Raw genomic sequence first — 57,671 nt, 5'->3', positions numbered from 1 at the left:
CCAAAACCGTTGGTTCTAAAAGACTGGGTTCAAATGATATTCCCAGGAATTGAGCTATTTGTTCCATGGTTTCTTTTGGTTTTGAAACCAGGTCTTCGTAGCGAATGATTTTATAAGTATCAGGCGTGAATAAAAGTTTATTCTTATACAACTGATGATAACTCTTTTCCATCGTTGCAAGGAGCCGGTGCATAAGTGGAAAGGCGTGATTATTTATCTGAAATTTTCTAAAAGAAACAATATTGGAGTAAGGGTTTCTAACTATTCTAATAAATTTTACTTCCGGAAATAGCTTATGTATAAAAGCAGCAAATTCTGCGTTTTCAACAGATTTTTCTACAAATCGTATGCTTTCACCCGGAGCCGAACTGTAAAGCGACTTATAAATTGCATTGAAGTAATTCACGATTAATTTTTTTGGCTCTTTAGCACCTTCTCTTGGTACAGAAAAACTATCCTCAAATCTTTTTTCATCAATTTTGCCCTCAATATGGGCATCAGCATAGGTGTTATTATTTGAGTTAATAGATGCTATAAAATCATTGATATCACTTTCCAGGTCTGAGGGCGTAATGGTTTGATTGGGTCGTTGTCTGCGATATTCAAGATCTACCCAATAATTGAGCAATTGAAAGGTGTGAGACTCAAAGGGTATCACTCCGAGATCGGGATGCCCGTCTAATAAATTTCTTAGTAAGGTTGTCCCTGATTTATGGAGTCCTAATATGAAAATTGGTTGCTGAATCAAACCGATTATACTTTAATCAATGGAAGGTGCTTAATTAAATCAAATTGTTCAGAAGGTGTATGAGTTTTTGATCTCTTCTTTTCTTTATAGTAGGCTTCCTCAGGGCTGATTTTTTCCAATTTATCGTTCAGGAGCTCTCTTTTCACAAAAAAAGCATTAACACCACAAGAATCACAGCCAATCAATTCATAGCCTTTATCATTAGCAAGCTTGGTTAGAGCTTTAAGTGATGCCCCATGATACCAGCCGGAAGGATGTTTTTTGAATCTTGAAAAGGATGGATCATACTCTACAGTTACAGATTTATCAGGTCCAAAGGAGGCATTATACTCAATTACAATAACGCGTGGATCCACATTCTTTATGGCCTCAAAAACCCAGTAATCATTACCATCAATATCAATTGAAAGGAGATCTATCTCTCCAGTGCTGTTAGCTGATTCAAATAATTCATTAATGTTCTCCTTTGTAATGAATTCATTTAAAATGATAACTTCATTCTGTTTTGTTTTGCTAGTATTTGAATAGAAGAGCTCAGCCATTTCGGCTTTTGTTTGGTTGCCTTCAATCATCAACCCTTTCCATCCAAAATTTAGAATCAGGTTTGCACTGTTGCATTGTTGGCCATCTCCAATGCCAAACTCTATAAATCGTCGATTCTCTACTCCAATTACACTGAAAATGTAAAGTAAAATACCATCCTCTCCATTTTGAGAATAGATGGAATATTCTTTTGAAGCCAGGTTATGATCAACGTTCTTCTTTAGTGCTTTGTATTTAGCATTAACTAAATTTTCAATATTATTTTCAATGAGCTCAAACCTTCTCTCATGAGTCTTTAAACTCCATAAAATTTTTTCCCATCTGTTAAATGATTCAAGTAGACCCATATATAAAAGGATTAAAATAGTTGAGGTTACTACTTGTAAGTTATTTACGAGTAGACAAAAGTATCAACGCTTTGTTTTTTTAATTTCTAAAAATGTATGCTCCTATTTTTCTAAATATCTAAGGTCCATGTCCAGCTCTTTTAGGGCCTGTTCCCATCTGGGATCGTTTTGAGCGTAAATGGGGCGTGGTCTCCGGAGGTTGGTTAGGGCCCAATCCATGAGTTTGTCATCAAATTCAATATCTAAAAAGTCAGAAAGCTCAGCTAATTTTGCCTTTGTATTTCGGCAGAGCTGTTCATGCTCAATTGAAATGAATCGGTCACCAAATAGCTTTCTCCCGTCAGTAACCATCTTCTCGTTCCACTCTTTCCATAGCAAGAGTAGTTTGTAGTAAGCCGGTTTTTGTTTTAAATGCGAGCGTCCTGTTTCATCCAAATAAGAATGAACCAGGTTTTCTTGGCTCCAGGAGTTGAAGCCATCTATTAGACTAAAGAAATAATCGGGATCAGTGTTTTCAAATTGTAGCCCTTTTCCGGGTTTCAGGTAATCCAATATCATCGCAACCTTACCCCGAAAGCTCTGCCTTTTAAACCGGATTCCAAAAATATGGGAAGTAGCAAAACGCAGTGGATTTTTTTGGATGTGGATCAGATAAGAGTCCGGTGCAATGTCGTTCAGGTAGGGCATTAAAAAAGTAGCGCGTACAAACTTGAGCAGCGTTTGATCGGTTGATTCGATCAGGTACTCCAGGTACTCTTTATGGTGATCGTCAAACTTTTTGGAGGACAGCTCAAGGTGATAATTTTTTGGAGCACCATAATTAAAATGGTCGGGTTCAACCGAAAGGTCCTTTTTCTCAATGACTTCTTCGCGATACACACGGATTCGTTCATTTAAATCAAAATCCTTCTCCCCACTACCACCCCCAATAGTTTCATAGGCAGCGCTCAGTGGCTCATAAAAAGCTTTGATTTTGGCCTGCTCTGAAAGTATATCAAATAAAATAGTAGTACCAGAACGTCGTAATCCGGTTACAAATATATTCATGGTAATGGAGTGCTATGTTTCTGTAATATCTTTGATGGATTGAATTTGAGGGTCGCTTAAGGTCAGGTCTTTTTTATTCTTATTAACGGGTGTGGCCTGATGTTTTTGTAGCGTGGTGGAAGTAAGATGTGGGAGCTCCAGAAACTCCAAAAGCTCATTTACTGCTGTCGGATCAGAAAATAGTTGCCTGGAATAGAGGGTAAATACTTCCTGTTCTTTTTTGAAATCTTCGATAAAGGAATTGGTGGCTTTCCAGAGCCAGGCAATTTTTTCGGCCTGACTGTAACTGCCCCAGGTATCCGGGTTCTCTGTGTCAGTGATGCGTCCTTCATCGTATATTTCTTTGCCGGAGTACCAGTTGCGTGACAATCCGCTTTTTACAAAAGACACCGGCTCACGGATCAAATGTACAAACCGCGCATGTGGATATAATTCGGCCAGCTGATGTGCAAAAAAGGTAATGCGGTTGTTGGTTTCAACATAGGTTTTCTTATTCAAATACGCATCCCGAATCAATTCATATCGAGCCACATCAAACATCATACGGACTGTTTCCGGCTTGTTGGCATGGTTCTCAAAAGCATACTTGCAATGCCAGGTAAAAGTTGGATAAGGTTCGTGATGAACTTCCAGTTGCTTATTCTCTGTCAGTATTTGTGTAAGTAATTTTGTACCGCATCTGCCAGTAGAAAGCACAAAAACAGGTCCTGCCTTGCTATGCACCTTGCTGTAAATTTCAGAAGCTTCAAGGTGTTCCAAATGCGCTACATTACTTTGCTTCTTAAGCAACTCATAATGTTCTTTGTTAGCTTCATAAAAACTTTTAAGGATCTCGAGCAGGGTCATAGTTTAGCCTCCAGCAAGGTCTCAAACTGCCGGTCAAAAGCTTCGGCTGAATAAGCCTGAAGTCCACTTTTCAATATATCACGTAATCGCTGCAATTCGACGGTTTGTTCAGTAGTTAATTTTCTAAGAATCTCTATGGCCTCTTTAGCATTATTATATCGCAATTTGGGCTCGGAGACAATCTCCATCTGTCCGCCCGAATTATGTACTACCGGAACACAACCATGCTGTATAGCCTGCACGCTGGTGATGCCAAAAGGCTCGTTACGAAGGCTGTGAATAAAAAAGGCAGACTCAGACAAAGCCTTTTCGATTTCAGAAAAAGGGGCATCCGGATGCAGATAAACATTTTGAATTTGGTGCTCGTGAATATAGTGCTCTAAGGTTTGATAGTAATCCCGTGCATTCACAAAACCATAAAGATGGAAGTCCAGCTCCGGGAGCTTTCGGGCAATTTTTATCTGTTCCAGTTGGCGTTTATCTCTCGAAAAGCGTCCAAGGCTTACAACTTGTTTTTTCTTATTCGCCTGATTTATTGCTGACGAGATATTTACCGGTGGGTAAATGACCTCGATCTTTTCGGGCGGCAAATTATAGATTTCAGTCAATGTTTTTTTTGTGAAATCCGAATTGGCAACCTGTAAATCATTTTTGGGAATAGAGTTATCAAAACGGTATAGAAAATGAGCCGCTTTCAGGAAGTCACTTTTGAAATCCCATACACTTTTTTTTGCTCCTTCCGGGAAATGGATGTCTTTATGTGGAATGATATTTCTCTTTTTCCGGGGAAAATGCACATAACTAAGGACGTTCAAGGTGTCAGAAAGCAAAAAACTGGTGTTATTGCTATTGATCACCAGATCGTATGACTTTAGATAAAAAGATGCTATCAGGTTGAATAGCAAAATATTCCATTCAAATGGGATTTTAGGATCCACAAAAATTTCCCGGAAGTTGAATGAGATGTCTGCTCCGTATGCTTCGTTTATATCCTTTTTTGAGATGTTACTTTTGAAACAAACCAGATCAGGGGTGATGCCTCTTTTATTGAGTACCTTAACCATTTGAATTGTTACTTGCATGCGACCGCCACGTTGAAAACGGTTTTGCGTAATAGCCACTTTTTTAGGACTCATTAAGTAACTCCATCATTTGTTGTCCCGTGAAAAACTGAACACCTTCTTTTTGAAGGCTTTTAACCAGGTTAATATACATTTCTCCCCAGCCGGCATATTTACACTCAGAGAAATAGTTATTATGCCAGAGAATACTCAGCATACCGCTAAACTTTTTCACCTCCTTAATAACTTTGTTCACTTCCTTCATCCTTTCGGGATGATCTCCCATGTAATTTTTTTGGCGCAGCGTAGCATCCATGACCATAAGTGGAAATTCAAAAAAGTCTGCCGGTTTTTTTTGAGAAATATGATAGGGCTGAAAGGGAAAACAAAATCCATTACGAAATCCAACGTGTTCGGCGAATCCCAGGGAGGAGTCATAATCAAGCTTAGATTTTTCCAGGACTTCCGTAAATTTCTTTGGCTCAAACTTAAGATAATGAAACCGGTTGCCGGTAATGCTTCGTGGAAACATCTCCTTTTCCTGCAGGAGTTTTTTACCACTTGCAGCACTATATAAACTTCCATGCAGGGCAAGTTCTCCTTTTTGATTAAGAATGGGTTCTGCAAAAGGTTCAATTTGGCGTAAAGGATAATCGGCATTACCATTACCTTGCTCGGGGATGAAAAACCAGGTACTGGAAACACCAAGCTCTTTCTCCAATTGCAATATCTCAAGCACATTATCCCATGGGTCTTTCCCGGATACTTTGGTTGCCGCATACTTCAGCCCTGGCAGTATTCTTCCTTGTTTCAGGGCGGTAAAAGCCTCTTCCAACCAGCCACTTTTAATTTTGTCGATATCATGCGAAAGAAAAACAGCCAAGGGACTATTAGGCCAAAGCTTGCGAGGAAGCTCAGCTCCATGCAGCTCTTCAAGGGCTGTTTTCAAGATGTCAAAATAGTAATTAACAACGGGCAGGGAAGTAAAATTATGGTGATGTTGCAGGCTTTCAGAATAAGGATATCGACCGTGTGAGTCGCGCTCATCCGAGTAAAATTCTTGCCACCCGCTCAGAAAAAAGAAGGCGTTGCCAATAAGGTCGTAATTTATACGAAGGCCTCCCTCTGTTGAAGAAATAATGGGTTCGGAGTCATCGTCAGCAAATAGAAAAGGAATCCTAGTGCCTTCCCATACTTTCCAAATGAGTGTTTCGGGTTGAGCTTTTTTAGATTGGAAAAAAGCTTCAGAATGCTGTACCAGTTGAATATCAGCCTGTTTTGAGTAGCCAATACGTATGCCTTCCGGCCTTTCATAAAGGCGGTCAAAAGTTTCCAATATGTATTCAAAATAGTAACTCACGTTGTTCAGGGCTGATCTAAAATCTGGGCGAGTCGGCTGGTCAGCTGATATCTGGAATAAGGGTGTGATTTAAAATCTCCTTTCCACTTTTTATAGGGGATGTCGTTGCCATGCAATGCACCTTCCAGAAAATCACCCATCGCTTCAAACTCTGCATAATCAAAACAGCGTCCCAGTTTATAGTTGCGAATAATATGGGCTGCATCCCCTTGCTTGGGACCAATGAATAAAATAGGCGTCTGAGCTGCAAGATAATCAAACAGCTTGCCGGTTAAAATCAACTCGTTGTCTTTGGTATCGGGAATCACAAGCAATAGCAAATTAGCTGATTGCATGGCTTCAGTAGCCTCCTGATGAGGGACGTATCCTTTGAAAGAAATCAGTGCTTCAAGCTCGTTATCTGCAATGGCCTTATGGACTTTAGAATTATAAGAGCCAAAGAATTCAATATTCAGCATGGCTTTTTGCTGATTGTTGAGGGATGCGAGTGCCTTAAAAAACTGATGGGGAATGGCCGGTTCCGTCATGCTTCCCACATACCGGATCGTAAACGTATTGCTTTCCTTTGTGTTTTTCTTGTGTGATTCAGGGAAATCCTCATGATCGAAACCATTGGAAATTACATGGTAATACCGCTTGTAAATGTTCTTTTCCAACTCTGCCATGCTATTTGAAACAACGATCACATCATCGGCAGTTTTTAGGGCTTTCAGCTCCATGTTTTCGTCAATGTGCTGAGCCAGGGAAGTACGGGGCAGCGTTTCATTATAGAAAATTTGGGACCAGGGATCACGCATATCCATAATCCACTGAACACCCGGACGCCAGTTTTTGAGTTTTTTCCCAATCACGTGGGTAGAATTGGGCGGGCCGGTGGTAATTACTGTATCAATTTTTTGGTTGGTGATAATATCTTTCGCTTTGGAAAATGCCCCGGGGATCCAACCGATACGGGCATCTGGGATAAAAAAGTTCGAGCGCACCCAAACCCCCAGTTTCTGCATCCATCCTCCATCGGTAGAAAAGGCAGTGGATGGAGTAGATACCTGCTTGTCAGTTTTTCCGGTCAATTTGCCAAAAATGGTGTAGGGCTCAATGCTTTTGGCTTGATGTACTTCGAGGTCTGCAGGGAGCTCATCAGCCAAAGATTCATCCAGCATGGGATAAGTACCGTTGGCTACCGTAAGCACCACAGGCTCAATGCCAAACTCTGGCAGGTACTTGCAAAACTTGACCCACCGCTGTACCCCTGCTCCCCCGCTGGGAGGCCAGTAGTAAGCAATCAGCAGGACTTTACGAGCCACCGTCTTGGCGGTTTTTGAAGCCCATAAAAACCAGGGCTCCGGCCAGTAAAATTTGTATTGCTAATGAAATCCAGGCCAAGGTAACACCGGTGCTCCAACTCTGTGGTTCAAACCGGAGTTCTAAAGTATAGTCGCCGGCAGGGATTTCAAGTCCGCGTAGCAGGTAATTGGTTTTGTAGATCTGAATCTCTTCCCCGTTCAGTTCAGCTATCCAGCCAGCAGGGTAATAAATTTCACTTAGCACCAGGAAGCCGGGCTGGCTGCGGCTCACTTCCAATGTCATCTCAGGGCCAGTATAATTGGTTACCGTGACAGATGAAGTTGTATCTGTGGCAGAAGCAAGATCTTCTGATGTTTCAACTACGGCAGTTTGGGCAAAATTCAGTCGATTGGGTTTCAGGTAATTGAAAGCCTCACGCGGATCGGTGGTAGTAATCACTGAATCCACAAAGAACGCTTTGGGCAGAACATTTTGGTTTTCGTACACCACACCTTGATTGCCGTTAAACACAGGACGGAAGCCGGGCAGCGGGAGTCCTTGCGAGTAGGTGACATACTTCACATTTAACAAGTCCAGCAGCCGGGGATTGAAATTCTGGCTTTGCACATCCAGCGGCCCACCGTTATACATTACATCCTGAACGATACTTAGTTTGGCTCCGGTATACCCACCAATTTGCGGATAGAAATAAGAGGGAGTAGCGTTACTGTAAGGATTATCAAGCAGCGGAAAGACGCGGTAAGGGTATTCGGTATTTTCAGAAATATTATCTTGAATGTACGTGTCTATTTCACGCCGTTGTGATTCCAGGGTTTTTTCGGGACTTACGTTCCCAGCTACAATTACATTTTCAGGTATGTATCGTTTATCCACGCTTAAAAGGTCGTAGCCGGTAATCAAAATAAAACCAAACAAAGCCAGCGAAAGAGGGATTTTACGTGCGAAGGCCAAGTAAATCAAACCGGTGCCTAATGCCAGAATGATAGCAAAGCGCAGCAGGTCGGCTTTGGCTTTATCTTCCCGCTCGGGCACCATACGGCTGTTTACATATTGTTGAGCACGTTGTTGTACCTGAGGATTATTGGGATTCACCTGGTTTTGTTGGGCAATCTGGTTGGCAATCTGTTGTACCTCGTTGGGACGAGTGTAATCAGATGAGTTAAGTTGTACAAACAACAAGACCAGTACTGCAGCACTGATGCCCAGTGGTACATACAATTTCTTAAGGGTAGATTTCTTTTCCCGGACAAAATCAACAAACCAGCTAAGTCCATACACACTTACTACGGTATAGCAAAATACTGTGAGCGTAAGCCAGGTCTCCGGCGCACGGAATTTATCAAAGTAGGGGATGTAGTCGAAAGCAAATTCATTTAAAATCGGGAAATGCTGTCCCCAGGAAAACATCATCCCAAGCGTGCCGACCACAAAAAACACATACATTACTTTACTGCGTTCACGAAAGAGTGCAAGCAATATAAAAGGCAGACTGAGTGCCCCAAGGTAATGCGGGCCGGAGGTAAAGGATTTTGGTCCCCAATATTCCGGGGAAGCTCCGCCAAAGTAATTGGGCACTAACAGGGTCCATGTTTCTTTGATGCCTTGCGACCAGGCAAATGCATAACTCGAAGTCAGGCCGGAAGAATCATCCAGAGCAGATCCGCCACGAAGGCTGTATTGGGCATATTCCTGTAAGGCGAGGAAACGCTCGGCATGTCCCATTAAACCAAGTATGGCACCCAAAGCCAGTAAACCGGTGACAATGCCCCAGTCTTTGAGTTCTTGCTTTTTGATTGCCTGCCAGGTATCGAAAATCCACAGAAAACCAAGCAGATAGAAAAAATAATAGGTTATTTGTGGATGACCCGCGCGGAGGTTCAAGGTCATGGCTACCGCAAATAACAACAGACCAGGTAGTTTCTTATCCCGTCGGGTTAGCAGCCAGTAGCCGGCAATAACCCATGGAATGTACGTTAGCGTAATAAATTTGGTGTTATGCCCCGCTGCGATGATAATGGGCAAATAGGTGGTGAGCCCCATCATCAAACTGCCAAAGGCGGAAACCAATGGCCGGAAGCCCATAATTACCAGCAAAAAGTACATCCCCGAAAATAACACCCAGTATTGAAAAGCCGGATAGATGCCACTGAACCATGATTTTATATCGTCGAGATGGGGAACTTGTTTTTGGGCAGATACCACAAATGCAGGCATGCCGCCAAACATGTTATTTACCCACAGGGGTTCTTTATCGTAGGTCTCGCGGTAGTCAATGACTGACTCAGCCCCGGCACGCCATTGGGTAGTATCATGGCGTTGAAATTCCTTTCCGCCAATAGTGGTGGCGGTAAACAGAAAAAAAGGAATCAGAAATAAGATGAGCAGCGCAATAATGTGCTGCTTGGTTTCTGAAAGTTTGGAAAAGAAATCAGTGGATGAGGCTGCGTCAGGGTTGGCCATAAAACAAAATGAGGGTTATTCAATCACTTTTGGAACACGGAAATAGTCACTGTCGGCATCGGGTGCATTTTTGAGGGCGTCTTCGTGCGCGAGGGGCTCTTTGGCTTCGTCTTTGCGCAGCCGGCTTTCCAACTCAATGACGTGCTCCAGCGGCTCAACGTTCTCGGTATCTACTTCTTCAAGCAGGTCCATGTAACCGAGAATATCATTCATATCCTCTTTAAAGGTTTTAACCTCTTCTTCGGAAAGCTGAAGCCGGGCCAGTCCGGCCATGTATCGTACATCTTTTTCAGTTACAGACATAAATTAAATACGTTTTGGGTTTAGAATGCCGAATTTAAGAAACATTACCCCCTATTTAAAAGAAAGATGTAAGATAAGAAGATGGTTTTTACAGAATGAATGATTTTCTAACTGTTTGAAGGTAATCAACCCAAAATTATTAATGGGGTATTCTTACGTCAAAATTCCAATCAAACATCAAATTTGAAAAGGATAATGATTACCTTTTGTTTTATTTGCCAAATAAACATCGGTTATATTGGTTGTATGGTAGAATAGAGATTTTATTATTGCTTGATCATTTAAATAAATCATTCATGATGCGGAACAAATTATTATGCTTGTTGATGGGTTTGGTTGTTGGAACCGCCGGTTTGCAGGCTCAGGAACTCGGGGAGTGGAAGGTCTATCCTTCCCATTCAACTATAACGGACATGGCTTTTGCAGGGGGTGTGGTTTATGGGGCGACCCTGGGAGGGATTTATATGGTGGAGGATGAAGAAATCCGTGCCCAGATTTCTACCATGGACGGGCTCTACCGCTCTAATCCAAGAGCCCTTATATATGATGAAGCCGGCAACCGGTTATTTGCCGGATATATTGATGGCATGATTGACGTGATTGAACCTAACGACGTCCCCAATATCGAAAGGGTGCGTGATATTAACCGCGTTTCCCGGTTTACCTCCCGCTCGGTAAATAAGTTCATCATCTATGAAGGGAGCCTGTATGTGGCTACCAGTTTCGGCATTGTGGTGTATGATATGGACGAGCTTTTTGTAGAGAACAGTTTTCTTCGTTTAGGTGATTTTAATGCAGGAACGGCCGTTTTAGATTTTGATATCGTCCAGGATACCATCTACGCAGCCACGGAACAGGGCGTTGCCATCGGGGCGCTAAGCGATAATTTGGTAGAGAATGATAGCTGGCAAAGTTACAGTACCGATGATGGACTTCGGGCCAGCTTGGTGGAACAAATTGTGAAAGTAAATCAAGGGGTTTTTGCGTTATCCAGCGACAGTGTGTTTACCCTGCAGGATTCGGAATGGGCACTTAGTGACATACTGAATAGTGAAAATATTGAAGTGTTGGGCAGAAACTCTGACGGTTCGCAACTGGCAATATCCGATGGGAATACCATTGTACTGGCGCAGGATACAGGCGGGCAAGAGACTATCAGGCTTCAGTTGGGAAGTACTATTAACGGGATATTTTTCCAGGGTGAAACCATTTACCTGGGTACTACCAATGAGGGGTTCTCAAAACTTGAAAGCAGGGATGCAACCCCGCAAAAGTTTCAACCAACGGGTCCTTACCTGAATTTCTTTAACAACATGTTGGTAGATGGACAGACCTTGCTGGCCACCTCTTCAAGTGCCTTCCCGCAAACTGATCCGCTTAACCCGGTCCGCGGTTATTATATTTTTGAGGATGATGTTTGGCATAATTTTAACCGTAACACCAATGAGGTATTGAGGGATAACCAGGTAAGCAATGCTTTTGCAGTGGGGCAATCCGATTCGGCCTACTACATTGGTACCTGGGGCGGTGGCATCGTGGAGCATCAGAAATCCACTAATGATATAACGGTGTATAACGAAAATAACTCTGCACTATCGGGAATAGGTATTGATCCTGATTATATAGTAGTTCCCGGTATTGATATTGACTCTGATGGTAACGTTTGGGCCACCAGTTTCTGGTCTGAATTTCCGCTAAATGTGAAGTTGGAGGGAAGTGATGAATGGATCCCGTTTAGAAGTCATACCGGAGGCGATCATTATTTTAATATGCTGGTTGATTCCTATGATCAGAAATGGATTTCATTAAGAAGTGAGGGCAACGCAGGCTTGGGATTGCTGGTGGTGGATACCGGCGATCCTGAAACCGCACAAGATGATCAATCCGTAAAGCTAACTTCTGCATCCAACAATGGGAGGCTCCCGGATGAAAAAGTAAATGTTATTGTTGAAGATAGAGGTGGTGACATTTGGATTGGGACCGGCCGGGGCATTGCAAAATTTGTTTTTCCTGAAAAGTTTATTGAGCGTAGTCCAAGTCAAAGGGAGGCTCAATGGTTAATCAATGAAGACACTCTGGCCAGCTCTCGCTATTTATTGCGGGATGTGAATGTAACAGCCATTGCGGTCAATGATGCCAACCAGAAATGGATAGGTAGCCAAAGCCAGGGTTTATGGCTGTTAAACGCCGAAGGAAGCCGCATTGAAGCTCGCTACACGACCGAGAACAGTGACTTGATTTCCAATACCATCGAGTCCATTTCCATAAACAGTGAAACAGGGCAGGTGTTTGTTGCTACAGACCAGGGACTAGTTAGCTTGCAGGATGTTCCCCTCAAACCCGTAAAAAGCATGGATAACCTGAAGGTGTTCCCCAATCCTTTCCAGTACAGCCGTCACAATCAAATAGTGATTGAGGGCTTATCCGGATCCACCCAGGTGAAGATTTTAGGTGTGGATGGCGTAGTAGTGAATGAGCTCGAAGCTACCGGAGGGCGCATAAGCTGGGACGGCCACGATTACAACGGAAATCAGCTGGGAAGCGGCGTGTATTATGTGGTGGCCTATGAAAGTAGTGGTGGCGAACGGGGCTTGGGTAAAGTGGTGATCATCCGATGAGCCAAAAGTGCCAGCCAAAAGACCGGTTGACTATCACCCCAAAACCTTAGGATTTTAGAGCGTGCAAAACGCGAAGCCCCATATTTCCGTAGTTATTGTTAACTATAAGGTTAAGGAATACATAGCCAACCTCCTTAACTCGCTTGACAAAGCCCGGCATCAGCTGGAGCTTGAGATATTTGTGGTAGATAATGCTTCCGGTGATGACTCCATCCCTTACCTCAAAAAGCGATATCCGGACGTAAACTACATCGCCAACCAGGAGAATGTGGGCTTTGCTAAAGCCAACAACCAGGCCATTCGTCAAGCACAGGGTGAGTACACACTTATCATCAACCCGGATACCCTGGTGAGTGAGGATACCCTGGAAGTGCTGATTGAGCATATGCAGCAAAATCCTGATTGCGGGGCTGCGGGGTGTAAAATCCTAAATCCCGATGGCACCTTTGCCCCCGAGTCCCGGCGCTCTGTGCCCAATATCTGGACGGCCTGCACCAAAGTGTTTGGGCTGAACGCTCTGTTTCCAAAAAGTAAGCTGTTCGGCCGGTATTACCTAAGTTGGTTGCACGAGGATGAAGCCTCAGAAGTACCCGTACTATCCGGTTCTTTTATGTTTTGGCGAACTGAATTACTGCAAAAACTGGATGGTTTCGACGAGCGCTTCTTCATGTACGGCGAGGATATCGACCTTTGCTATCGCGTGCAGGAAACGGACTATCACATCGATTATGTGCCTGACACTTCCATCATCCATTACAAGGGTGAGAGCACGAAGAAAGGAGACCTTCGCTACATCCGTATTTTCAACAAGGCGCTCTACCAATTTTTCGATAAGCACTTCAGCTCGCGGTACAGCACCTTTTTCCGGGTGCTCATTTATTTGGCTATCTGGCTGAAAACGGGGATGTCATTTATTTCATCCAATTTCAAAAAGATCAGGATGGTGCTCATCGATCTGCTTGTGTTAAACCTGTCGGTGGCCGTGGGGTATGTGGTGCGTTACGGGCTGCTGGGCGAGTGGATACTGAATCCTGAGGGCATGAAGCACCTTTGGATCAACGCTCTGAGCTCGCTATTGTTTTTGTTTTCAGGCAGCTTGTTGGGGATGTTTCGTCAAAAGCGGGACTCTATCTCTACAACCTTAAAAGCTCTTACCATCACTTATACCGGGTTGGTTGTTATCACCTTTTTCGTTCGTAATCTGGCCTATTCCAGGTTGGGGCTTATTCTCGGTTTTATTTTTGGGGTGATATTTTTCGTGGCCTACAAACTGATTATGGTAAACCGGAGCAGTTCCGGAGAATACAACCGGGGCAAAATCCGAAGTCCGCGCGTGCTTATTGTGGGGGATGGAGACCAGACCTCGGAGATCATTAGTAAAATCCATTCCCGGCCCGACTGGAGCTATGAAGTGGTGGGCAGCGTGGGGGTAAGCAGTAAAGATAACGGTAAGAGCCGGTTGGGAAGTTTGAGCCAGTTGCAGGATTTGGTAAAGGCCTACAATATCGATCAGGTGTTCTTTGCCCTGAATTCCATCAGCTATAAACAGATGTTGAAAGAGATTGCCAGTCTTCAGAAAAAGGATGTGGTGTTTAAACTGATCCCCGATTCAATGGATTTCATTCTTGGGAAATCACATGTGGAATACCTGGAAGCGATCCCTTTGGTTGAAGTAGAATTTGAATACTCTAAACCACTGAATAGAGGCCTGAAACGATTATTTGATATCGGAATAGCCCTGCCCATATACCTTGCTGTTTTGGTTGTGATATGGCCATCACTATTGTTTGGAAATAGAAGGCAGGTACAAGTAGACGGCTTTAATTTATACAGCGATATCACCAAAAATAAATGGAAAAACCGGTGGAGATTGCTGGGTTATGTGTTATCAGGCAAGCTGAGCCTGGTTGGAGCTCCAATTACAGAATCCAAAGAGGAGAGGGAAGGTCCGACAGAGAAGGGGATTACCGGTTTGGTACAAATCAGCCGTCACCGCATTCAGCAAGAAGAGGAAGTAGAAAGCTTTGCCCTGTACTATCTGCAAAATTATTCGCTGTGGATGGATATTGATATCATCATCAAAACGATCTTTAACGGGCCTTATCCTTTAGAAGAACTGGCGAAGGAAGAAAAGATAATTCAAGATTAAAGATTTAAAATTTAAGATTAGCCCCGTCCATCATCTGACGGCTGGCTTTCCTTTTCGTACGCTAAATGCTGCTTGTAGCCGTCTGATGATTTTTTATTCCTGATGCCTTAGAAGGGATATGAGGTAGTAAAATCGTCAGACCGCTATAACGTTGTGCCGTTTTAGACTTTTTCCCGAAGCGGTCGGACGAAATACTGGGCTTATCAATCTTCCATCTTTTAATCTTTAATCTAAGAATCAAACCTCAAAGTGCGTATTCACCCGGTTTACAATTTCATCGCCTATAGCAAGGCCAGCCGTTGCAGCGGGGCTTGGGGCATTGAGTACATGAATCTGCCGGTCTACGACTTCGAAATAGAAATCATCCAGGATTTCTCCGTTAGGCTGTAACGCCATGGCGCGAATGCCGGAGGGGGAGACTTGTAAGTGATGTTCCCGCACGGCAGGAATGAGTTTTTGCAGTCCTTTTACGAAGGCTTTTTTAGAAAAAGAACGGCGGTATTCATCCAAGCCCATGCGCCAGTGTTGTTTGGCCATTCGCCAGAAACCGGGGAAGTTAAAAGTCTCGGTGGTTTCCTGCAGATCAAAAGCGAACTTGCTGTAGCCTTCGCGTTTGAAGGCAAAAACCGCATTAGGACCGCATTCTATACCGCCTAGTGCCATCCGGGTAAAGTGTACGCCCAGAAAAGGGAATTCGGGATTGGGAAGGGGGTAGATGAGGTCTTTAACCAAGTATTCTGCTTCAGGCTTAAGTTCATAATATTCACCTTTGAAAGGCACAATTTTGACCGGTGAATGAACGCCTGCATATTCAGCCACATGGTCGGAATAGAGTCCGGCGCAGTTTACCAAAAACCGGGTGCGAATCGTTTTTTTGCCGGCAATCACATGTACTTCATCTCCTTTATTGGAAATGTTGGTTACGGCACTATTGAACTGCACCTTGCCATTTCTTTCTTCCAGCAGCTCCATTAGCTTACGGCACATACCTGCATAATCTACAATACCGGTACAGGGTACGTGGATGGCTGCAACGCCGTTTACATGAGGCTCCAGTTCGTGCAGCCTTTCCTTATCAATTAGCTCAATGCCTTCAATTTCGTTTTGGAGTCCACGCTGGTAAATTTCTTCTAATTTGGGTAATTCACTTTCGTCGGTGGCTACAATAACCTTACCGCATACATCCACCGCCACATCATGTTTTTTGCAAAAGTCTACCAGCTGGTGACGTCCATCTACGCAGTTTCGGGCTTTGTAGCTGCCGGGTTTGTAATAGATGCCCGAATGAATAACCCCGGAGTTTTTTCCGGTTTGATGCGCCGCGACCCGGTCTTCTTTTTCCAGCACCAGGATCTGCGCTTCGGGATATGAAAGGGATAATTTATAAGCCGTAGAAAGGCCGACGATGCCAGCCCCAACAATAGTAAAGTCGTACTTCATGATGGCGCTTAAGATATCATTTATAAATAAAAAAAGAGCCCCCGATTTGGAGGCTCTTTTAAAATATCAGCAATAAATAATTGCCTGGTAATTTATTGTTCGCTCAGTGGACGCTCGATATAGTTATATATCTTGCCACCATCGAGAGGCAGTTCGTCAAGACGGTCGTACCGGCGCATGTCTACCCAACGGTGTCCGCCTTCAAACCAGAGCGAGTACCGGCGTTCGTGAAGGATCTGGTCGATCACTTCTGCCTGACTGGTACTGGCAAAATCGTCCAGCCCCCATGTGCCTCGAATGGTGTTGATCGCGTCGATGGCGCCAGGAAGATCATTTTGCTGAGCTAGGGCTTCAGCATAAATCAGGATCAGTTCTTCATTCCGGAAGAAAGGAAAGGAGTCTCCCGTTCCTTCAAAACGGCCGTCTTGGTACAGAGAACTTAAGCCCTGCAGTGCTACAGCTTCCTCGCGTACAAAGATTTTATTCTCTATGCGAAGGTCTCCTTCCTCAGCATCATCAATAAGCGATGGGTGTGCCATCGGTAACTGAGTAGATGAAGTGTTGGGAACATAATAGAACGGGTTGAAAATATCCGGCGGATCACCATATACGAAGTAACCGCCTTTATTCATCACGTCTGCACCTTCAGCCAGCTCGAAAAACGGAGCTGCGTCTTCAACCGCTTGCTGAGCCGCATCCCAGTCTTCCTGGTAAATAGCTACGCGTGCAGCAATAGCACGGTTCAGGTCTGCCATGGTAGACGGAGTATTGAACTGTTCTAAGCCAGTTGTGAGGCTGAAAGCAAAACTTCCGCCTGCTGCATTGAGGTCGGAAAGACCTTCATCCAGAAGGTTATTGATTTCTGTCAGTGCCTCATCATATCCCAGGAAAGGTCCCAGATTCTCGATATCACTCACTTCAAACCGGATTCCGTTGGAATATTGGGTGTTGAGTGGTATCAAGTATTGATAAGCCTGAATGGTTTTGGCAAAGCCAAGATACCCGTTGCGTTCCTGATCGGTAATAGCATCGGTATTGTTGGCTGATTCAATTAGAACATTACCCTGTAAAACCGCCCGGTAAGGGGTGGTATATGTTCCTGCAGATCCGAAAAATGTAGGATCATTTTCTGCATCGGCACTTGCTGCTGTTCCAATCCATTGCTCAATGAAGCGTGGGTCAGAGCCAAAGAGCGGATAGATTTCGCGCCCGAAAGTGCTCATGATGTTGTTTGCTCCGGTAGAAGCTCGGTGACGGAATTCAAGTCCTGTTACCAGATTTTGGAGCTGTGCTTTGGATGCGTTATTCAGGACCCCTTCAACCGACGGGTTGTTAGGATCGGAGATGGGCTCCGGGTCCAGAAAGTCGCACGCCGAAATACCTGCTATAAGCAGTGCTGCTAAAAATAATTTACTTAAGTATTTCATGGATTTATTCCCTCTGGATTAAAAGTCAATATTAACATGGAAAAGAACCTGGCGAGAGGTTGGGTATGGGGTCACTTCCACCGAACTGTTGATGGCTTGTGTACCAAATACCGAAGTCTCGGGATCGTAACTTGGGTAATCGCTAAACAGCAATACGTTATTAGCTGAAGCTCCCAGTTTGATTCCTTCCACTGCATTACCGAATAAACCACTCAAGGCAGTTGCAGGAACGGTGTAGTACAAGCCTACTTCACGCAGTTTTAGGTATGATGCATCCTGTACATAGGAATCTGCAGGGCCGTTCGGGTTTGTAAGACGCTCTCTACCTTTAGGCGTTCCGCTTTCGATACCTTTGTTCCAGTCAGGCGAAGTTCCACCGACATCCCACAAATACATGGAAAGGTTCACGTTGTCGCCTCCTTTCTTCCAGTGCCATAGGAAACTGAAATCCCAGTTCTTATAAATGTTGAATTCGTTGGAAAACGACATTTCAAAATCAGGTTGGGCGTTTCCATACTTCGTGTAAAGCTGGTCTCCCTCAATAGCGGGTATACCTACGATGGTAGAAGGAGAATAACCCTCCTGAATCAGGTAGTTACCCAAACTGGTACCGAAACCACCGGTAGTGAATCCGTCAATAGATAGGTCGGTGATTTCAGAATCGTTATTCCAAAAAAGGACGGTTGAGTTCCAGAGGAAATTGGATTTCCGAACCGGGTTCAGGTTCAGGGTAAGTTCAATCCCTTTGTTTTCGAGGGTCGCTGCATTAGTAGCAATTACAGAAATACCGGAAGAAGTTGGAACTTGTTCGTCCAGAATCAGATCATCCACTACTTTGTTGTAGTAGGTAGCTTCCAGCGATACCCGATTATCAAAAGCCGCAAGATCAACACCAAACTCCAGTTCCTGAGCGCTTTCTGGCTTCAGGTTGGGGTCAATACTCCGGTTACTGGCGTAAGTAGCAAGGAATCCGCCAATGTTACCGCCGGTAAGGGAACGGAAGGTAGCACCAAAATTAGCCAGCCCGCCGGTTTCACCATAGGCAATACGGGGTTTCAATTGATTCAAGATATCAGTTTCGATGAAATCAAAGTTCATCAGGTTGATAGCCAGAGAAGCTTTGGGATAAAAATAATATTCCCCCTGATCTGCATTCAATGAAGAACGGTCAAGACGACCACCAACGGTAGCAATCAATTTATCTTCCCAGTTAATTTCCTGCTGTCCAAACCAGCTTAGGTCATATACATCCACCGTATTTTGGGTGATTACAGACTGGATGGTGGCGTTAGGAATAGTCGTTTGTCCGGCCACTAAACCTTGTCCGCGAACAACATTTCGGTTCTGGAGCTGATCAAAGCGGGCGAATCCAAACTGTGTATTTAAATCCAGCATATTTCCACCCGCATTTACGGTAGTGGCAAAACTCAATACAGTTTGGATGTTGTATTGGAAATTATCTTCCAGGGTGTGAACCACATCACCGGGGTTGGCTGAACTTACCTGATGTTGCAGGTAGGTAGGCATCCATACCATACTTTCGAAAGTGAGGTAATCAATACCACCATCTACAGAAAGAGATAGTAAGGAGTTGTCCGTGCTCAGTAAATCTGCGTTAACAGATAATCCTTGTATATAGCGCTGAACAGTCTGCTCATTAACCGCATTGTTTACGATCGACAGCATGTTGTCTGCGAAATATGGATTATCAGGATAGTTGCCCTGGGCATCTGGGAAGAGCTGAGCATAAGTAGGTGTATACGCAAGTGCATATCCTATAGATCCACCACTACCATTTTGGTTACCCGTGAATCCACGTTGGTTATCCGAATGTGTGTAGCTGGAACGCGACGCAACGCGGATTTTCTCTGAAATGCTATGGTCAATATTCAGGCGGACGGAATTCCGGTCAAATCCGGTATTCTCAATAATACCATCTTCACTGCGTACCGTACCTGATAAATAGAAAGTAGTGGTACGGTTACCGCCGGAAATGCCAATATTGGTTTGATTGATGAGCCCGATGTTTCCATATAGCTCTTCTTCATAATCGTAAATATTCCCGTTTGCCACGGCTTGTCTATACCGCTCTTTTTCTAATTCCGCACGGTCGCCAGACCAGCGAATATCAATTTTCTCTTCGCTCCAGGAGGGTACTCCTAAAAGATTCAGAGCGCTGTTAAAACCCACATCTTGGGAGAAAGAAACCGAAGTTCCGCCAGCGGTTCCGCGCTTGGTGTTGATAATAACCACACCGGCATTAGCACGCTGACCGTAAATGGCTGCAGCAGAAGGACCTTTCAGTACCTCCACACTTTCAATGTCTTCCGGGTTGATATCAGCCAGGCGGTTGGAAGAGTTGTCTTCAGCCGTGCTGTTGGCACCGGTAGTGAGATAGCGGGAGTTTGAAATGGCGTCGTTATTCACATACACACCGTCAATGATGTAGAGTGGCTGTGAAGAACCGGCACCCAGGGTGCTGATACCGCGCATCTGTACATTGATACCGCCACCGGGAGCGCCACTTTGAGAACGAATGGAGACGCCCGGGATTTTACCTTTGAAGGCACCGTCAAGCGTTTGGGGCTGGGTGCGTTCAACCAAATCAGCCGCGTCAACGGTGGTAATAGCGTTGGCAAGGTTTGAGCGTTTCACCGTACTTGCTAAACCGGTTACAACCAGCTCTTCAAGATTTGCGACATCAGGCAGCATTTCTACATCAAGTGTTACATCCTCACCGTCCATGCCGCTTACTTCAATATTTCGGGTTACATATCCGATAGAAGAAAAACGGAGGGTAGCTTCCCCTTCCGGTAATTCGAGGCTGTAGTTGCCGTCGATATCGGTGGATGCTCCCGTATTGGTGGCGGGATTAAAAACGGTAACACCTACCAGGGTTTCTCCCGTAGAGGCATCCGTTACTGTACCTGTTACTGTAAACTGAGCCAAGGTCATTTGTGTACTTACAAGATACACACATACCATAGCCAGCAACTTTAGATAGTAGCTTTTACTCATAGCATTTTATTTTAGTTTATGTTTAAGTAGTAGCCCTTTTTTTAAGGAAATCGTAGCACTTGCCATTATTGTCAATTTATATTTAATAAACAAGCATAGGCATCAGCCCTAAAAATTTTAAGATGTATATGAATGCTTGGTTCATAATCTGAGTTTCACATCAAGAATCATGTCCCTTGTTTCCCGTTTAAAAATCGTATCTTTACCAGTTGTAATAAGAAACTATCACACTATACCCTATGAAATCATTTTTATTGTCATCCCTTTGTATTGTAATGTTGGCGATTTCTGCCTGCTCGGAATCCCCGCGTCAAAATCCACGTGAGCTAAGTGAAGAAGAGCAGAATATTGATAAAATCATTAGTGAAGCTTCATTCCAGGATTTAGAAGGCAATGCGGTACAAGTATCAGACTTTGCAGGAAAAGTGGTACTTATTGATTTTTGGGAAACCTGGTGCGGGCCCTGCTTGCAAGTGTTCCCTGCCATGGACTCTCTTCAGAATGAATATCCGGAAGATTTTGTTGTAATAGCCGTTAATTTAAATGATTCGGACAGCCCCGAAGATGTGGAAGATTTTAAGGAAGGGAATGAGTACGATTTTGTGTACACCATTGACAATGAAAATGTAGGTAATCAAATCATAAAGCTCGGTATTCCCTTTAAAGTTTTTGTAGATCCGGAAGGCTATTTGATTACAACGGAGTTAGGTTCATCTGGAACGGAAGGTGATTATCGCAAAGCGAAAGAAATTATAGAACAAAACAAAACATCATAAGCACTATGGCAGAAGTAAAAGAAGAAAAATTACCCTATAAAGTAAAAGACATCTCCCTTGCCAAATGGGGACGCCAGGAAATTGAGCTGGCTGAAGCGGAAATGCCCGGATTGATGGCACTCCGCGAGGAATACAAAGACGAACAACCCCTTAAAGGCGCCCGCATTGCCGGTTGCCTGCACATGACTATCCAAACCGCCGTATTGATTGAAACCCTGATTGAACTGGGGGCGGATGTAACATGGTCTTCTTGTAACATTTATTCTACGCAGGATCATGCCGCTGCAGCTATGGCTGAAGCCGGCGTGCCCGTGTATGCCTGGAAAGGAATGAGCGAAGAGGAATTCAACTGGGCCATCGAACAAACCCTGTTCTTCCCGGATGGACAGCCTCTTAATATGATTTTGGATGACGGCGGCGACCTCACCAACATGGTGCTTGATGAGTACCCTGAATTGGTGGAAGGCATCAACGGAATTTCTGAAGAAACTACAACCGGCGTTCTTCGCCTGGTTGAGCGCGAGCGGAAAGGCACACTGAGCCTGCCTGCCATCAACGTGAACGACTCTGTGACCAAGTCCAAGTTTGATAACAAGTATGGCTGCCGTGAATCTGCTGCTGATGCTATCCGTCGCGCCACCGACGTAATGATGGCTGGCAAAGTAGCCGTTGTTGGTGGTTATGGTGATGTAGGCAAAGGAACCGCTGCTTCGCTTCGGGGAGCCGGTGCCCGCGTGATCGTGACTGAAATCGATCCCATCTGTGCGCTGCAGGCTGCTATGGATGGATTCGAAGTGAAGAAAATGGATGACGCCGCCGAAGAAGGCGATATATTTGTAACGGCTACCGGAAACAAAGACATCATCAAAGACCGACATTTCAAGAAAATGAAAGACAAAGCCATTGTGGGCAACATTGGTCACTTTGATAACGAGATTGACGTAGCCTGGCTGAAGAAAAATGCCGAGGAAGAAAACATTAAGCCTCAGGTAGATCTGTTTACCATGAAGGACTCCGGCAAGCAGATTGTACTGCTTTCCCAAGGCCGCTTGATGAACCTGGGTAATGCAACCGGTCATCCTTCTTTTGTGATGAGCAACAGTTTTACCAACCAGACACTGGCACAGATTGCCCTTTGGAATCGTCCCGAGGAATTTGAGCCCGGTGTACATGTGCTGCCAAAATCTCTGGATGAGAAAGTAGCGCGTCTGCACCTCTCCAAAATTGGTGTAGAGCTGGATACCCTGACCGAAGATCAAGCCGAGTATATTGGCGTACCTATTACGGGTCCGTACAAATCAGATCAGTACCGGTACTAATCGGTTAGTTGTTGTTTGATAAAATTAAAGCCTTGTTCATTTAATTGAGCAGGGCTTTTTTTGTTTGATTGATTTCTCAGCCAAATAATATTCGCTCCAACGCAGAGCGTGTGGAACGAGGGAGGGGAAGGTCAGCTTGTGAGGAAGTGAATGAAAAGTTTCCCCTCCTTGGAGGGGATTAAGGGGTGGGTGAGATGTCTCCAAAGCTCAACATTGGAATTGCAACAAAAAAGAGGACCCCGGATCTTTTCAGTCTTTAGCGAAGCGGTGACTGAAAAGTACAAGCATTGCGAGTCTCCAGACTCGCGTGGGATGAAATTGGTAATCTGAAATTCTACCCTTGCCTGACTTTAAATGGACAATTTTGTATTATGCATAAAAACCTATGCATCAATATGTAATATATTATGAGAACAACTCTTGATATCCCCAAAAAACTTATGGATGAAGCGATGGAGGCAACCGGTTCAAAAACCAAAAGTCAACTGGTTAAAGATGCCCTGCAGGCTCAAATCGATCGAGCTAAGAGAAAACGCCTCATAACCCGCAAGGGAAGCATCGACTTAGACATTGATCTTGATACAATACGCAACAGGAAGTAATGTCTAAGTATAAAGTACTAATAGACAGTTCGGTTTGGATTGAATATTTCAAAAATGGAGGTTTGCCGAAACTTGATCTACTGATTGAAGAAGGTTTAGCTTGCACCAACGATCTGATACTTACGGAATTAGGGCCCGCCTTGGTTCATCAAAAAGAATCAGAAGTTTTTCAGGATCTGCTGGCTATTGAAAAAATTCACCTTTCCATCGACTGGGAAATTATAAGGGAATATCAGCTGATAAATCTCCAGCATGGAATCAACAAAGTAGGCATTCCTGATCTGATTATAGTCCAGCAAGTTATTGCTGAAAAAATCACCTTATGTAGTTTTGATAAACATTTTAAACTCATGCAAGATCATCTCACTTTTGAGTTGTTTGAAGTTTGAATATAGATCGTACGATATTTTTTTTTCCAATCTTTAATCCATTTTGAATCCTCTTTCTAAAGTCTCTGATTTATAAGTTGTCGGGATGTTTTTTTCATCTTCTGCGAAGCGGTGACTGGAAAGCACAAGCATTACAAGCCTCCAGACTTGTGTGGCTTTGAGAAAATGGGAAGCAAGAGCTTGATAGCGAGTACTAAAATTCCCTCTTTGAAGAGGGACCGGAAAATCAGCTCGCTGATTTTGCAGGGGGATGTGAGATGATAACTTACGTCCGGTAAACCTATACCTGAATACGTAGTAAGTAAATATCACTTCGCTTCAACGTGTAATATGGGGAATGAGGGAAAAGCACAAGCATATCGAGTCTGGCAGAATCGCATAGATCAAAGGCGCTTAAATCAGCTATCGTACATCCCTCTGGTTTCGAGCTAAAGCTCTCAACCGGTCGGGAGAGTTATCATGTATCAACCGGTAGATGCAAATATTGAAAATGATATCTGAAAACACCAAAGAGAAATGCACTCTTTGCACTCCTCTGTTGCGGAATGCCTAATAGAGGCTCTGCCCCCATTCCGACAAAGGAAGCTGGAGCTTCCCGGACTGCATTACCAAGCAAGAGCTTGGTAACGAGCACCAATTTTCCATCTTTCAATTTTTAATCTCCAATCTCCAATCTGAAATTTGCAATCTGTAATCAATCCTCTTTAGCGTCCGATTTAATCAACCTTACACCTCGTTTAAACGTCAGGTAATGCCACATCCACTCGGCAAATACCCTAAAACGATTTCGGAAGCCAATCAGAAAGAAGATGTGGATAAAGCCCCACAGCAACCAGGCGAAGAACCCGCTGAATTTAAAACCCCGCACATCGGCAACGGCTTTGGCCCGGCCAATGGTAGCCATAGAGCCTTTATCCGTGTAATGGAAAGGTGGTCGTTCTTTTAGCTTTTGGGGATTGCGCAACAGGTCGCCAAGGAATCTTCCCTGCTGCATGGCCACCGGGGCCAGTCCGGGTAGGGGTTTGCCGTTTTTATCTTCGAGATAAGCGGCATCCCCAAGCACAAAAATGTTAGAGTGATCGGGAAGGGATAAATCAGGATTCACTTTTACGCGTCCGCCACGATCCGTTTCAGCATTCAGGGTTTCCAGCATGGGAGAAGCCGACACTCCGGCCGCCCAAATAATATTTGGCGTTTCGATAAAGCGGTCACTGAGTTGAACACCATTTTCTTTGATTTCCTGAACCGGTGAATTCAGCAGCACATTTACGCCCATTTTCTCCAGCGTGGCATGGCCTTTTTCAGGAAGAGGTTCATCAAAGCCATTTAAAATGCCCGGCGCGGCTTCAACCAGGTGTATTTGGGTTTCACCTTTTTTGAAATTGCGGTAGTCGCGCATCATGTTGCGTTTGGCAATTTCTGCAATCGAGCCGGCCATCTCCACACCTGTTGGTCCGCCACCAATGACTACGTAGGTTAAATAGGGTTTTCGCTTTTGGGGATCCGTAATCTGTTCCGCTTTTTCCAGGGAAAGCAGGATGCGTTCACGAATGTCCAGAGCATCATTGAGAGATTTCAGGCCCGGGGCGTGTTTCTCCCAGTCCTTGTTTCCGAAGTAGTTGTACCGGGCTCCGGGCGCCAAAACCAGGAAGTCAAAATCAAGTGTAGTACCGTCTTTCAACGACAACGTGTTTTCTTGTTTATTCACCCCTGTTACTTCTCCAAGTAACACTCGAATGTTGTCTTTTTTAGAAAATATTGCCCGGATTGGCGTGGCAATATCTCCCGGCGAAAGAGCAGCCGTTGCCACTTGGTACAGCAGCGGTTGAAAAAGGTGGTGATTGGATTTATCAACGATTACAACTTCATAGTCGGTGTCAGCGAGTTTTTTTGCTGCAGAGATGCCGGCAAAGCCACCGCCAACTATTACTACTTTCTTGGCCATTTTGGGGGTGTTAGGGTGTTAAAGTGCGACAGTGTTATAGTGTGGAGGCAACAATCTTTAATCTTCCATCTTTCAATCTTCAATAAAAAAGACAATCACTCACTTCGCAAAAATTTGCTCTTTATTGGCAAAAGCCTTGAACTCGAGTGCGTTTCCACTTGGGTCTAAAAAGAACATAGTAGACTGCTCGCCGGGTTCGCCTTTAAAACGAGTGTAGGGTTCAATTACAAACTCGATGCCTTCGGCTTTCAGCTTTTCGGCCAGTTTGTTCCATTCGTCCATTTCAAGTATCACCCCAAAATGACGGACCGGTACGCCGTGGCCGTCCACGGCATTCATGGCGGATTCTTTGGCTTCATCCGGACTTAGGTGCGCCACTACCTGGTGGCCCCACATATTGAAATCGATCCAGCTGTCGGAACTGCGACCGGTTTCGCAGCCCAGCAGGTCATGGTAAAAGGCATAGGTTTCTTCAAGATCTTTGACGGGAAAAGCGAGGTGAAAAGGAGAAATGGTGCTCATAGGAAGTCTGTGCTTAAAAGGTTTTTAAATCTAAAAGAATGTAGGATTTTGAAGCTAAGAATGCTAAATGTGAATAGCTTCTATTCCGCTAAACGATGATATAACCGACCAATTATTTCCTGCTCCAAACATCCCAAAAGTTTTGTATCCTTGGGTTATAGCCAGCACACCCCAGTTAAAATCGCAGCTTATCAACTTATTAATGAGTGAAGGGCAGGGTTGTTGGCGGCTTTCAGAACTTACGAGGTAGAACGTTATACATGAACGAATCGATAGATGCGCTTCGGCTCAACCTGGATAGTGGCGGCCTGCACGTGATGAACGTGTCTTTAGCCGTCATTATGTTTGGAGTAGCCCTGGAGCTTACCATAAACGATTTTAAGAAAGTAGCCAAAAACCCCAAAGGCACACTGGTGGGGCTGGCCTGCCAGTTTCTGGTGCTTCCTTTTATCACCTGGCTGATGGTGATAATTTTGGAACCCCACCCCAGTTTTGCGTTGGGAATGATGATGATAGCAGCCTGCCCCGGGGGCAACATCTCTAATTTCTTTTCGCTGCTTGCTCGTGGCAATGCGGCCCTGTCTGTAAGTATGACGGCCTTTGCTACCTTACTTTCTATTGTGATGACGCCCTTCAACTTCACCTTTTGGGCCAGTATGTATGGGCCCACAAACGCCATTCTCACCGAAATTCATCTTGACCTGTTTGAGGTGTTTCGCATCATCGTGCTTATCCTCGGTATCCCGTTAGTTTTGGGGATGAGTTTCCGTTATTTTAAAGATGAACTTGCCCAAACTATTTCTCCCTATATCAAAAATTTTGGTATCCTGTTTTTTGCGGGATTTGTGCTCGTGGCCTTCAGCATGAATTTCGACAATTTTATCAATTACGTCCATTTGGTGATAGTGCTCGTCTTTTTCCACAATGCTTTTGCGCTGATGAGCGGCTACGGCATGGGCTACCTTTTTAAACTTCCACGCAAAGACCGAAAATCTATTGCCATAGAAACCGGCATTCAAAACTCAGGATTAGGATTGCTGCTGATTTTTAATTTCTTTGACGGCCTCGGAGGCATGGCCTTGGTGGCTGCCTGGTGGGGCATCTGGCATATCGTAGCCGGGCTCACTATCGGATGGTATTGGTCGGTCGGAAAATCAACTTTACACCGCGTGTTCAGTAATGCGTAAAAATTATTTGTGGTATCAGCTGTTTCGGTATCCCATTGTGGGGGGCGCGCTGCGTCTTTATTACAAAAAACTAAAAGTGACCGGACGGGAGTATTTCCCCAAAAATAAGCCCATCCTTTTTGTGCCCAACCATCAGAATTCGTTTATGGATGCGTTGCTGGTGGTGTGTACGGTGCGGCCTTTTATCTATTTTTTAACCAGGGCCGAGGCGTTTCGTCCACCCCTGCAGGGGTGGTTTTTGGGTACGCTGAATATGCTACCGGTATACCGCGTGCGCGATGGCTTCAGTTCCATACAAAAGAACAACGCCATTTTTGAGGAGTGCTTCCGCTACTATGGCCGTAACGATGCTGTGCTGATTTTTCCGGAGGCTAATCACAATCTTAAACGGCGTATTCGTCCGCTTAGCAAAGGCTTTACCCGCCTGGCGTTTGGGGGAGAAGAATATTACGATTGGGAGTTGGATTTACAGATTGTACCAGTAGGCTTGAATTATACTGCCCATCGCGAACCCCGTAACATTGCACATGTGTGTTACGGAAAGCCCATCCCCGTAAAAAAATACCACGCCGAGTTTAAAGAAGACGAGAAAGCCGCCACCGATCGTATGAAAGCGGAGGTATCTAAAGCTATGAAAAAGCTGGTATTTCATGCGCCTAACCTGGATACGTACCCGGTGCAAAAGTTGCTGTGGGAAGTTTTGGAACCGGATGATGCCGTACTGACCGACCCGGCAACTTCCAATAAACGAATCAAGCAAACGCGCCCGCATATTACGGAGGCGTTGAAGGAGGAGGCCAAAGCGCTAACGGAGCTTGCCGAGAAACACGATGTTGATTTACGGGCATTGGCTCATCCCCAGTCATTTAGCTGGAAAGATGCACTAATGCTGCCGGTGTATGGTTTTTCGCTGGCGAATAATGCTATTCCCTATCAGGCGGTGCGGCATCTCACGACCAAGGTGATTAAAGATCACGCCTTCGATGCGTCCATTAAATTTTTGACTGGCGTGTTACTTCTACCGCTTTTTTATTTGGTGATGTGCGGCATACTGGCCCTGGCGGGCGTAGAGGGCAGCTGGCTGGCGGCTTATTTTGGGGTGAGTGTGATTTCGGCCCCGGCGTTCATCAGGGCTAAAGAGGTATTCCGTCTCGGTTCAACCCAAACATTAAAGAAAAAGAAGCCCCAACTTTTTGAGGATTTAACAAACCGGTTGGAAACATTTCGTAGTTTACGTCATTCTATTATAAATGAATGAAGCACAGGGTTTTAGTGTTTCAGGGACAAATATTAACCAAACCAAATTATCAGCTATGAGATTTTTGACTTTTGTTTTTGCAGCCGCATTATTTGCCGTGGGATGTACCGAAACGCAAACCGTAGAAAAAGAAGTGGTGAAAACCGTAAGCGAGCACGATTTTGATGAACTCACTGCCACCGTGATGGCGGTAGGCGAAAGTGGCGTAAGCGGAACTGTAACGTTCACCAAAGCTAACGATGGTGTGCAAGTGCAAGGAAATTTCGCTGGATTAGAGCCAGGAATGCACGGATTTCATATCCACCAATATGGCGATTGCAGTGCGGATGACGGGACCAGCGCGGGCGGACATTTTAATCCCGCAGGAAACGACCACGCCGCTCCAACCGATAGCAGCCGACACATGGGCGACCTCGGGAACCTGGAAGCCAACGAAAACGGCGAAGCCACTATTGATTACACCGATTCTGTTATTGACATGAGTCAAATTCTGGGTCGGGGATTGATTATTCATGCCGGTGAAGATGATCTGACTTCTCAGCCTACCGGAGCAGCCGGAAGTCGCCTTGCCTGTGGCGTAATTGGCGTGGCGCAAGGACAGTAACGATTTATTAATTGACTATTAATTAAGCCAACCCTCCAAGGATTTTAAACCCTTGGAGGGTTTTTTAGTTTTGGAGCTTTTTGCCCTTGGCTACAGGGTCTCATCCTGACTCTACCCGAGGTTCACTAAAGATCTTTCGAAGTTGCACTTCAAAAGAAAAAGCAAGAGAAGGCTAAGCCTTCAGTACAAAATTCTGGGTTTAGTTGCCAAAGGAATAATTATGGCTGTTGATTTACTAATCACCGCCACAATACAACTCCAGTACCCCTCCAGTATAAGTCCAGTACAACTCCAGTTAAAATGTTTCCGGAAATAGAGCGATATTGGAGCGGTAATGGAGGGATAGTATCTGGATGGTTTGGTAAAGTCCAAATGCGGAAAATAATCTGCTTGCTTATTACTCCTGTAGCAACTTCTCAGACTACATTCATTATGCTGCCATAGTGTTGCAATTATTGAAAGCTTTTTATCTGTCAGGTAAAGTTTTTTGAAAAATTTTGTAACAAATGCCGTTTGGTTTACTCTTGTATATGCAACGGGAGAGTAAAGAGAAGTTTTATAGCATGAAATTAGCCATACATCAAGAGATTTTAAAGTATCCCTTTCTTTTTTTGTATTACAGGTGATCTAGAAATGAGCAAAAATTGCTAAAAGAGAATTCGAGTATCTGTCGAAAATTTAACTATAGAGAAACCGAAAAGAAGAAACAGATCCTAATTATGAGAACATTGCCCTTCTTATTTGCCGCGCTTGCAGTAGCCTGTGTGATATTGAACTCTTGCACGGTGCAAACCGAGTGCGAAGAAGAAATTATAATTAATAGAGAACCCAATTCCTGATACCACACTTGTGATAGGCCAGAAACCGTTTCGAAGGGATGTCTGAGAATTGCTTTAAAGGAGAAATTACAATGAAAAATATTCTAAACCTCATATTACTAACATTCATTGCTTTTTTATTTACCCAATGCTTGGGTGGAATTAACGACCGGGAAGACTGCGATGGTTATCCTAAACTCATCAATCCCATACCAGATACCACAGTAGCCCTAAGCCAGGACACTTTGTTCATAGATCTTTCTGGGAGTAATGATTCAGTATTTAGGCATACAGCCGGAAAAGGAATGATTTTTAGTTTTGGTGGTACGGCTAGGATTACGCAAAGATATAAAAATAGAAATCCTGAATTGGGGAAAGAAGCATTAGTAATATTAGAAGAAACAGGGACTTTTGAGGGAACGATAATTGCAACAGATGACTGCGAAAAACTTGAAAGAGATGATTTTAAACTTACAATTACGAACTAACGGGGAAATTACTATGAAAGCAATAAAGTTAATAACATTCTTTATGATACTATTTGGTGGTACAGCTAACGCACAAATAACGCTTAGTGAAACCATGGACATGGTCAACTATCGTTTTGCGGATAGCCAGTCCCGGGCATATGTAGATCAGCATCCAAGCTTAACGTTTAACGGCTTTAAATCATCCAATGATAATTTCGGGTACAGTATTGAATCTATTATCAATAAAATTTACTACAGCAGCAATCCGAATGATATAAAATTGATCAGAGATTTGTTTGAGGATGTTGTAGATGATGCAAAATTATCATTGGTGGTAGACCCAAGTGTAAGTAATGACTGTTCTTTTGACAGGGATAAAGTAGATGAAAATTCTCGAATGCTACAAAACTTAGCCTTTGTAGCCCTAATCTCTTATGTGGCTGATAAAGAAGGCATAAACGTTCAAAACCCGCCAAACGGAGCGGCTGCTTTACCGTCACCCACCCAAGCCATGAGTAATTTAAAAACGGCTTTTATACGGATGCTCAGCTATGGAGTATTTGGCATGACGTGTAAAGATCAAGTACACCGGCAACGATCAATTATGAATACAGCAAAGGCTATTGATTTATATCTGGCCTTGGAAAACGCATATAAACACTATGAGAATCTATCATCCTGGAACTATAGTTACTCCTACTTTTTAAATTCCAGCCAAAAAGCACAATTAATGTCTCTCGTTAAAGAAAGTCTGGATAAAATGTATGATCACCTAAAAGACGGAGCATTGGGGGTTACTACTGATGAAGCTGAGCCGGGAAACCGTCCGCTTATAATATATTCTTCAATTGCATATTCGAGTTTGGTTCTACAACATCCAATTGAATTTATTGGTCTATTACCAAATATTGATGTTGATGAGTTAATAGAAGAAGCACTAAAAAAGACAAGTAAGTCTGCTGGTACAAATAGTAATTATTACTGGGGATATCAAACCGCAGATGGTGAACGGTTTTGGGCAGAAGGGCAATATTATTTTAGGTTTGCATTGAGGAATGTTGTCTCACTTTGGCATGCTAAAAGGATTAATAATATATCAACAAATTTTACTTATATAGATCCTTTTCATTCAAGTAATTCGATGGCAAGAAAGCCACTAATATGGTTAGCCCAAACGTATGAGCCTGGTGGTTTTACAGCTCCTATTGATGATGGGAATAAATCTACAATAGCCGCTTCCAGTTTTTTAAGGTGGAGTTCTGATTATGGGGATGAAGAAATTGGAAAACGGTTTTCTCATATTGCGGCTGAAATTCGGCCTTCGGATGAAGGAATAGGGTTAAACTCTAATATGAGAGTTTTTGAATTGGCTATTCCCCGGACGTTATCAAAAACTGCTCCAGATGAAATATGGGGAAATACTACCCCTGGAATTCCTTCTCAAACCGGAAAACATGAGATTGTTTTCAGGTATAAAGATAATTTAGGAAGAGAGCACTTTATTTAAATGGAGAGGTTGGAGATGCAATAGTCCGAGGTGAAGGACATGAACAACCGGATCAACTCCAATTACTATATTCAGTAGATGAACATTCGTATTTGATTGATTCCGGGTATGATCAAGCTGACGGTAATGGAGGTATTATAAATGTTATAACTGGCAATGATTATAACCGCTCAAGCTGGAATAATTATAGAGATCATAATGTAATGGTAGCATACTCTCCTTGGGTAGATATGAATGATATATTACCAAATCCAGATGCAGATCTTCTTGGGGGGATTGACCATCCTGAGAGGCAAGGTACACTACCGAGGGTAACATCAGATCATCAAAGTGTGAGAGAGTTATACTATGATAATCAAAGCCCTGAAAATATAGAAGTTGCTTATGGTAAAATTTATTTAGAAGGAATAAATATAGCTGCTGAACCTGCAACAGATTATGCAGAGAATAGAAGAAGAGTAATATTTATAAAAGATTCAGATGATCCCTATTTAATTGACATTAGCATGGCTTATACAAATAAATGGAATGAGCCGGCTTTCTTTATGAATTTGTATCATGGTAATACTAATCTTTTGCCAAAGAATCTTGAAAATTCAAATTTTGCTTTGTGGACTAAAATAGATGGAGAGTCTGATAAACATTTATTTCTATATCCAGATAATGTAGAAGGATTAGTAGCAACAAGCACTCCTGCTAATGCTACTTTCTATGCAGATGAAGCCCGAGAAAGAAATAGTCCTGAAATTGATATAAAAAGATTGAATGTATACTCTCAGGATCTTTCAGACGCAACTCTTTATGATTATGCCTCAACAAATATTGCATTCATTAAGCCCATAACTGGTGTCAGCGAATCTACGCTTTTATCAAGCCCTAATTTGACAAGTGTACCCGAGAGGCACTTGACGTCAAATCAAGAAAAAATTGAACAAATGTATACATGGGACATTGATAGTAATACAAAAGATATATTGATTGTGAGAAGTGGTTTTAAGTATGCATCAATGGGCAGTTACACTCCTCAAGTAATTAATTTTGAAATTGAAGACGTAGAATTCAGTTTAGCAGCTAACAAAGATTTTGGGTTTGCTCGACTGAAAAAGTCTGGACAGTTTTGGATGATTGATGATGATTATAAAGTTAACATAACCCAACCCGGCTATTTTTACTCCTCCAACCAAACTATAGGCAGCTACACCTATCCAAGCGGAAGTAAAATTTATGTTGCAGACAACGTAACCCTAACCTATACCGGCTCGGTAAACCTGGATGATGCTGAAGTATTTTTAGGCCAAAACTCCAAAATAGAGATAAACAGTAATGGATCATTAAATATAGACGGCACTGTAAATGGTTCTTCGGGTTCCTCCATTGTTTCATCAGGAGATTTAACCTTTAATTCAGTTACCACCCTGAAGGATGTAGAAGTAATCATGGAAAATGGCGGGGAACTTATGGCTAATGGCCTCACCTTAGACGGGGAGGGTCTGGTGTTTAACAGCGGCTCGGACGGCCAAATTACCGGCTCCGTCATCAAAAATGCCAGCCGGGGCATCGAGTTAAACGGTAATACCACGCCACTTATTGAAGACAATACCATCAAGGATAACTCCACCGGCGTGTGGGTAAACAGCGGTGTGGGTTCAGGTGCGGAAATTATAGATAACAGGATACTGAATAACAGCACCCATGGTATCGCCAGTTACTATTCATCTCCAACTGTTGAGGACAACTTTATATTTGACAGTTCCAACTCTGCTTTTTTTGGTTTGGGTTCTACAGCAAGTATTACTGGCAATGAAATCATTAATGCAAATTATGGGCTATATTTGCTTAATGGTAGTGCGGTGCAAAACATTTCAGGCAATTTTCTAAATTCTATTTTTACGACTGCTATACATGTTGAAAGTCCGGTTACTGTGGTGGCCCAACACAATGATATTCTTCCCAGCTCAGGCAGTACTGATTACCTGGTACGGGCAAAATACGATGCTACCGTTTATGCTTCCCCTAACTTTTGGTCTAACGCAACCTCTGGTTATTTTTACGCTACAAATGGGGCCCAAATTACCTACCTGCCACAGTCATCTACTAATTATACTCCGTATTATTCACCGGCAAAAATGGCTCAAAAAACCGGAGGCCAATCCTCTGGTGCTCCCAAAGCGCAAAGCTGTGAAGAAACCTACCAACAGGTAAGCGAGTTTTTAAGTCGACAATCTAATGAAGGCAACCAGCGAGCTCTTCTCACTACCAAAGCTGCGTGCTGGCGAGCCAGCGGCAAGCCCGGATTTATAGAATACCTTAATAAGGAAATCCGTCCCGGACTGTCTAAAAAAAGCCGCCTGTATGCCACGACCTTAGAACTGGAGAACCTGTTCCTGATGGATGAGGGTAACTACAAGCAGGCGATTGCCAATTATCAAATTCTTCGCAAAATCTTTGCCGACGATCCGATGCTTCACCAGCAGGCGCTGTTCGGTCTTGGTTACATTTATAGCTTGGTGAACAAAGATGCCAGGGCAGGCGGCCATTATTTGGCTGAACTGCAACGGCGTTATCCCGAATCTTCCCTTTCCCAACAAGCCGGTAGTCTGGCCGAGGCCTACAGCTTTAAAATTGCACGGCTTTCTGATTACGAAGATTCTGAAGAAGTGGAGCAAAGTCCCGAAGAGCTAAGTCTCTCCAATTATCCGAATCCCTTTAACCCGGTTACTGAGATCAGTTACAGTTTGCCCGAACGCAGCCAGGTCTCGCTGGTGGTGTATGATATGCTGGGGCGTCAGGTTGCCGAGTTGGTCAATCAATCCCAGTCAGCAGGCTCCCATAGCGTCTCTTTTGATGCAAGTCAGCTATCCAGCGGCATCTACCTGTACCGCCTGCAGGCCGGAAATAAGGTGGTGTCCGGAAGAATGACTTTGGTGAAGTAGAAATTAGCTATTAGTTGTTAACGTTATACAACCCTCCAAGGGTTTAAAACCCTTGGAGGGTTTTTGTTTTGGGAGTTTTGTCCCTTGGCTACAGGACCCTATCTCTGTCTCTTTCCCTAATGCACTTGATGGTTAAGTTTTGTGTTTTTTAAACTAAGGTAGTAATGGCTCCAGTTTTGCTTGCGCATACCGTATGCATCAAGGGAAAGAGGACTCGTTGGTTAGCATGTAGCTCGGTTAGTGCAACAACTCCTTTGGGCACGTTCATCTTGCAGATAATTAAAAACAGCAAGCATTGAGCTTCTATGGGAGTCCCCCTCCCATGCAAGGCGCAGCCGCAGTAGGGAGGGGACAGGGGCTGGGTTTTGGAGACAAGGGCACAGATGCTTTTCCGTGCTCAAAACCCGCAACATGAAGCACGCAACCCGCACTCCTCCCCGCCAAGCTGTCTGTTTTTTACCCTCTTTTACTGCCAGAGAGGAAAGTGGCAGGATATTTGTAATCTTTAGCATTGTTAACAGTTGAACAGCCCCCAATATAAGGTTAACTTCAACCACACTAATTTGTCTTTCAAAAAGTTTTTACTATGAGTTGGCTTATGCGTCAGCTAATCTGAAGGTATTCAGTTGTTTAATTTTGAACTGTTATTAGTTTTTTGAAAGGCTAAAAATATTATTCAAAGAGTTACATGGATTTATTAGATAAAGTCGGTAAAGTAATTACCAAAGTTTTTGGCTCCAAGAGCGAGAAAGACATTAAAAAAATTCAGCCCATCGTAGATGAAATCAAGAGCTACGAAGAGGAGATGAAGCAGCTGAGCGATGAAGAGCTGAAAGCCAAGACCGATGAATTCAGGCAGAAGATTAAAGATGCCACGGCCGATACTGTAGCTGAGATCAAAGAGATTAAAGAGCAGCTGGATGATATTGAGGGTCTAAGTCCGGCCGAACACCGTGAAATGGCGGAATATCTGGATGAGCTGGAAGCAAAAGAACTGGACATTATTGAAGAAGTGCTCGACGAGTTGCTGCCGGAAGCCTTTGCAGTGCTTAAAGATACGTGTCGCCGTTTTGTGGGTAAATCCTGGAAAGTGGGTGGTAATGAAACCACCTGGGAAATGATTCCTTACGATGTACAGCTGATTGGTGCCATTGTATTGCACCAGGGCAAAGTGGCTGAGATGAAAACCGGTGAAGGTAAAACGTTGGTGGCTATCTTCCCGGCTTACCTGAATGCACTGGCCGGCAAAGGCGTGCACATCATTACCGTAAACGATTACCTGGCTAAACGTGATGCTGAGTGGAACGAGCCGATCTTCAACTTCCACGGGCTGCACGTTGACTGTATCGACCATTACAAGCCGAGTACTGAGCAGCGCCGCAAGGCATACAAGGCTGACATTACCTACGGAACCAATAACGAATTTGGCTTCGATTACCTGCGTGATAACATGGTGATTGAGCAGGAACAACTGGTTCAGCGTGATCATCACTTTACCATTATTGATGAGGTGGATTCTATTCTGATTGATGAGGCTCGTACTCCGCTGATTATTTCCGGTCCCGTACCGCAGGATAACAAATCCGACAAGTATGTGGAGATGAAGCCCCGGGTTGAATCCCTGGTAAATGCCCAAAAGAAACTGGTAGCTAACCTGGTGAAAGAGGGTAAAGAATTATTGGATCAGGGCGATGAGGAAAAAGCCGGTCTGGCGCTGTTCCGTGCCGTGCGTGGTTTCCCCAAGAATACCCAGTTGCGTAAGCTGCAGCAGGATCCCAAGATCCAGAAACTGATTCAGAAGACTGAGAATTTCTATCTGCAGGATAACGCCAAGAACATGCCCATCGTGGATGAGTATTTGTTCTATGCGGTAGATCCTAAGATGAATTCCATTGAAATGACTGAGAAGGGCCGGGAATTCATCACTAAAAAAGGTGAAGACGAAGAGTTTTTTGTGATTCCTGATTTGGGTGAGGAGACGGCTCAGATTGAGAAAGAAGTGGAGAAACTCGAAGAGAAGACACTGGAGGAAATCAAGAATAACGACGAATACAGCGAAGAGTATAAAGAAGAAAAAATTGAAGAGGCCAAGCAGGAGATCCGGCAGGAGCGCGAGCGCAAGTTTAATGAATTGCACCGACTGTTTGCCGAGCGTGGCGACCGTATCCACACCGTAAACCAGCTGCTGAAGGCTTATACCAATTTTGAGCGAGAGGAAGAATACATTGTTCAGGACGGCAAGGTAAACATTGTGGATGAGCACACCGGTCGTGTGCTTTCCGGGCGCCGCTATTCTGACGGACTCCACCAGGCTATTGAGGCCAAAGAGCAGGTGAAAGTAGAAGCCTCTACGCAGACCTATGCTACCATCACCTTGCAGAATTACTTCCGTATGTACAACAAGCTGGCTGGTATGACCGGTACGGCTGAAACGGAAGAGGGTGAATTTAACGAGATTTATGAATTGGACGTGGTGGTTATCCCTACAAACAAACCGATTGCCCGGGATGATAAAGAAGATTTAGTCTTCAAAACCAAGCGTGAGAAATTCAACGCAGCTATCCAGAAAATTCAGGAATATCACGATAAAGGACAGCCGGTGCTGGTGGGAACAACGAGTGTAGACGTATCGGAAACCGTGAGCCGTATGCTGAAACGGGCTGGTATTTCACATAACGTACTGAACGCGAAGCAACATGCCCGTGAGAGTGAAATTGTAAAGCAGGCCGGTGAGATCGGTGCCGTAACGGTGGCTACCAATATGGCCGGTCGTGGTACCGATATTAAGCTGGCCAAGGGCGTGAAAGAAAAAGGCGGCCTGGCTATTCTGGGTACTGAGCGTCACGAATCCCGGCGTATTGACTTGCAGCTGCGTGGTCGTGCCGGTCGTCAGGGTGATCCCGGCGAAACGCAATTCTATGTATCGTTGGAAGATGACCTCATGGCGATGTTTATGAGTGATCGCGTGGCCAATGTGATGGACAAACTCAGCTTTGAAGAAGGTGAGGTTATTACCCATCCATGGATTACCAAATCACTGGAACGTGCACAGAGCAAAGTAGAGCAAAACAACTTTAGCATCCGTAAGCGGCAACTGGAGTATGATGATGTACTGAACAACCAGCGTAATGTAATTTATGCCCGCCGCAAGCACGCGCTATCGGGCGAGCAACTGCGTACCGACATCCTGGATATGCTGGATGATCTGGTTGAAAACATGGTAGAACAGCATGTGGCATCCGGCGACTATGAAGGATTGCACGAAACCGTACTGCGCAACCTTGCCGTGGATGTGGAATATGACCGCGAGAAGTGGTTTAACATGCGCGAAGATGAGCTGAAAGACATGATTGTGGACAAGGCGCTGGAAATGTACCGCAAGAAAGAAGAGCGCATGGCTCAGCCGCTGTATCAGGTGATGCAGCGCATTAACGAAGCCAATCCGGAAAACCGTCCCGAGAAGGTGCAGGTGATTTTTACCGATGGCATCCGACGCATGCGGATTGTGGTTGATGTAGAGAAAGCCCTCGAAAACGAAGGTCGCGAAGTGGCGCGTTCACTCGAGAAAAGCTCTATTTTATCTATCATTGATCAGAAATGGATGGAACACCTGCGTGAGCTGGATTCCGTTAAAGAAGGTATCGGCTTGCGTTCGTTTGCTCAAAAAGATCCGCTGCTTGAATACAAGAAAGAAGCTTTTGACATGTTCAAGATGCTGTTGGATGATATCAACCAGGAATCTATATCGCTGATCTGGAAGGCTGTGCCTGAAGTACAAGCTGAAGACGGCAAGCTGGAGCAGGCCAAGCGTCAGAAATCCCGCTTTGATACTGCCTCTATGGAAACACAGCATGCCGATTCTACCGGTATGGGGCTCAAAGCCGGCCAGGGACAGCAAAATGGTGGACAGCAGCAGAAACCGCAGGGCGGCAATGCAAAACCACAACCCGTTGAGGTAGCCGACGAACCTGGTCGTAATGATTACGTGACCGTTCAAAACATGAGCTCCGGCGAAACCAAAGAAGTGAAGTGGAAATACGCCAAGCGCATGATTGACGAAGATGGCTGGGTATTGGTAGAGAAGTGAAATAATATTGAATATCGAACATCCAACAAGGAACATTGAAGTGAGTCGGGACATGTCCAAGAATCCCTTCAGGAATGACAGATAGTGGTTACGGTCGTAAGTTTGTGGTAGATGTTCCCAGTAAAGCCAAGTCTCGGAGAGTCGAAAAAACTTTCTTACCAAGATCTCTGCGGTTTGGTAGAGAAATAACCACTGCTTGGAAAATACATTCCACCGCAGAGCGGATGGAACGAGTAGTTTAAAATTTATAATACCTCTCATTGAGTTAGGGCGCATCGCATGCGCCCTTTTCTTTAGTAAAAACTTTTTTCCCAGAATCTTTTCAAGTTGTACTTGAAAAGCAATAGCGATGGGAGGTTTCACCTCCCGACACTGAGATAGAGCAGTGTGAGTTGCTTGCTACTTTGTCGATATAATCGGGGACATGGGTACAAACACAAGCCTCTGGCCCGCTTCCATCACCCGGCTCGTTTTTGTGAAGGCATTCTTTCTTATTCCAGCTGAGCCGAATGATGGAGCTATAGTCTCAAATCCATTATTCTGTTTCCCGGATACACGAGTTCTGTAGTAGTAAAAGTGAGGGTGGTGGATGATGTATTCACTATTATTTTTTTAAAGGGGAATGTTGGGCTCTGACCTCACTCTCTCTGAAATATGGCGAGCCAATTTCTGTCTCTCTCCTCCGAATGCTCGGAGCAGGCGAAAGAGAGATAGGTTCACACCATAAATGGATTTGAGTTATAAAGTTTTAAGATCTTTTCAAGTTGTACTTGAAAAGCAACAGAGATGAGAGGTTAAACCTCCCGAAAATGAGATAGAGTAGAATTTGCTTGAAATAGCCTAAAAACTTGTGTCCCTCAGGGAGGGTAGTCCAAAACACAATCCCATCAAAAAATAAAATAGCATTTCAAAGGTTTTGTGTATAGATTGAAAAATAATACACATTAATAAAGCTCGATCGTTATGAGAACCAATGTAGTTATTGACTATGATTTGATGGATGAAGCTTTAAAAGTCAGCCAGTTAAAAACCAAGAAAGATGCAGTTGAGGCCGGCTTAAAGCTACTGGTACAACGCAAGAAGCAAGAGAATATCCGGAACCTACGAGGAAAACTGAACTGGAGCGGTGATCTGGACAAAATGCGGTCGGATCAACCATGATTTTGGTAGATACCAGTGTTTGGGTTGATTACTTCAATGGGGTAGAAAGTGCTCAAACGGAGTATCTGGATCAATGCTTATTGGAAGAAACAGTTCTGATTGGAGATATTATTCTTACCGAAATTTTACAGGGCTTTGCCAGCGACAAGGATTTTGAACAAGCGAAAAAGGCATTGGATCCCCTGGATTGTGTACGTCTGGGAGGGAAGGATCTGGCAGTAAAGGCTGCTTCAAACTTTAGATTTCTTCGTTCCAAAGGGGTAACTGTACGCAAAACGGTGGACATGCTTATTGGAACCTGGTGCATAGAAAATGAGGTAGAACTTTTGCTCCGCGATAAAGATTTTAATCATATAGCCGCTGTGTTGCCACTTCAGGTTTATTCCGGGTAATGGAAAAGAATAGCTATATCATCCGATAGGCATTTAGCAGTTTAATGAAAGAAAGTTGCTCCTGGCTTCCCTCTCTATGAAATATGGCGAGCCAATTTCTGTCTCTCTCCTCCGAATGCTCGGAGCAGGCGAAAGAGAGATAGGTTCTTTGCTAAGAATAAATTCGGGTTGAATGAACCGATTTTTGTAAGGGGAAGAATTCTGTGTCCCTTCGGGAGGGACCGGAAAATCAGCTTGCTGATTTTTCAGGGAGGGCAGTCCGGCTGAGCCGAATGATGGAGCTACGGCCTTAAATACATTATTAAAGATCTTTTCAAGTTGTACTTGAAAAGCAACAGCGATGGGAGGTTTTACCTCCCGACACGGAGTGAGAAACAGGAGCACTACTCACCTTGTAAAGATTCATCAACAGCCGCATATCATCCTTACTGATTCTTTATATTCCCAACGCATTTCTAACTAAATCATCGGGATTATGAAACATCTATTTGGAGTCTTACTCACTTCACTCATCTTTATAACCGGTTCAGTCAGCGTTTTTGCACAAGGAACGCAGTTATTACGCGAACCCACCATTTCTGAAACCCACATTGTCTTCGTTCATGCCAACGATTTGTGGCAAGTCGACAAAAATGGCGGAGATGCCATCCGCCTTACCAGCAACATTGGGGGAGAATCCTATCCGCATTATTCCCCGGATGGAAGCATGATTGCTTTTACCGGCGAATATTCCGGCAACGAGGATGTCTATGTTATCCCGGCCGAAGGCGGCTCACCAAAGCGCCTTACCTGGCATCCGGGCGATGACATCGTGACCGGCTGGACACCAGAAGGCGAAATTCTGTTCCGTTCTTCCCGTGATGGCCATCCCACCCAGCTCAATCGCATTTGGAAAGTGAGCACCGAAGGAGGGACGCCGGAAGTGCTGCCCATTCCGCGTGCGGCAACCGGTGAAGTATCCGAAGACGGCCAGTACATCGCTTACAATCCCATTACCTTTTGGGATCCGGAATGGAGAAATTACCGGGGCGGACAGGCACAGCCCATCTGGATTGTAAACCTGGAAAGCTTTGATTTGGTACAAACGCCCCGTACCGACAACGAGCGCCACACCGATCCCGTTTGGTTGGGAGATGATGAAGTATTCTATCTTTCCGAGCGGGATTTTGCCAACAATGTATGGTCTTACAACATCGAAACCGGCGAAGAGAAACAGTGGACCTTTCATTCAGACTTTGATGCTAAATCCATCGATGCCGGTTTTGGAATGATTGTGTACGAGCAGGGCGGTTACCTGCATTTGCTTAATCCCGAGAACGGCGAGACCAATCAGCTTGAGATTCATGTAGCCGGCGATATGAGCTATGGGCGTCCGCGTTGGGAAGAACCCAGTGCCTATAACCTGGACAACGCCCAGCTTTCACCGACCGGCAAGCGTGCTATTTTCCAATACCGGGGTGAAATCATCACCGTACCTAAAGAAAATGGTACTTGGAGAAACCTGAGCAACTCTTCAGCCAGTGCCGAGCGATATCCGATTTGGTCTCCCAAAGGAGATAAAGTGGCCTGGTTCTCGGATGCCAGCGGTGAGTACCAGTTGGTGATATCTGATCAGTTTGGGCTGGAAGAGCCGAAATCTATTTCATTACCCAATCCAACCTTTTACTTCCGCCCGGATTGGTCGCCGGATGGCAAGCACATTGCCTATACCGATACCGATTACAATCTCTGGTATGTGAATGTAGAATCTGGCGAAGCAGAGAAAGTGGATACGGACAGTTATGCGCATCCCAACCGTACACTAAATCCTGTATGGTCTCCCGATAGCAAGTGGATTGCCTATGTGAAACTGCTGGATAACCAGTTTAAAGCTGTGCATGTGCATAATATCGGGACCGGTAAAACCCACCAACTTACAGATGGCATGTCGGATGCCATTACCCCGGTTTGGAGTGATGACGGCAAATACTTGTACTTCCTGGCCAGTACCGATTACGGCCTCAATACCGGTTGGCTGGATATGAGTTCGTACAATATGCCGGTAACCCGTGCTCTGTATATGATGGTGCTGGCGGAGGGCGAACCTTCCCCCTTGCTTCCAAAAAGCGACGATGAAGAGATCCCATCCGAAGAAAAAGAAGAAACGAAAGCAGGGGATGATGAAGGCGTTTCCGTGACTATCGATCTGGAAGGACTTTCTGAGCGTACATTGGCCGTGGATATCCCGGAACGCAATTACACCGGGTTACTGCCCGGCCCGGATGGCAGTGTATTCTACATGGAAGAAGTTCCCAATGAAGGAACCAAATTGCACAAATATGACCTGGAAAAACGGGAAGGCAGTTTGTTTTTGTCAGGTGTGAACGAGGCCGTGGTTTCTGCCGATCGCAGCAGCTTACTCTATAGAAGTGGAACCACCTGGGGGATTTTGGATACCGGCACCGGACAGAAAAATCCCGGTGATGGCGCCATCGATATTTCAGGGGTGAAAGTGAAGGTGAATCCGCAGGAAGAATTTATGCAGATTTATAACGATGGCTGGCGCTTCATGCGCGACTTCCTGTACGTGGATAACATGCACGGTGCCCCTTGGCAAGATGTGTACGACTGGTATGCGCCCTGGGTGAAACATGCCAAACACCGCTCCGATCTGAATTACGTGCTGGATATCATGAGCGGTGAAGTAGCCGTTGGACACTCGTATGTTGGCGGCGGAGATTATCCGGATCTCGAGGATGTGCAGGCAGGGTTGCTTGGCGCAGATATCACGCTGCAAAACGGGGCCTATCGCATCGACAAGATTTTGACAGCCGAAAGCTGGAATCCTGATTTAAGAGCCCCGCTTTCTGGTCCTGGTATTGATGTGCAGGAAGGAGACTACATTTTGGAAGTAAACGGGGAAGAGATCAATCCCGAAGATAACTTCTACAAGCATTTCGAAGGAACCGTCAACCGACAGGTAAAACTATTGGTGAATGATGAACCGAATACTGAGGGTGCCCGATTGGTAACGGTAGTGCCGATAGCGAATGAATACGGTCTGCGCAGCCGGGACTGGGTAGAAGGCAACCGCCGTAAGGTAGACGAAATGTCGGACGGCAAACTGGCCTATGTTTGGGTGCCAAATACCGGTCAGGGCGGATACACCTACTTTAATCGCTACTATTTTGCACAACAGGATAAACGCGGTGCCGTGATTGACGAACGCAACAATGGCGGTGGTTCGGCTGCCGACTACATGGTAGACATCATGGCGAGAGAACTGCATGGTTTCTTCAACAGCAAAGCGGCTGATCGCAAACCCTTTACTACGCCCGGCGCAGGCATCTGGGGCCCCAAAGTGATGGTTATCAATGAAAGAGCCGGTTCTGGTGGGGATTTGTTGCCTTACCTGTTCCGTAAGATGGAAATCGGTCCGCTGGTAGGTACCCAAACCTGGGGCGGTTTGGTTGGAACCTGGGATACGCCTCCTTTTGTGGACGGCGGCTATTTTGTAGCGCCCCGAGGAGGCTTCTATAACCTGGATGGCGAATGGGCCGTGGAAGGCGTTGGTATTGCTCCCGATATTGAAGTGATGCAGACACCCAAGGAAGTTATAGAAGGGCATGATCCACAGCTGGAAAAAGCGGTGGAAGAAGCCCTGCGATTACTCGAAAATCAACCCGATCCTATCGTGCCCACACCAGACGATCCCGTTCGCTGGAAGCGTCCTGACAGCGGGAATAATTAGCAGAGACATTTAATTAAACTCTAAAGGCGCAGGTATTTACTTGCGCCTTTTTTATGGAAAACCAAAACGGAGGTTTATATCAGTATCAAAAACTACTCCCACCAATATGAATCTTTTGAAGTTGTACTTAAAAAGTAATAGTACGGCAAGGCTGTGCCTTGAATAGGTTTTCCTGGTGGGGTATCGCTACCAAGTTCATGTTAACGTTGAGTGGATGTATAAACACGGGAAGCCGGAGCTTCCGGGAATGCATTACGAAGGAGGACCTTCATAACGAGTTCTAAGGTTGAAACGCTCTTGATTGGTTAGGACTCGCCATGGTTAATTCTTTCAAAACCTTTATCTTTGGGTGAAATCTAATCAACCCAAAACATAATTACGTGATACAACGATTACAGACCGTTTTTTTGGCGGTAGCTACTCTTCTCAATCTCTCTGCCTATTTTACTCCAATTTATGATAAAGCCATGGCCGATCCTCAGCAATGGATTGGTTACGGACTGGCCATTTCCCTGTTGATTCCCATGGCTATAAACATATTAGCTATTTTTCTATATGAGAACCGGAAGAACCAAATGAGCTGGGTCAAACGGTCTGGCTTGATGCAGGTTATTGCCCTTGGCTTTTGTGCGGGTGTGATGTTGTCTATGGGCGGTATTGGTACCTACTTATGGGATGAAGCTCTGGGTACAGGATTGGTACTCTTAGGACTGATTTTTCAAATTCTGGCACTACGTAATATCCGTAAAGATGAGGAACTGGTTCGGTCGATGGATCGCATCAGGTAATTTGCTTTGGAGCAAAGCTATTCCAAATTAAAAGTATATGGTATCCTGGTACTGGGGCTCATTACGTTTGGCTTTGCCCCGGTGCTGGTAAAGTTTGCAACCGATTATTCAGCTTTATTACTGGTTACCATCCGTACGGTGGGGGCTTTTTTGATGCTGGTGCCCTTTTACCTCTATAAAAAGCAGAGCAAGCAGTACGATTTAAAACCGGTGGGCAATGACAGTAAATGGATGGTGCTTGCAGGAATCGCTCTTGGGTTGCATTTCACACTATGGACCAGCTCGCTTTTCTATACCTCGGTAGCTTCTGCCTCAGTATTGGTTACTATCCATCCCATCATGCTTATTGTGGCAGAGCGTATCCTGTACAAAATGAAATTCCCCGTCACCGTTTGGTGGGGCGTTTTTGTTGCATTTGGAGGTTCGGTACTATTGGGAATCTCCGATTATAATGCCGAGGCTATTTTCGAGAACCCGTTGTTGGGGAATAGTATGGCTTTTGCAGCGGCGGCTATTTTCGCTGTTTACTTTTTGATTGGCCGCAAAGTACGTCAGAACAGGTCTTGGTTGGGATATGTGTTCCCGGTTTACGGCTATGCGGCTGCTACCTGTGTGGTTATATTGCTGGTTATTGAAGGCGTACCGGAAAGTATTGATGTCAGGGTGCTTTGGGTAGGGTTGGCACTTTCGGTAGGCCCGCAGTTGATGGGCCACGGTTCACTGAACTATGCAGTGAAGTACGTCTCAGCAACATTGCTTTCAACCCTTATTTTAACCGAACCGGTTTTTGCTACGATACTAGCCTTTTTTATTCTCGACGAGCTACCTCCGGTGCTATCCTTTATAGCTATTTTTGTAACTTTATGCGGGGTGATGCTCACCTGGAAGAAAAAATCTATATCTTCTGATAAGTAATTAATTAGGGCTTTCGGTTTTTATAAATATCTGAAAATATTTTAGATAATTAAATGTGCGAATCTTTTGGAAAAAGTTTTCGTTAAGGGGTGTGGCAATAATTATTCATAATGAATAGCAGTATTTGTTATAATAAACGCTATAATTTGTTGGTGACAGCTGAGTTTGTACAATCATTATACGTTGCTTTTTTGATTTTGAACCCAAAATCTTTGCATGCAGTCAAGTAGAAATAACATAGGAGGAATGACGAAGTATCTGCTTTTGGGCGGATGCGGTCTGTTGATGTTGGCCAGTTGTTCTTCCGATACACCGGAAAAGAAATCTCCGGTACCCACCTCATTGCCTGTAACGGTTACTGAACCCGTTGACAGAGATTGGAGCACCATAAAAAACAACGGTGTTCTGCGCATGATTACCAGCTATAGTACAGGCTCTTACTTTTTGTACAAAGGATTACAAGTAGGCTTTGAGTATGAATTGCTCAAGAAGTTTACTCAAGAGAATGATTTGGCTTTGGAAGTAATCATCCCGGGACCCGAAGAAAGTCCGTATGACTTGTTGAATAGTGGACGGGGAGACATCATTGCTGCAAATTATACCATCACCCCCGAGCGAAAAGAAGTTGTTGAATTTACCCGGCCCTACAATATTGTAAATCAAATGGTGGTGGTTTCAGAAGAGCTCGGTTTTAAACCCGAAAATGTTGCCGATTTAAGAAATATTCAAATTAGTGTTCGCCGGAACAGCTCCTATTTTGTACGCCTGCAGGAATTGGAAGAACAGGGATACCCCATAAAGCTCAGCATCATTCCTGATGATATGGATACTGAGTCTGCTTTATTCCAGGTAGCCAAAGGCGAGTATGAAGCCACGGTTGCTGATAACAACATGTTCAAAGCAGCCAGCAAATACATGGAAGAACTGGTGCAGGGACCTGTGATCGCCGAAAGTGATACGATTGCCTGGGCAGTGCGCAGAAATGCGCCAGACTTGGAGAATCAGCTAAATAAATTTTTATACAAGCATTTTCGCTTTAACGAGGAAGGCGAACCCAAGCGTTCTGCTTTTTTGAATGTGTTACGACGCAAGTACTTTGAAAGCGGCAATCAGATAGCAGACTATTACAATCCGGCTTATCAGAACAATCCCTACGAAAGCATCTCGCCCTATGATAATATGATTCAAGAGGTGGCTGAGGAATACGACTTGGACTGGGTCATGCTTACTGCTATTGCCGCGCAGGAGTCGAAGTTTAACCCCTCGTCTGTTAGCTGGGCTGGAGCTGTTGGTATCATGCAGGTGATGCCACGTTTTTCTGAAATCTCCTCCGACTCATTATATATCCCCGAAGTGAATATCCGTGAAGGGGCCAAGATTTTATCATCCCATCTCAAGCATTATTCCTACATGGATTCCACCAACCAGTGGCAATTTGCGTTGGCTACCTACAACGCCGGTTCTGGTCACTTGGCCGATGCCCGGCGCCTCGCAATCGATCATAACGACGATCCTAACAGCTGGGAGCATGTGTCAGAGTCGCTATTGAAACTGATGCAGCGCCGATACTACCAGCATGCGAGATACGGTTTCTGCCGCGGAATTGAGACGGTGCGGTACGTGAATGAGATCATGAACCGATACAATACCTACCAAAGTATTCTGGCTTATTCCAACAACCGGGGCAGTGCCACGCAAGGGGTGTTGGGTATCCAGACTTTGAACTAATTTTTTATTGGTCCCAGCCGGGGGTTAAAAACCCTGCACTTTTAGTGCAGCACGTTAGTATTCCAAAAAAATCTAATGGCTAAGATTATGGGGTCATTCAGAAGCTACCGCTGAAGAACCTTAGCCAAGAAATGATTGCCAACCAACCAGTGGCAACAGCGCATGAGCCACTGGAAATATAGTTCAGGAAATTGGTTGAAGATGCTCCGCAAAATGCAAGGTCCATCGGGGGTACCCTCTGGATGACCGGGATGGTGGAGCGACCGGGACTTTCAGTCTCCAACCAAACCCCTGCACTTTCAGTGCAGGGTGGTTTAGTTAGGTGCTAAGATTGAAAGTCCTTCAAACTCTATAATCTTTTTCTTTAATGCACTTTTAGCACCATCAATGTAATGTCGTCATACTGTATGCCGTCGGAGAAATTCTGTACATCGTCTACAATGGCCTGCATAATCTCTGAAGAGCTTTTGTCGAGATTCTTGCTAATGCATGCTTTCAGACGTTCTTCTTCATATTCTTCGGTTTGATCCGGGTTCATGGCTTCCGTAACCCCGTCGGTGAAAAAAACGAGTACATCCCCGGGCTGGAATTCCAAAGAGGAGGTATCATAGGGTGTCATAGAGGGCATAGCGCCTAAAATGACACCGCCCGCATCCAGCTGTCTCGGAGAATCCTCTCCTTTCCGAAATAGAAGCGGGGGATTGTGGCCTGCATTTACGAAATCAAACCGGGAACCGTCATCGGAAATTTTTCCCCAAAAGAAGGTGATGAATTTGTCGGCCGGGGTATTTTCGTAAATGATATCGTTGATACTGGAGGTAGCTTCAGGCAAGGTTACGTCAATAGGGGCCAGGGCATGCAACATGGATTGAAGGTTCGCCATGAGCAGGGAAGCTGGAACGCCCTTACCAGTTACATCGGCAATGGCGAGTACATGGCCACCGTCAGGAGTTTCTACCACATCAAAATAATCGCCGCCTACCTGGTAGGAAGATACGTTGGAGGCATCCAAATCAAAGCCTGGGATGGTGGGCAGGGGGGAAGGAAGCAGCCCTTGCTGAATGGTCTTGGCCAGGTTCAGTTCTTCTTCCATGCGCTGCTTTTCAATTCGCTCTTTCAGCAGGTATGTTTTTTGGATATTAAGCAGTGCCAGGTTCCCCAATGATTGCAGGAAGTTGACTTCTTCTTCCCCGTAGGTTGCTTTATTTGCAGGTTCACCTACGCCCACAACGCCAATTTTTTCATTTTGAAAACGCAGCGCTATCACCAGTTTGAGCCCATTTTTCTCCAGGAAAGGACAGTTATGTTCGGCTTCATCACACCTGAAAACATCATCAAGTTCAAAAAGCCGCTCAAGTTCTCTTTCGCTGGGTTGTTCCTTTAAACCGCTGCTGGCTACCACAGATTTTTCACCTTCCACTTCCAGCGCAAAAAAGAAGGTACGTATCAGCATTTGCCCCAGCATGGCAAATTTGAAAGTGCGCGCAATATCCTGCTGATCCACCATCATGTTGAAATCCTTGCTGAGTTCCAGCAGGGTATGCAGGTCATGTACTTTACGGTCCAGCTTTCGGTTGATTAAGCGCAGTTCCTGGAACATCCGGGAATTGGCAATGGCTACCGAAGAAATGATCGAGAGACTTTCAATGAATTCAATCTCATTTTGGGTGAGCTCAGACTTGTTGCCTTTGGGGCCAAGGCACAAAAAGCCAAGATGATGGTTCGTCGTACGCAGGTTGAAGAAAATACTGTTGTCGGGCAGATCCATTTGGCCGGCAACTTCAGGCACTTCGGAAGCTCGCAGGGTGGGCTGATCCAAAAGTTTAGAATCAAAATTTAGCTTAATGATGTCTCCCTCAGAAAACGGGCAGCGGCCCTTAACTTTACTTACCTGGTATTTTTTATCACTTCCCTGGTTAATTAAAATCATGCCTTTGGGAACCAATAGCTTGCCCATGGTAATGAGTAGCAAGTTGTTTAATACAAAATCAGGTTCCTGCGATTCGATGAGCAGCCGGCTGGTTTCGAGTAGCGTGCGTAATTCAAACCGGCTTCGCCGTTCTTCCTGGTTGGGGTTGATATCGGTTGAGGAGGTATCCACGGCTAACTAAAGATTTTTGACCATGCGAATTTCGTTGGTCTGCCCCTTGCGGGTATATTGAACTTGGTCCATTAGTTTACGGATGAGGTACACGCCCATACCTCCGCGTTTCTTTTGCTTGATGCGCTTAATCAGGTCTGGTTCGCTGTAGGAGCTTGGATCAAAGCCTTTACCTTCATCCATCAAAGAAATCCATAGCTGGTTAGAATCTGACCCGATTTCAATATTAACCTTTTTAGAGTTCGAGTTCTTGTAGGCGTGTTTTATGATATTGGTGTAGGCCTCATCAACAGCTAAGCGGATTTCAGAAATATCCTTTTGGCTAAGTCCGATCTTCTCAGCATGAGCCGCCACAAAGTCGCGTACTTCTGCCAAGTGCTCGGTAGAAGCCTCTACTGACAAGGTTTGTATTTGTTTTGTTCCTGCCACTCTGATCCGGATTAATTTGAAAAGCGTTCGAGCGCTTCCTGCTCATCTTCCAAAATATCGTATAAGCTTGGGAAGCCAAGAAGATCGAAGACATTGTAAACGCGGTCGTTCATATTTGTAAGTTTGATATCGCCTCCAAGGTTCCGAACATCCTCGATATAGGCCATAAAAACACCCAGCCCGGCACTGGCTATATATTCCAGTCCGGTGCAGTTTACCACAATAGCGTAGTTGTCCTCATCGATTAGAGATTTGAGGGCATTTTCTAACTGAGAGGCTGTGTGTGCATCTAACTCACCGCTAATGTCCAATATGCTTACATGTTGATGTTGGCGTGTAGCAATATTGAAGTTTTTCATTACGCTTCGATTAATTTTTCCGGATGATGTTGAACACGCATAATAACGTAAACCTCAGAATTAGGAAAGTGGGTGTTTGCAAACGGTGGGTTACGACCCTCATAAAAAAAAGATGCAAAAAAATAGGGCATTGCATTTTTCATATGCAATGCCCTGACTATTCATCAAGAGAGACGCTACTTGAGCGCCCTTATAATTAAGTAAATGCTTGGGAGATATACAACTAATAATTAAGAGTTAACAAAATGAAACGATCTCAGGAGGAACGTTGCACTTCAGATACCCAATATCCGGTATTAATTTCTTTAGCTAATTCCTTACCCAGTTCCGCGGCCTCTTCTTCTGAATCAAAAAAGCCAACCCGGAGCCGGAACCACACATTGCCGGTTTCTTCATTTCCGTATTTAACTACATATGCGTGAGGATATTCCCGGTCGCTCCAGTTCTCAAGATACGACTCGGCCAGAGCCTCGGACCGGAAGGCACCTACTTGTACTACATAATTACCATCTTCAGCAAATTGCGGCTTTGCTTCCTCTTCTTGCCTTCTCATCTCTTCCGCTTTAGCGATACTATCCTGGCGGGCTTGCTCCATCTGCTCCGCAATACGCTCTTGTTCTACCTGCCGAAGTGAATCGAGCCGTGCTTCTTCAGCTGCACGTCGTTCTTCTTCGCTCGGCCCACAGGCTTGAATACTGATCAAAGCCACAGCCAATAACAGGGTGTAGATGCTAATTCTTTTCATAATTCTGATAGTTTAATGATCGTTGTTGATATGGCAACTTTTTAACATTTATTAAACTTACGTCATACCTCACTGTTTCACAAATATTCACGCTTCAAAACTTTCACAAGTCCCTTAATAGTGTGTATCTTATGTAGACTGAATCTAAATCAAGATTTTTTGGTTCAGTACATATATGGAAAAACCTCTTTTACACATACAAGGATTAACGAAGTCTTTTGATCAAAGCGGGCCGGTGGTAAACCAGGTCGGTTTTGATGTAGGAAAGAACGAAATATTTGCACTGCTGGGCCCCAGCGGATGCGGAAAAACTACCACCTTGCGCCTCATAGCCGGCTTTGAACACTGCGAAGCCGGTGAAGTGTATATTGAAGATGAGCTAGTGGAAAGTCCACAGGTAAGCCTCAATCCCCAGAAACGGGAAATCGGTTTTGTGTTTCAGGATTATGCATTATTTCCGCACATGACAGCCCTCGAAAATGTGGCCTTTAGCTTGCGGGAAGTTGACCGAAAGAAACGCCCCGTATTGGCGGAAGAGGTTTTATGCCGAACGGGAATGGAAAAGTACAAGCACCGCATGCCCGATGAGCTTTCCGGCGGGCAGCAGCAACGCGTAGCCCTCGCCCGGGCCATTGCCCCCAAACCCCGGTTGGTATTGATGGACGAACCTTTTTCAGGTCTGGATGCCATGCTGCGGGATTCAACCCGCAAAGAAGTGCGTGCTATTCTCAAAAAATCCGGGATGAGTGCCATACTGGTAACCCACGACCAGGAAGAGGCGCTTTCTTTTGCTGATCGAATCGCGGTTATGAATAACGGCCAGATTGAACAAATAGGCACCCCCGAGGAAGTCTACTATCACCCCAAAACACAGTTTGTAGCCCAGTTTTTAGGGCGTACCAATTTATTTCGCGCTCATGCCGATGGAACCGATAATGTAGAAACGCGCCTTGGACCGGTAAAAATCAACCGGGAAGCCGAAGGGTTGATCTTATGCTCTATCCGTCCCGAGCACCTGACTCTCGAGCGTTGTAAGCCAAACGGCAAGGAGACGGGCATTATCACCGGGCGGGAGTTCCGCGGGCATGATATTACTTACCATGTTTTGTTTAAAGGTGATAAATATATTGTGCATACCGACAACCGCTTGCTTTTTGATGTGGACGAACATGTAATTGTGAAACCTTTGGAGCCAGCTGTTGTATTAAACCAAAAAGCATAACCTTAAAAAAGGAGAAATTATGTCGTTAGTTGGTTTTTTGATTTTACTGTTAATTGCCGCTATTTGCGGTGGAATTGGTCAGGCGATAAGTGGATACAGTTTTGGCGGATGCCTTGTTTCATCCGGCGTTGGCTTCGTGGGGGCGATTATTGGTACATGGATTGCCACCGAACTTAGCTTGCCGGCATTCTGGACACTCGAAGTTTCCGGGAGTCAGTTTCCCGTTGTCTGGTCCATCATAGGTGCAGCCCTGTTTACCGGTATACTTGGAGCTGTTATGAGGAACAGGAAATAATGGCCAAACCTTGCATACATTATCATTATTAAATCGTTAAGAGGGCTTAAAAGAGCCCTCTTTTTCTTATTTTTGAACTCACTCATCACACTCAATCTATACCTAATTATTTATGAATTTTATTTCCGCTGTGATTTTTGATATGGACGGCGTAATCGTTCACAGCAACCCCACCCACAAAGTTATTCTCAGAGAGTTTTGCGCTAAACACGATCAGGAGCTTACCGACCAGCAGCTGCTGGAGAAAGTGTACGGACGTACCAATCAAGACTGGATTCCCAATGTTTTTGGGGATGTTTCGCAGGAAGTGATCACCGCTTTTGCCGACGAGAAAGAAGCAATGTTCCGCGAGGCTTTTGATCCGCAAGCCAATGTAGTACCCGGACTTTATGAGTTTCTGGACCTGCTGGATGAAAACGATATCAAGATGGTGGTAGCCACTTCGGCCCCCAAGGAGAATGCCGAATACATTCTCTCCGAGCTCAACATTACCGACCGTTTTGAAGCAGTCCTCAGCTCTGCCGATGTGCAGAACAGTAAACCCCATCCCGAGCCTTATCTGAAAGGGGCCAAGGTAGCCGGCGCTGATCCTGCTAATTGCATTGTGATTGAAGATTCTATCTCTGGCGTGAAATCAGGACTGGCGGCCGGTTCTAAGGTAATCGGCATAGCAACCACTCACACCCATGAAGAAATGAGCGACTGCCATCTGGTAGTAGATGATTTCACCAGCTTGAACCTCGAGTCATTGGAAGAAATCATGGAGCTTCAGCCCAACAAGTAAGCTGAGGTTAATTCCATCCCATCCATTGCTTGTCTAACCACTCGTACTGCTCGTTCCCAACCACCCGGTTGGGAATGCCAGGGCGGACCTCCCGGTCCGTGTGTTGTGAGAGTGGGCTACGTACATTTTAGAAAATGAAGCTGGAGCTTCAAATGTAAGTTCCCAAGCAGGAGCTTTGGAACTAGACAAAAGAATCAGATTTTTGGAACAGGTGAAAAGCTTATTAGGACGAATATTACTTGGTTGTTTTAATGAGCCGTCTAAGAAATCAGCCTCCTTGAGCAACACGGCGTAATGGTCCCGGATAGATTGGCTTGTAATCTGAGCTAATAATAGGTCCTCTCCATCAAACGGTTGGATTACTAAAGCGGGACGACGTTTAGAGCTACTTAAATCTGAAAATGGAAAAGGAACGACCACCACATCGCCTTTTACAAATCGCTCCATGCTTCATCCTCTTCGGGTTTATTCCAGTCTTTTTCGAGAGAAGGTTCGCTTACAAAGGTTATTCCGAGACTTTCCTGACTATTTCTTGATTTTAATTCTCGTACAAAATTGATGACGGTTCTGAGCTTGTCGTCCGGAAGTTCTTCAATTTCTCTTAAAAGCAGTTCTTTGTTGCTCATAGTGATATCACTTTATCAGCTTCGACTAACAAGTAACGAAAATTACATTTTGAATGCTATTTCATGGTGTAAGGTTTTATTAACCTTGTTGGGAACCAGGGGAGGCACAACATATTGCACCTATGGCGCAGTATAGCGTAGAGGCGGGCTTTTTACAAATATTCTGCTACTATGGAGCAAAATCCTATTCGAGAGAAGTCCCTCAAAAACTTCAACATCCACTATTGAATGTTCAATATTCGATATTCATGTGACCCCGCCGGGAATCGAACCCAGATCTAGGACTTAGGAGGTCCCTATTCTATCCGATTGAACTACAGGGTCAGGTCTTGGGAAATATTTCGTGAAAATATACGTAGCTTATTGTAACAAATCAGCTTCTGATAAGTAGAAGTGCCCAATCAATTATCTAAAAATTCGAGGGATGCAAAAAGCCGCTTTTCTGATTCTCACCCTGTTATTGATCGTGCCGCTGCAAAGCCGTGCGCAACAAACAATTGAAGGCACTGTGCTGGACGCTGAAACCGGCGAGACCTTGCCTTCCGCTCATGTCATCATCAAAGACACCTATAAAGGCACCATCACCAATCAGGACGGTGAATTCCGGCTGATGGTACCCAGTCTGCCAGCTACTATTGTGGTTCGCTTCATTGGTTTTCAAAGCAAAGAGGTAACCATCACGGCGCAGGCTCAAAGTCCGATTGAGATCAAGCTGGAGCCGTCCGTTGCAGATATGGGAGAGATTGTGGTATCCGGGGAAGACCCGGCCATTGCCATCATGAAGGAAGTAATCCGCAGAAAAAAAATATGGCGGGCCGATTTAAAGACCTACAAAGCCGAAGCCTACACCCGCCAACAGATCAAGAATGACACCTCTATTGTATCTATCTCTGAAAGTATTTCAGAAGCCTATTGGCACCATGAGAAAGGTCACCGGGAAGTATTGAGATCTAAACGTCAGACGGCAAACCTGGAGCAGGAAGCCAATTTTGCAGGAGTGAGTTATCTCCCCAATTTCTATGATGACAACCTCGATATCGCTGGCTTCAACATGGTAGGCGTTACCCATCCCGATGCTCTTAAATTCTACACGTTTTACCTGGAAGATATCCTCAGCCTTGATGGACAGGTGGTTTATGAACTCTCAGTCACATCAAACCGAAAACTGCAGCCGCTATTTGAGGGAACCATTTATGTGTTGGGCGAAGAATATGCACTACTTGAGGTAGATTTGAAACCCAATTCGGTAGTTGCTTTCCCGGCACCGGTACAGGATTTTAATCTGACCTATTCCCAGCAATTCAGCAATTTCGGGGGTGAATTTTGGCTGCCGGTGGATGTTCGTATTGAAGGACTGGTTGAAGTTGGAGTGATTGGCTTGCGATTCCCACCTATTGGTTTTAAGCAGGTTGCCAAACTGAATGATTACGAGGTGAATGTTGAACTGCCTGATTCTTTATATGAAGAGCAGGATTTGTTTTCGGTGGACTCCACCACCATCAACGCCGGAGACTCCCTCTTTGTAAGTGAGATTGATGTGATTCCACTGGATACGCAAGAGCAGCAAGCGTACGAGAATATTGACAGTACCGTGACGCTAGAGAAAGCTTTTCGGCCTACTGGTTTCTTCACACGTTTTATTGACTGGGACGAAGAAAGCGATGATTCCGGAACTACGGTTACGGTGAGTGGTTCCTCAGGAGGTGCTCGGGGAGGAGACTCTACGGCATCAAGTGGCCCTTCACTTTGGAACAAGATGACGCGTTATGTGAGTGTGCAAGGTCGCTATAACAGGGTTGATGCTTTGTACGGTGGATTGAAACATGAGCGGCGCTATGTAGATCAACGCATTTCATCGGAATTATTTGGGGGGTACAGCATCGGTTATGATGAATTTTCTTATGGGTTAAGGATGGGGTGGTGGCCCTTGCCAGATAGCCGAAGATTTGCATTATATGCCGGTTTTCAATCGGTAACCGATACCCGTTATAATTCTCAGTTATTTACCAAAACAATTACCAGTATTCCGGCCGTACTCGGCTATGGCGATTATTTTGATTACTACCGGAAAGAAGGGGTTTATGCCGGTACTGCCTACCGTTTGCGCAGAGGAGGAACGCTTGATCTCCGCTATAAATATCAGGAACATAGCAACATAGAGAGTGAAATAACCAATTATGATATTCTGGGGCAGAATAGCAGCTTTAGGCCAAATCCCGATATTGACGAGGGGACTTTAAGTGCTTTTCAATTAACGTTAAGTGAAGGCGATGAGAAAAAGGGATACGGAGCAGTTGGCGCTAATGATTATGCCTTTTCTATAGAGCAGTCGGCTACTTTTATGGGCAGCGACTGGAATTACACCCGTTTTAAAATGGATGTGTACCGGAGCTTCGAAACCTTTTATCAACGCAGGCTTTTTCCAAACCGCTTGCACATGCGCTTAAACGCCGGAACCTATTTAGGAGACTTACCCATCCAAAAAAATGGAACTCTGGATGTAGCACCTGGTGCTATAACCCCATTTGGAGCCTTTAGGGCGGCACGTTATATACCCTACGAAGGTGCCAGCTATTTTGCACTGAATGCGGAGCACAATTTCAAGAGCGTACCGCTGGAGCTGTTGGGATGGAGGGATGCCGGGCAGTCGGGCCTCAGCGTGATTATTTTTGGGGGAGTTGGGAAGAGCTGGATCAAGCAAAGTCAGGTTAACCAATTTGAACAATCCTACGGGTATACGCCGTACACCACGGAAAACCTTCATTTGGAAGCCGGACTTTCACTCAGTAATATCTTCAATTTATTCAGGGCAGATGTGGCCTACCGAATTGATAATCCCGGTATATTTTTGGGCGTAAGCATAGCCCGCTTTTTCTAATGTGATACTTTTGCAGGAAATATGTTACTGCGGTAAGTCATAGATGTTTAACGTGAGTTCGAGATAAAAAAGGATGTAGAAATATGTTTAGTGGTCATTCCGCGGCGTACCTGTCCCGACAAACTTGTCGGTGAGGTCCGGAATCTTATTGATTGCCAGGTATCAATATTTGAATTCAACGCAACAATTAGATCCCTGCTTTCGCAGGGATGACCTTAAAACTTCCTATTAGCTCTGTTTTACCTATTCTTATCTCGAACTGACGTTAAGAAAATGGGCTGGATCAACCGGCACTCATTAATCTGTTTCTCCATATTGGTGGGTGACGATGGTTTTGTCGGCTTCCCCAAAAACTGGGCCAATTAAAAGTAGAATGTTCGGTTTAATTTAAGAGTTCTATCGGTGTTTTATACCCCAAAGATTTATGGG

The 57,671-nt window shown here is 44.7% G+C and carries 43 protein-coding genes and 1 tRNA gene (1 of these 44 running past the window's edge); 23 read left to right on the top strand and 21 right to left on the bottom strand.

All coding sequences use genetic code 11. The features are described from left to right. From FN815_RS13600 to gatC, 9 genes are all read right to left on the bottom strand, one after another. Positions 1-748 carry the 5' portion of a sulfotransferase family protein gene (locus FN815_RS13600; RefSeq protein WP_185957306.1) on the bottom strand. Its footprint begins 260 nt before the window's first position, so the window shows 748 of its 1,008 coding nt (coding positions 1-748); it begins with the start codon at positions 746-748; its stop codon lies beyond the left edge, outside the window. 5 nt (positions 749-753) lie between these two features. Beyond that, positions 754-1,638: an FkbM family methyltransferase gene (locus FN815_RS13595; protein ID WP_142455196.1), complete on the bottom strand. Its 885-nt coding sequence runs from the start codon at positions 1,636-1,638 to the stop codon at positions 754-756. Positions 1,639-1,740: 102 nt separating this feature from the next. Continuing rightward, positions 1,741-2,685, bottom strand: coding sequence for a sulfotransferase (locus tag FN815_RS13590; RefSeq protein WP_142455195.1), 945 nt, complete (start codon positions 2,683-2,685; stop codon positions 1,741-1,743). A 12-nt stretch (positions 2,686-2,697) separates the two neighbouring features. Continuing rightward, on the bottom strand, positions 2,698-3,531 hold the full coding sequence (locus tag FN815_RS13585) for a sulfotransferase family protein (RefSeq protein WP_142455194.1): 834 nt from the start codon (positions 3,529-3,531) through the stop codon (positions 2,698-2,700). Next, positions 3,528-4,667, bottom strand: coding sequence for a glycosyltransferase family 4 protein (locus FN815_RS13580; protein WP_142455193.1), 1,140 nt, complete (start codon positions 4,665-4,667; stop codon positions 3,528-3,530). The genes FN815_RS13585 and FN815_RS13580 overlap by 4 nt, the downstream gene beginning before the upstream one ends. Next, positions 4,657-5,952 (bottom strand): DUF7033 domain-containing protein, encoded by a 1,296-nt coding sequence (locus FN815_RS13575; protein WP_142455192.1) that lies wholly within the window; start codon positions 5,950-5,952, stop codon positions 4,657-4,659. The genes FN815_RS13580 and FN815_RS13575 overlap by 11 nt, the downstream gene beginning before the upstream one ends. A 5-nt stretch (positions 5,953-5,957) precedes the next feature. Next, positions 5,958-7,256, bottom strand: coding sequence for a glycosyltransferase family 4 protein (locus tag FN815_RS13570; RefSeq protein ID WP_142455191.1), 1,299 nt, complete (start codon positions 7,254-7,256; stop codon positions 5,958-5,960). Further along, the gene (locus FN815_RS13565) at positions 7,246-9,717 is read right to left on the bottom strand and encodes a hypothetical protein (protein ID WP_142455190.1); all 2,472 of its coding nucleotides are present in this window, start codon (positions 9,715-9,717) and stop codon (positions 7,246-7,248) included. The genes FN815_RS13570 and FN815_RS13565 overlap by 11 nt, the downstream gene beginning before the upstream one ends. Positions 9,718-9,732: 15 nt before the next feature. Then, entirely contained in the window at positions 9,733-10,020 is a 288-nt protein-coding gene (gene gatC / locus FN815_RS13560) for an Asp-tRNA(Asn)/Glu-tRNA(Gln) amidotransferase subunit GatC (RefSeq protein WP_142455189.1), read from the bottom strand. A 296-nt stretch (positions 10,021-10,316) separates the two neighbouring features. Between gatC and porZ the strand changes: the two genes are divergently transcribed. Together porZ and FN815_RS13550 are read left to right on the top strand one after the other, a co-directional pair. Then, positions 10,317-12,638 carry a type IX secretion system anionic LPS delivery protein PorZ gene (gene porZ, locus FN815_RS13555; RefSeq protein WP_185957305.1) on the top strand — a complete coding sequence of 774 codons (2,322 nt, stop codon included), beginning with the start codon at positions 10,317-10,319 and terminating at the stop codon, positions 12,636-12,638. Positions 12,639-12,699: 61 nt separating this feature from the next. Next, complete coding sequence (locus FN815_RS13550) at positions 12,700-14,787, top strand: glycosyltransferase (protein ID WP_142455187.1); 2,088 nt, start codon at positions 12,700-12,702, stop codon at positions 14,785-14,787. Positions 14,788-15,024: 237 nt separating this feature from the next. Here the strand turns inward: FN815_RS13550 and lhgO are convergent, their stop codons facing one another. The 3 genes from lhgO to FN815_RS13535 all read right to left on the bottom strand — a co-directional run bounded on the left by lhgO (position 15,025) and on the right by FN815_RS13535 (position 20,672). Then, positions 15,025-16,227 carry an L-2-hydroxyglutarate oxidase gene (gene lhgO, locus FN815_RS13545; protein ID WP_142455186.1) on the bottom strand — a complete coding sequence of 401 codons (1,203 nt, stop codon included), beginning with the start codon at positions 16,225-16,227 and terminating at the stop codon, positions 15,025-15,027. A 92-nt stretch (positions 16,228-16,319) separates the two neighbouring features. Then, positions 16,320-17,654 (bottom strand): RagB/SusD family nutrient uptake outer membrane protein, encoded by a 1,335-nt coding sequence (locus tag FN815_RS13540; RefSeq protein WP_142455185.1) that lies wholly within the window; start codon positions 17,652-17,654, stop codon positions 16,320-16,322. A gap of 18 nt (positions 17,655-17,672) precedes the next feature. Further along, positions 17,673-20,672: a SusC/RagA family TonB-linked outer membrane protein gene (locus FN815_RS13535; protein ID WP_142455184.1), complete on the bottom strand. Its 3,000-nt coding sequence runs from the start codon at positions 20,670-20,672 to the stop codon at positions 17,673-17,675. Between the two features lie 239 nt (positions 20,673-20,911). Between FN815_RS13535 and FN815_RS13530 the strand changes: the two genes are divergently transcribed. The 4 genes from FN815_RS13530 to FN815_RS13515 all read left to right on the top strand — a co-directional run bounded on the left by FN815_RS13530 (position 20,912) and on the right by FN815_RS13515 (position 23,758). After that, the gene (locus FN815_RS13530) at positions 20,912-21,448 is read left to right on the top strand and encodes a TlpA family protein disulfide reductase (protein WP_142455183.1); all 537 of its coding nucleotides are present in this window, start codon (positions 20,912-20,914) and stop codon (positions 21,446-21,448) included. A 5-nt stretch (positions 21,449-21,453) separates the two neighbouring features. Further along, the gene (ahcY, locus tag FN815_RS13525) at positions 21,454-22,767 is read left to right on the top strand and encodes an adenosylhomocysteinase (protein WP_142455182.1); all 1,314 of its coding nucleotides are present in this window, start codon (positions 21,454-21,456) and stop codon (positions 22,765-22,767) included. Positions 22,768-23,174: 407 nt separating this feature from the next. Then, complete coding sequence (locus FN815_RS13520) at positions 23,175-23,369, top strand: type II toxin-antitoxin system VapB family antitoxin (RefSeq protein ID WP_142455181.1); 195 nt, start codon at positions 23,175-23,177, stop codon at positions 23,367-23,369. Beyond that, the gene (locus FN815_RS13515) at positions 23,369-23,758 is read left to right on the top strand and encodes a PIN domain-containing protein (RefSeq protein WP_142455180.1); all 390 of its coding nucleotides are present in this window, start codon (positions 23,369-23,371) and stop codon (positions 23,756-23,758) included. Before FN815_RS13520 ends, FN815_RS13515 begins: the two co-directional genes overlap by 1 nt. 694 nt (positions 23,759-24,452) lie before the next feature. Here the strand turns inward: FN815_RS13515 and FN815_RS13510 are convergent. Both FN815_RS13510 and FN815_RS13505 read right to left on the bottom strand, forming a co-directional pair. After that, positions 24,453-25,703, bottom strand: coding sequence for an NAD(P)/FAD-dependent oxidoreductase (locus FN815_RS13510; protein WP_142455179.1), 1,251 nt, complete (start codon positions 25,701-25,703; stop codon positions 24,453-24,455). Between the two features lie 99 nt (positions 25,704-25,802). After that, complete coding sequence (locus FN815_RS13505) at positions 25,803-26,225, bottom strand: VOC family protein (RefSeq protein WP_142455178.1); 423 nt, start codon at positions 26,223-26,225, stop codon at positions 25,803-25,805. 260 nt (positions 26,226-26,485) lie between these two features. Here FN815_RS13505 and FN815_RS13500 point away from each other — a divergent pair, with 260 nt between their 5' ends. From FN815_RS13500 to FN815_RS13440, 13 genes are all read left to right on the top strand, one after another. Continuing rightward, positions 26,486-27,412 carry a bile acid:sodium symporter family protein gene (locus tag FN815_RS13500; protein WP_142455177.1) on the top strand — a complete coding sequence of 309 codons (927 nt, stop codon included), beginning with the start codon at positions 26,486-26,488 and terminating at the stop codon, positions 27,410-27,412. After that, complete coding sequence (locus tag FN815_RS13495) at positions 27,405-28,670, top strand: 1-acyl-sn-glycerol-3-phosphate acyltransferase (RefSeq protein ID WP_142455176.1); 1,266 nt, start codon at positions 27,405-27,407, stop codon at positions 28,668-28,670. Before FN815_RS13500 ends, FN815_RS13495 begins: the two co-directional genes overlap by 8 nt. A 55-nt stretch (positions 28,671-28,725) precedes the next feature. Then, a complete protein-coding gene (locus FN815_RS13490; RefSeq protein ID WP_142455175.1) occupies positions 28,726-29,274 on the top strand; it encodes a superoxide dismutase family protein in 549 nt (182 codons plus the stop codon). Positions 29,275-30,184: 910 nt separating this feature from the next. Beyond that, entirely contained in the window at positions 30,185-30,580 is a 396-nt protein-coding gene (locus FN815_RS13485) for a hypothetical protein (protein ID WP_142455174.1), read from the top strand. Positions 30,581-30,593: 13 nt separating this feature from the next. Then, complete coding sequence (locus FN815_RS13480) at positions 30,594-32,069, top strand: hypothetical protein (protein WP_142455173.1); 1,476 nt, start codon at positions 30,594-30,596, stop codon at positions 32,067-32,069. A 935-nt stretch (positions 32,070-33,004) separates the two neighbouring features. Beyond that, entirely contained in the window at positions 33,005-35,002 is a 1,998-nt protein-coding gene (locus FN815_RS13475) for a NosD domain-containing protein (protein ID WP_185957304.1), read from the top strand. A 688-nt stretch (positions 35,003-35,690) separates the two neighbouring features. Further along, positions 35,691-39,089, top strand: a complete 3,399-nt coding sequence (secA, locus tag FN815_RS13470) for a preprotein translocase subunit SecA (protein ID WP_142455171.1) — start codon at positions 35,691-35,693, stop codon at positions 39,087-39,089. Between the two features lie 963 nt (positions 39,090-40,052). Beyond that, complete coding sequence (locus tag FN815_RS13465) at positions 40,053-40,250, top strand: type II toxin-antitoxin system VapB family antitoxin (protein WP_142455170.1); 198 nt, start codon at positions 40,053-40,055, stop codon at positions 40,248-40,250. Next, entirely contained in the window at positions 40,247-40,642 is a 396-nt protein-coding gene (gene vapC / locus FN815_RS13460) for a type II toxin-antitoxin system VapC family toxin (RefSeq protein ID WP_142455169.1), read from the top strand. The genes FN815_RS13465 and vapC overlap by 4 nt, the downstream gene beginning before the upstream one ends. Positions 40,643-41,117: 475 nt before the next feature. Then, positions 41,118-44,372: a S41 family peptidase gene (locus FN815_RS13455; protein WP_142455168.1), complete on the top strand. Its 3,255-nt coding sequence runs from the start codon at positions 41,118-41,120 to the stop codon at positions 44,370-44,372. A gap of 380 nt (positions 44,373-44,752) precedes the next feature. Next, the gene (locus FN815_RS13450; protein WP_142455167.1) at positions 44,753-45,160 is read left to right on the top strand and encodes a DUF4293 family protein; all 408 of its coding nucleotides are present in this window, start codon (positions 44,753-44,755) and stop codon (positions 45,158-45,160) included. Between the two features lie 6 nt (positions 45,161-45,166). After that, complete coding sequence (locus tag FN815_RS13445) at positions 45,167-46,075, top strand: DMT family transporter (RefSeq protein WP_246075289.1); 909 nt, start codon at positions 45,167-45,169, stop codon at positions 46,073-46,075. 246 nt (positions 46,076-46,321) lie between these two features. Beyond that, on the top strand, positions 46,322-47,803 hold the full coding sequence (locus tag FN815_RS13440) for an MltF family protein (RefSeq protein ID WP_246075287.1): 1,482 nt from the start codon (positions 46,322-46,324) through the stop codon (positions 47,801-47,803). Positions 47,804-48,167: 364 nt separating this feature from the next. Here FN815_RS13440 and FN815_RS13435 read toward each other — a convergent pair whose 3' ends face one another. From FN815_RS13435 to FN815_RS13420, 4 genes are all read right to left on the bottom strand, one after another. After that, positions 48,168-49,904 carry a SpoIIE family protein phosphatase gene (locus tag FN815_RS13435; RefSeq protein WP_142455165.1) on the bottom strand — a complete coding sequence of 579 codons (1,737 nt, stop codon included), beginning with the start codon at positions 49,902-49,904 and terminating at the stop codon, positions 48,168-48,170. 6 nt (positions 49,905-49,910) lie between these two features. Next, on the bottom strand, positions 49,911-50,333 hold the full coding sequence (locus FN815_RS13430) for an ATP-binding protein (protein ID WP_142455164.1): 423 nt from the start codon (positions 50,331-50,333) through the stop codon (positions 49,911-49,913). Positions 50,334-50,344: 11 nt separating this feature from the next. Next, complete coding sequence (locus FN815_RS13425) at positions 50,345-50,692, bottom strand: STAS domain-containing protein (RefSeq protein ID WP_142455163.1); 348 nt, start codon at positions 50,690-50,692, stop codon at positions 50,345-50,347. A 256-nt stretch (positions 50,693-50,948) separates the two neighbouring features. After that, positions 50,949-51,437: an SPOR domain-containing protein gene (locus tag FN815_RS13420; RefSeq protein WP_142455162.1), complete on the bottom strand. Its 489-nt coding sequence runs from the start codon at positions 51,435-51,437 to the stop codon at positions 50,949-50,951. Positions 51,438-51,612: 175 nt separating this feature from the next. Between FN815_RS13420 and FN815_RS13415 the strand changes: the two genes are divergently transcribed. The 3 genes from FN815_RS13415 (at position 51,613) to FN815_RS13405 (ending at position 53,738) form a co-directional block, all read left to right on the top strand. Then, positions 51,613-52,659 carry an ABC transporter ATP-binding protein gene (locus FN815_RS13415; RefSeq protein WP_142455161.1) on the top strand — a complete coding sequence of 349 codons (1,047 nt, stop codon included), beginning with the start codon at positions 51,613-51,615 and terminating at the stop codon, positions 52,657-52,659. A gap of 19 nt (positions 52,660-52,678) precedes the next feature. Continuing rightward, on the top strand, positions 52,679-52,954 hold the full coding sequence (locus FN815_RS13410; RefSeq protein WP_142455160.1) for a hypothetical protein: 276 nt from the start codon (positions 52,679-52,681) through the stop codon (positions 52,952-52,954). Between the two features lie 112 nt (positions 52,955-53,066). Next, positions 53,067-53,738 (top strand): HAD family hydrolase, encoded by a 672-nt coding sequence (locus FN815_RS13405; RefSeq protein WP_142455159.1) that lies wholly within the window; start codon positions 53,067-53,069, stop codon positions 53,736-53,738. Positions 53,739-53,771: 33 nt separating this feature from the next. Here the strand turns inward: FN815_RS13405 and FN815_RS13400 are convergent, their stop codons facing one another. The 3 genes from FN815_RS13400 to FN815_RS13390 form a co-directional block, all read right to left on the bottom strand. Then, entirely contained in the window at positions 53,772-54,185 is a 414-nt protein-coding gene (locus FN815_RS13400; protein ID WP_142455158.1) for a type II toxin-antitoxin system PemK/MazF family toxin, read from the bottom strand. Then, positions 54,170-54,364 carry a DUF2281 domain-containing protein gene (locus tag FN815_RS13395; RefSeq protein ID WP_142455157.1) on the bottom strand — a complete coding sequence of 65 codons (195 nt, stop codon included), beginning with the start codon at positions 54,362-54,364 and terminating at the stop codon, positions 54,170-54,172. The genes FN815_RS13400 and FN815_RS13395 overlap by 16 nt, the downstream gene beginning before the upstream one ends. Positions 54,365-54,615: 251 nt before the next feature. Then, a tRNA-Arg gene (locus FN815_RS13390) sits at positions 54,616-54,688 on the bottom strand. 100 nt (positions 54,689-54,788) lie between these two features. Between FN815_RS13390 and FN815_RS13385 the strand changes: the two genes are divergently transcribed. Then, positions 54,789-57,242, top strand: coding sequence for a DUF5686 and carboxypeptidase-like regulatory domain-containing protein (locus FN815_RS13385; protein WP_142455156.1), 2,454 nt, complete (start codon positions 54,789-54,791; stop codon positions 57,240-57,242). The last annotated feature ends 429 nt before the right edge of the window (positions 57,243-57,671 follow it).

Origin of the sequence: Gracilimonas mengyeensis, assembly GCF_900182705.1 — a bacterium.
Lineage (GTDB): Bacteria > Bacteroidota > Rhodothermia > Balneolales > Balneolaceae > Gracilimonas > Gracilimonas mengyeensis.
This window is presented reverse-complemented; position numbering and strand designations above follow the sequence as displayed.

Bases quoted from the DNA above. Each gene is read 5' to 3' on its own strand.
- FN815_RS13595 (WP_142455196.1), bottom strand. From the start codon at position 1,638: ATGGGTCTACTTGAATCATTTAACAGATGGGAAAAAATTTTATGGAGT.
- FN815_RS13590 (WP_142455195.1), bottom strand. From the start codon at position 2,685: ATGAATATATTTGTAACCGGATTACGACGTTCTGGTACTACTATTTTA.
- FN815_RS13585 (WP_142455194.1), bottom strand. From the start codon at position 3,531: ATGACCCTGCTCGAGATCCTTAAAAGTTTTTATGAAGCTAACAAAGAA.
- FN815_RS13580 (WP_142455193.1), bottom strand. From the start codon at position 4,667: ATGAGTCCTAAAAAAGTGGCTATTACGCAAAACCGTTTTCAACGTGGC.
- FN815_RS13565 (WP_142455190.1), bottom strand. From the start codon at position 9,717: ATGGCCAACCCTGACGCAGCCTCATCCACTGATTTCTTTTCCAAACTT.
- gatC (WP_142455189.1), bottom strand. From the start codon at position 10,020: ATGTCTGTAACTGAAAAAGATGTACGATACATGGCCGGACTGGCCCGG.
- porZ (WP_185957305.1), top strand. From the start codon at position 10,317: ATGATGCGGAACAAATTATTATGCTTGTTGATGGGTTTGGTTGTTGGA.
- lhgO (WP_142455186.1), bottom strand. From the start codon at position 16,227: ATGAAGTACGACTTTACTATTGTTGGGGCTGGCATCGTCGGCCTTTCT.
- FN815_RS13540 (WP_142455185.1), bottom strand. From the start codon at position 17,654: ATGAAATACTTAAGTAAATTATTTTTAGCAGCACTGCTTATAGCAGGT.
- FN815_RS13535 (WP_142455184.1), bottom strand. From the start codon at position 20,672: ATGAGTAAAAGCTACTATCTAAAGTTGCTGGCTATGGTATGTGTGTAT.
- FN815_RS13530 (WP_142455183.1), top strand. From the start codon at position 20,912: ATGAAATCATTTTTATTGTCATCCCTTTGTATTGTAATGTTGGCGATT.
- ahcY (WP_142455182.1), top strand. From the start codon at position 21,454: ATGGCAGAAGTAAAAGAAGAAAAATTACCCTATAAAGTAAAAGACATC.
- FN815_RS13520 (WP_142455181.1), top strand. From the start codon at position 23,175: ATGAGAACAACTCTTGATATCCCCAAAAAACTTATGGATGAAGCGATG.
- FN815_RS13515 (WP_142455180.1), top strand. From the start codon at position 23,369: ATGTCTAAGTATAAAGTACTAATAGACAGTTCGGTTTGGATTGAATAT.
- FN815_RS13510 (WP_142455179.1), bottom strand. From the start codon at position 25,703: ATGGCCAAGAAAGTAGTAATAGTTGGCGGTGGCTTTGCCGGCATCTCT.
- FN815_RS13505 (WP_142455178.1), bottom strand. From the start codon at position 26,225: ATGAGCACCATTTCTCCTTTTCACCTCGCTTTTCCCGTCAAAGATCTT.
- FN815_RS13500 (WP_142455177.1), top strand. From the start codon at position 26,486: ATGAACGAATCGATAGATGCGCTTCGGCTCAACCTGGATAGTGGCGGC.
- FN815_RS13495 (WP_142455176.1), top strand. From the start codon at position 27,405: ATGCGTAAAAATTATTTGTGGTATCAGCTGTTTCGGTATCCCATTGTG.
- FN815_RS13490 (WP_142455175.1), top strand. From the start codon at position 28,726: ATGAGATTTTTGACTTTTGTTTTTGCAGCCGCATTATTTGCCGTGGGA.
- FN815_RS13485 (WP_142455174.1), top strand. From the start codon at position 30,185: ATGAAAAATATTCTAAACCTCATATTACTAACATTCATTGCTTTTTTA.
- FN815_RS13480 (WP_142455173.1), top strand. From the start codon at position 30,594: ATGAAAGCAATAAAGTTAATAACATTCTTTATGATACTATTTGGTGGT.
- FN815_RS13475 (WP_185957304.1), top strand. From the start codon at position 33,005: ATGTATACATGGGACATTGATAGTAATACAAAAGATATATTGATTGTG.
- secA (WP_142455171.1), top strand. From the start codon at position 35,691: ATGGATTTATTAGATAAAGTCGGTAAAGTAATTACCAAAGTTTTTGGC.
- FN815_RS13465 (WP_142455170.1), top strand. From the start codon at position 40,053: ATGAGAACCAATGTAGTTATTGACTATGATTTGATGGATGAAGCTTTA.
- vapC (WP_142455169.1), top strand. From the start codon at position 40,247: ATGATTTTGGTAGATACCAGTGTTTGGGTTGATTACTTCAATGGGGTA.
- FN815_RS13455 (WP_142455168.1), top strand. From the start codon at position 41,118: ATGAAACATCTATTTGGAGTCTTACTCACTTCACTCATCTTTATAACC.
- FN815_RS13440 (WP_246075287.1), top strand. From the start codon at position 46,322: ATGACGAAGTATCTGCTTTTGGGCGGATGCGGTCTGTTGATGTTGGCC.
- FN815_RS13425 (WP_142455163.1), bottom strand. From the start codon at position 50,692: ATGAAAAACTTCAATATTGCTACACGCCAACATCAACATGTAAGCATA.
- FN815_RS13420 (WP_142455162.1), bottom strand. From the start codon at position 51,437: ATGAAAAGAATTAGCATCTACACCCTGTTATTGGCTGTGGCTTTGATC.
- FN815_RS13415 (WP_142455161.1), top strand. From the start codon at position 51,613: ATGGAAAAACCTCTTTTACACATACAAGGATTAACGAAGTCTTTTGAT.
- FN815_RS13410 (WP_142455160.1), top strand. From the start codon at position 52,679: ATGTCGTTAGTTGGTTTTTTGATTTTACTGTTAATTGCCGCTATTTGC.
- FN815_RS13405 (WP_142455159.1), top strand. From the start codon at position 53,067: ATGAATTTTATTTCCGCTGTGATTTTTGATATGGACGGCGTAATCGTT.
- FN815_RS13400 (WP_142455158.1), bottom strand. From the start codon at position 54,185: ATGGAGCGATTTGTAAAAGGCGATGTGGTGGTCGTTCCTTTTCCATTT.
- FN815_RS13395 (WP_142455157.1), bottom strand. From the start codon at position 54,364: ATGAGCAACAAAGAACTGCTTTTAAGAGAAATTGAAGAACTTCCGGAC.
- FN815_RS13385 (WP_142455156.1), top strand. From the start codon at position 54,789: ATGCAAAAAGCCGCTTTTCTGATTCTCACCCTGTTATTGATCGTGCCG.